At 64.3% G+C, this 55,198-nt stretch carries 56 protein-coding genes and 1 pseudogene (1 of these 57 cut by a window edge); 26 read left to right on the forward strand and 31 right to left on the reverse strand.

The features are described 5' to 3' along the window. Window positions 1-195 (reverse strand): transposase (locus M3I54_RS28565; RefSeq protein ID WP_254336678.1); only part of this gene is annotated, 195 nt, incomplete at its 3' end. A gap of 115 nt (window positions 196-310) precedes the next feature. Further along, on the reverse strand, window positions 311-628 hold the full coding sequence (locus M3I54_RS28570) for a VF_A0006 family four-cysteine protein (RefSeq protein WP_254342020.1): 318 nt from the start codon (window positions 626-628) through the stop codon (window positions 311-313). A 217-nt stretch (window positions 629-845) separates the two neighbouring features. Here M3I54_RS28570 and M3I54_RS28575 point away from each other — a divergent pair, with 217 nt between their 5' ends. Continuing rightward, entirely contained in the window at window positions 846-1,910 is a 1,065-nt protein-coding gene (locus M3I54_RS28575; RefSeq protein WP_254342021.1) for a LacI family DNA-binding transcriptional regulator, read from the forward strand. 10 nt (window positions 1,911-1,920) lie between these two features. Here M3I54_RS28575 and M3I54_RS28580 read toward each other — a convergent pair whose 3' ends face one another. Both M3I54_RS28580 and M3I54_RS28585 read right to left on the reverse strand, forming a co-directional pair. Then, on the reverse strand, window positions 1,921-2,787 hold the full coding sequence (locus tag M3I54_RS28580; RefSeq protein ID WP_254342022.1) for a sugar phosphate isomerase/epimerase: 867 nt from the start codon (window positions 2,785-2,787) through the stop codon (window positions 1,921-1,923). Between the two features lie 148 nt (window positions 2,788-2,935). Then, a complete protein-coding gene (locus M3I54_RS28585) occupies window positions 2,936-3,889 on the reverse strand; it encodes a LysR family transcriptional regulator (RefSeq protein ID WP_254342023.1) in 954 nt (317 codons plus the stop codon). 110 nt (window positions 3,890-3,999) lie between these two features. On the opposite strand from M3I54_RS28585, the gene M3I54_RS28590 reads away from it, so the two are divergent. Next, on the forward strand, window positions 4,000-5,016 hold the full coding sequence (locus M3I54_RS28590; RefSeq protein WP_254342024.1) for an NAD(P)-dependent alcohol dehydrogenase: 1,017 nt from the start codon (window positions 4,000-4,002) through the stop codon (window positions 5,014-5,016). 68 nt (window positions 5,017-5,084) lie between these two features. On the opposite strand, the gene M3I54_RS28595 is transcribed toward M3I54_RS28590, so the two are convergent. The 5 genes and pseudogenes from M3I54_RS28595 to M3I54_RS28615 all read right to left on the reverse strand — a co-directional run bounded on the left by M3I54_RS28595 (window position 5,085) and on the right by M3I54_RS28615 (window position 9,673). Next, window positions 5,085-6,437: a TRAP transporter large permease gene (locus tag M3I54_RS28595; protein ID WP_254342025.1), complete on the reverse strand. Its 1,353-nt coding sequence runs from the start codon at window positions 6,435-6,437 to the stop codon at window positions 5,085-5,087. A gap of 7 nt (window positions 6,438-6,444) precedes the next feature. Further along, window positions 6,445-6,924, reverse strand: coding sequence for a TRAP transporter small permease (locus M3I54_RS28600; RefSeq protein ID WP_254342026.1), 480 nt, complete (start codon window positions 6,922-6,924; stop codon window positions 6,445-6,447). A gap of 78 nt (window positions 6,925-7,002) precedes the next feature. Further along, a complete protein-coding gene (locus M3I54_RS28605; RefSeq protein ID WP_254342027.1) occupies window positions 7,003-8,013 on the reverse strand; it encodes a TRAP transporter substrate-binding protein in 1,011 nt (336 codons plus the stop codon). Window positions 8,014-8,083: 70 nt separating this feature from the next. Next, window positions 8,084-8,375: pseudogene (locus M3I54_RS28610) on the reverse strand (porin); the annotation flags it as partial. A gap of 305 nt (window positions 8,376-8,680) precedes the next feature. Further along, window positions 8,681-9,673 carry a LacI family DNA-binding transcriptional regulator gene (locus tag M3I54_RS28615; RefSeq protein ID WP_254342028.1) on the reverse strand — a complete coding sequence of 331 codons (993 nt, stop codon included), beginning with the start codon at window positions 9,671-9,673 and terminating at the stop codon, window positions 8,681-8,683. A 175-nt stretch (window positions 9,674-9,848) separates the two neighbouring features. Here M3I54_RS28615 and M3I54_RS28620 point away from each other — a divergent pair, with 175 nt between their 5' ends. The 3 genes from M3I54_RS28620 to M3I54_RS28630 all read left to right on the forward strand — a co-directional run bounded on the left by M3I54_RS28620 (window position 9,849) and on the right by M3I54_RS28630 (window position 12,709). After that, entirely contained in the window at window positions 9,849-10,682 is an 834-nt protein-coding gene (locus tag M3I54_RS28620) for an NAD-dependent epimerase/dehydratase family protein (RefSeq protein ID WP_375542224.1), read from the forward strand. Window positions 10,683-10,982: 300 nt separating this feature from the next. Continuing rightward, window positions 10,983-11,381, forward strand: a complete 399-nt coding sequence (locus M3I54_RS28625; protein ID WP_254342029.1) for a helix-turn-helix transcriptional regulator — start codon at window positions 10,983-10,985, stop codon at window positions 11,379-11,381. Beyond that, window positions 11,378-12,709 (forward strand): type II toxin-antitoxin system HipA family toxin, encoded by a 1,332-nt coding sequence (locus M3I54_RS28630; protein WP_375542225.1) that lies wholly within the window; start codon window positions 11,378-11,380, stop codon window positions 12,707-12,709. The genes M3I54_RS28625 and M3I54_RS28630 overlap by 4 nt, the downstream gene beginning before the upstream one ends. A 6-nt stretch (window positions 12,710-12,715) precedes the next feature. Here M3I54_RS28630 and M3I54_RS28635 read toward each other — a convergent pair whose 3' ends face one another. Then, window positions 12,716-13,624 (reverse strand): LysR family transcriptional regulator, encoded by a 909-nt coding sequence (locus M3I54_RS28635; RefSeq protein WP_254342030.1) that lies wholly within the window; start codon window positions 13,622-13,624, stop codon window positions 12,716-12,718. Between the two features lie 134 nt (window positions 13,625-13,758). Between M3I54_RS28635 and M3I54_RS28640 the strand changes: the two genes are divergently transcribed. Genes M3I54_RS28640 through M3I54_RS28650 form a run of 3 tightly spaced genes read left to right on the forward strand, consistent with a single transcriptional unit; the run spans window position 13,759 to window position 17,630 of the window. After that, complete coding sequence (locus tag M3I54_RS28640) at window positions 13,759-15,177, forward strand: M20 family metallopeptidase (protein ID WP_254342080.1); 1,419 nt, start codon at window positions 13,759-13,761, stop codon at window positions 15,175-15,177. A gap of 10 nt (window positions 15,178-15,187) precedes the next feature. Beyond that, the gene (locus M3I54_RS28645) at window positions 15,188-16,495 is read left to right on the forward strand and encodes an MFS transporter (protein WP_254342031.1); all 1,308 of its coding nucleotides are present in this window, start codon (window positions 15,188-15,190) and stop codon (window positions 16,493-16,495) included. Between the two features lie 40 nt (window positions 16,496-16,535). Next, a complete protein-coding gene (locus tag M3I54_RS28650; protein ID WP_254342032.1) occupies window positions 16,536-17,630 on the forward strand; it encodes a serine hydrolase in 1,095 nt (364 codons plus the stop codon). Here M3I54_RS28650 and M3I54_RS28655 read toward each other — a convergent pair. The 3 genes from M3I54_RS28655 to M3I54_RS28665 all read right to left on the reverse strand — a co-directional run bounded on the left by M3I54_RS28655 (window position 17,627) and on the right by M3I54_RS28665 (window position 23,293). After that, window positions 17,627-20,650: an FAD-binding and (Fe-S)-binding domain-containing protein gene (locus M3I54_RS28655; RefSeq protein WP_254342033.1), complete on the reverse strand. Its 3,024-nt coding sequence runs from the start codon at window positions 20,648-20,650 to the stop codon at window positions 17,627-17,629. The two genes, M3I54_RS28650 and M3I54_RS28655, sit on opposite strands and share 4 nt — an antisense overlap. 6 nt (window positions 20,651-20,656) lie before the next feature. Next, entirely contained in the window at window positions 20,657-21,943 is a 1,287-nt protein-coding gene (locus tag M3I54_RS28660) for an MFS transporter (RefSeq protein WP_254342034.1), read from the reverse strand. Window positions 21,944-22,075: 132 nt separating this feature from the next. Further along, entirely contained in the window at window positions 22,076-23,293 is a 1,218-nt protein-coding gene (locus tag M3I54_RS28665) for an alanine--glyoxylate aminotransferase family protein (protein ID WP_254342035.1), read from the reverse strand. A 162-nt stretch (window positions 23,294-23,455) separates the two neighbouring features. Here M3I54_RS28665 and M3I54_RS28670 point away from each other — a divergent pair, with 162 nt between their 5' ends. Beyond that, window positions 23,456-24,163, forward strand: a complete 708-nt coding sequence (locus M3I54_RS28670) for a GntR family transcriptional regulator (RefSeq protein ID WP_254342036.1) — start codon at window positions 23,456-23,458, stop codon at window positions 24,161-24,163. 54 nt (window positions 24,164-24,217) lie between these two features. Here the strand turns inward: M3I54_RS28670 and M3I54_RS28675 are convergent, their stop codons facing one another. Beyond that, on the reverse strand, window positions 24,218-25,171 hold the full coding sequence (locus M3I54_RS28675) for a LysR family transcriptional regulator (RefSeq protein ID WP_254342037.1): 954 nt from the start codon (window positions 25,169-25,171) through the stop codon (window positions 24,218-24,220). Between the two features lie 164 nt (window positions 25,172-25,335). Between M3I54_RS28675 and M3I54_RS28680 the strand changes: the two genes are divergently transcribed. Both M3I54_RS28680 and M3I54_RS28685 read left to right on the forward strand, forming a co-directional pair. Continuing rightward, complete coding sequence (locus M3I54_RS28680; protein WP_254342038.1) at window positions 25,336-26,526, forward strand: M20 aminoacylase family protein; 1,191 nt, start codon at window positions 25,336-25,338, stop codon at window positions 26,524-26,526. Continuing rightward, on the forward strand, window positions 26,523-27,827 hold the full coding sequence (locus M3I54_RS28685; protein ID WP_254342039.1) for an MFS transporter: 1,305 nt from the start codon (window positions 26,523-26,525) through the stop codon (window positions 27,825-27,827). The genes M3I54_RS28680 and M3I54_RS28685 overlap by 4 nt, the downstream gene beginning before the upstream one ends. Window positions 27,828-27,908: 81 nt before the next feature. Here the strand turns inward: M3I54_RS28685 and M3I54_RS28690 are convergent, their stop codons facing one another. After that, complete coding sequence (locus tag M3I54_RS28690; protein WP_254342040.1) at window positions 27,909-29,843, reverse strand: potassium transporter Kup; 1,935 nt, start codon at window positions 29,841-29,843, stop codon at window positions 27,909-27,911. Window positions 29,844-30,033: 190 nt separating this feature from the next. On the opposite strand from M3I54_RS28690, the gene M3I54_RS28695 reads away from it, so the two are divergent. Further along, on the forward strand, window positions 30,034-31,014 hold the full coding sequence (locus M3I54_RS28695) for a bifunctional helix-turn-helix transcriptional regulator/GNAT family N-acetyltransferase (RefSeq protein ID WP_254342041.1): 981 nt from the start codon (window positions 30,034-30,036) through the stop codon (window positions 31,012-31,014). A 6-nt stretch (window positions 31,015-31,020) separates the two neighbouring features. Here the strand turns inward: M3I54_RS28695 and M3I54_RS28700 are convergent, their stop codons facing one another. Next, window positions 31,021-31,788, reverse strand: coding sequence for an MFS transporter (locus tag M3I54_RS28700; RefSeq protein WP_254342042.1), 768 nt, complete (start codon window positions 31,786-31,788; stop codon window positions 31,021-31,023). A gap of 44 nt (window positions 31,789-31,832) precedes the next feature. After that, window positions 31,833-32,717: an oxaloacetate decarboxylase gene (locus M3I54_RS28705; protein ID WP_254342043.1), complete on the reverse strand. Its 885-nt coding sequence runs from the start codon at window positions 32,715-32,717 to the stop codon at window positions 31,833-31,835. 191 nt (window positions 32,718-32,908) lie between these two features. Between M3I54_RS28705 and M3I54_RS28710 the strand changes: the two genes are divergently transcribed. Together M3I54_RS28710 and M3I54_RS28715 are read left to right on the forward strand one after the other, a co-directional pair. Continuing rightward, window positions 32,909-33,520, forward strand: a complete 612-nt coding sequence (locus M3I54_RS28710) for a LysE family translocator (RefSeq protein ID WP_375542226.1) — start codon at window positions 32,909-32,911, stop codon at window positions 33,518-33,520. A 28-nt stretch (window positions 33,521-33,548) separates the two neighbouring features. Further along, on the forward strand, window positions 33,549-34,388 hold the full coding sequence (locus M3I54_RS28715) for a S9 family peptidase (protein ID WP_254342044.1): 840 nt from the start codon (window positions 33,549-33,551) through the stop codon (window positions 34,386-34,388). Window positions 34,389-34,406: 18 nt separating this feature from the next. Here M3I54_RS28715 and gcvA read toward each other — a convergent pair whose 3' ends face one another. Then, window positions 34,407-35,345: a transcriptional regulator GcvA gene (gene gcvA / locus M3I54_RS28720; RefSeq protein WP_254342045.1), complete on the reverse strand. Its 939-nt coding sequence runs from the start codon at window positions 35,343-35,345 to the stop codon at window positions 34,407-34,409. A gap of 146 nt (window positions 35,346-35,491) precedes the next feature. On the opposite strand from gcvA, the gene M3I54_RS28725 reads away from it, so the two are divergent. After that, complete coding sequence (locus M3I54_RS28725; RefSeq protein WP_254342046.1) at window positions 35,492-36,283, forward strand: SDR family NAD(P)-dependent oxidoreductase; 792 nt, start codon at window positions 35,492-35,494, stop codon at window positions 36,281-36,283. A 207-nt stretch (window positions 36,284-36,490) separates the two neighbouring features. Here the strand turns inward: M3I54_RS28725 and M3I54_RS28730 are convergent, their stop codons facing one another. Further along, window positions 36,491-36,781: a hypothetical protein gene (locus M3I54_RS28730; RefSeq protein WP_254342047.1), complete on the reverse strand. Its 291-nt coding sequence runs from the start codon at window positions 36,779-36,781 to the stop codon at window positions 36,491-36,493. 275 nt (window positions 36,782-37,056) lie between these two features. Here M3I54_RS28730 and acnB point away from each other — a divergent pair, with 275 nt between their 5' ends. Then, entirely contained in the window at window positions 37,057-39,642 is a 2,586-nt protein-coding gene (gene acnB, locus M3I54_RS28735) for a bifunctional aconitate hydratase 2/2-methylisocitrate dehydratase (RefSeq protein WP_254342048.1), read from the forward strand. A 120-nt stretch (window positions 39,643-39,762) separates the two neighbouring features. Here the strand turns inward: acnB and M3I54_RS28740 are convergent, their stop codons facing one another. After that, window positions 39,763-40,359 carry a TetR/AcrR family transcriptional regulator gene (locus M3I54_RS28740; protein ID WP_254342049.1) on the reverse strand — a complete coding sequence of 199 codons (597 nt, stop codon included), beginning with the start codon at window positions 40,357-40,359 and terminating at the stop codon, window positions 39,763-39,765. A gap of 115 nt (window positions 40,360-40,474) precedes the next feature. On the opposite strand from M3I54_RS28740, the gene M3I54_RS28745 reads away from it, so the two are divergent. After that, window positions 40,475-40,855, forward strand: coding sequence for a DUF4267 domain-containing protein (locus M3I54_RS28745; protein ID WP_254342050.1), 381 nt, complete (start codon window positions 40,475-40,477; stop codon window positions 40,853-40,855). A gap of 1 nt (window position 40,856) precedes the next feature. Next, entirely contained in the window at window positions 40,857-41,177 is a 321-nt protein-coding gene (locus tag M3I54_RS28750) for a DoxX family protein (RefSeq protein ID WP_254342051.1), read from the forward strand. A gap of 103 nt (window positions 41,178-41,280) precedes the next feature. Here the strand turns inward: M3I54_RS28750 and M3I54_RS28755 are convergent, their stop codons facing one another. Then, window positions 41,281-41,643, reverse strand: a complete 363-nt coding sequence (locus tag M3I54_RS28755; RefSeq protein WP_254342052.1) for a BON domain-containing protein — start codon at window positions 41,641-41,643, stop codon at window positions 41,281-41,283. A gap of 102 nt (window positions 41,644-41,745) precedes the next feature. Then, on the reverse strand, window positions 41,746-42,615 hold the full coding sequence (locus M3I54_RS28760; RefSeq protein ID WP_254342053.1) for a LysR family transcriptional regulator: 870 nt from the start codon (window positions 42,613-42,615) through the stop codon (window positions 41,746-41,748). 141 nt (window positions 42,616-42,756) lie between these two features. On the opposite strand from M3I54_RS28760, the gene M3I54_RS28765 reads away from it, so the two are divergent. Then, complete coding sequence (locus M3I54_RS28765) at window positions 42,757-43,407, forward strand: ureidoglycolate lyase (RefSeq protein WP_254342054.1); 651 nt, start codon at window positions 42,757-42,759, stop codon at window positions 43,405-43,407. 38 nt (window positions 43,408-43,445) lie between these two features. On the opposite strand, the gene tatA is transcribed toward M3I54_RS28765, so the two are convergent. Then, window positions 43,446-43,673, reverse strand: coding sequence for a Sec-independent protein translocase subunit TatA (tatA, locus tag M3I54_RS28770; protein ID WP_254342055.1), 228 nt, complete (start codon window positions 43,671-43,673; stop codon window positions 43,446-43,448). Window positions 43,674-44,000: 327 nt separating this feature from the next. On the opposite strand from tatA, the gene M3I54_RS28775 reads away from it, so the two are divergent. The 3 genes from M3I54_RS28775 (at window position 44,001) to M3I54_RS28785 (ending at window position 47,689) form a co-directional block, all read left to right on the forward strand. Further along, window positions 44,001-44,843, forward strand: coding sequence for an AraC family transcriptional regulator (locus M3I54_RS28775; RefSeq protein WP_254342056.1), 843 nt, complete (start codon window positions 44,001-44,003; stop codon window positions 44,841-44,843). Window positions 44,844-44,926: 83 nt separating this feature from the next. Further along, window positions 44,927-45,310 carry a cupin domain-containing protein gene (locus M3I54_RS28780; RefSeq protein ID WP_254342057.1) on the forward strand — a complete coding sequence of 128 codons (384 nt, stop codon included), beginning with the start codon at window positions 44,927-44,929 and terminating at the stop codon, window positions 45,308-45,310. Between the two features lie 186 nt (window positions 45,311-45,496). Beyond that, window positions 45,497-47,689 (forward strand): glycoside hydrolase family 28 protein, encoded by a 2,193-nt coding sequence (locus M3I54_RS28785; protein ID WP_254342058.1) that lies wholly within the window; start codon window positions 45,497-45,499, stop codon window positions 47,687-47,689. A gap of 311 nt (window positions 47,690-48,000) precedes the next feature. On the opposite strand, the gene M3I54_RS28790 is transcribed toward M3I54_RS28785, so the two are convergent. The 3 genes from M3I54_RS28790 to M3I54_RS28800 all read right to left on the reverse strand — a co-directional run bounded on the left by M3I54_RS28790 (window position 48,001) and on the right by M3I54_RS28800 (window position 50,065). Next, window positions 48,001-48,312, reverse strand: coding sequence for a high-potential iron-sulfur protein (locus tag M3I54_RS28790; protein WP_254342059.1), 312 nt, complete (start codon window positions 48,310-48,312; stop codon window positions 48,001-48,003). 221 nt (window positions 48,313-48,533) lie between these two features. Beyond that, entirely contained in the window at window positions 48,534-49,547 is a 1,014-nt protein-coding gene (locus M3I54_RS28795; protein ID WP_254342060.1) for an NAD(P)-dependent alcohol dehydrogenase, read from the reverse strand. Continuing rightward, the gene (locus M3I54_RS28800; protein ID WP_254342061.1) at window positions 49,544-50,065 is read right to left on the reverse strand and encodes an SRPBCC domain-containing protein; all 522 of its coding nucleotides are present in this window, start codon (window positions 50,063-50,065) and stop codon (window positions 49,544-49,546) included. The genes M3I54_RS28795 and M3I54_RS28800 overlap by 4 nt, the downstream gene beginning before the upstream one ends. Window positions 50,066-50,185: 120 nt before the next feature. Between M3I54_RS28800 and M3I54_RS28805 the strand changes: the two genes are divergently transcribed. Continuing rightward, window positions 50,186-51,088, forward strand: a complete 903-nt coding sequence (locus tag M3I54_RS28805) for a LysR family transcriptional regulator (protein WP_254342062.1) — start codon at window positions 50,186-50,188, stop codon at window positions 51,086-51,088. A 50-nt stretch (window positions 51,089-51,138) separates the two neighbouring features. Here the strand turns inward: M3I54_RS28805 and M3I54_RS28810 are convergent, their stop codons facing one another. The 5 genes from M3I54_RS28810 to M3I54_RS28830 all read right to left on the reverse strand — a co-directional run bounded on the left by M3I54_RS28810 (window position 51,139) and on the right by M3I54_RS28830 (window position 53,060). Then, window positions 51,139-51,546 (reverse strand): hypothetical protein, encoded by a 408-nt coding sequence (locus M3I54_RS28810; RefSeq protein WP_254342063.1) that lies wholly within the window; start codon window positions 51,544-51,546, stop codon window positions 51,139-51,141. A gap of 67 nt (window positions 51,547-51,613) precedes the next feature. Then, window positions 51,614-51,883: a hypothetical protein gene (locus tag M3I54_RS28815; RefSeq protein ID WP_254342064.1), complete on the reverse strand. Its 270-nt coding sequence runs from the start codon at window positions 51,881-51,883 to the stop codon at window positions 51,614-51,616. Further along, the gene (locus tag M3I54_RS45195) at window positions 51,841-52,101 is read right to left on the reverse strand and encodes a LysR substrate-binding domain-containing protein (protein WP_254342065.1); all 261 of its coding nucleotides are present in this window, start codon (window positions 52,099-52,101) and stop codon (window positions 51,841-51,843) included. Before M3I54_RS45195 ends, M3I54_RS28815 begins: the two co-directional genes overlap by 43 nt. 293 nt (window positions 52,102-52,394) lie before the next feature. Then, on the reverse strand, window positions 52,395-52,640 hold the full coding sequence (locus M3I54_RS28825) for a hypothetical protein (protein ID WP_254342066.1): 246 nt from the start codon (window positions 52,638-52,640) through the stop codon (window positions 52,395-52,397). A gap of 90 nt (window positions 52,641-52,730) precedes the next feature. Beyond that, entirely contained in the window at window positions 52,731-53,060 is a 330-nt protein-coding gene (locus tag M3I54_RS28830) for a hypothetical protein (protein WP_254342082.1), read from the reverse strand. A 531-nt stretch (window positions 53,061-53,591) separates the two neighbouring features. Between M3I54_RS28830 and M3I54_RS28835 the strand changes: the two genes are divergently transcribed. The 3 genes from M3I54_RS28835 to M3I54_RS28845 form a co-directional block, all read left to right on the forward strand. Further along, the gene (locus M3I54_RS28835) at window positions 53,592-53,909 is read left to right on the forward strand and encodes a hypothetical protein (protein WP_254342067.1); all 318 of its coding nucleotides are present in this window, start codon (window positions 53,592-53,594) and stop codon (window positions 53,907-53,909) included. Further along, entirely contained in the window at window positions 53,906-54,784 is an 879-nt protein-coding gene (locus tag M3I54_RS28840) for a LysR substrate-binding domain-containing protein (RefSeq protein ID WP_254342068.1), read from the forward strand. The genes M3I54_RS28835 and M3I54_RS28840 overlap by 4 nt, the downstream gene beginning before the upstream one ends. Before the next feature lie 158 nt (window positions 54,785-54,942). After that, window positions 54,943-55,198: the beginning of a methionine aminotransferase gene (locus tag M3I54_RS28845; protein WP_254342069.1), read on the forward strand. It continues 899 nt past the right edge of the window; the window shows 256 of its 1,155 coding nt (coding positions 1-256); it begins with the start codon at window positions 54,943-54,945; the stop codon falls past the right edge of the window.

Genomic DNA, 55,198 nt, shown 5'->3' on the forward strand with positions numbered 1-55,198 from the left:
CTTGAACCGGGCGTCGTAATGACTGTACTTCTTGCTGAACGCCGCTTTGCCATGCGCCTGCCAGGCGGCTACCCATTTGCGCACCGTGCCGTGGTCCACACCATGCCGGCGTGCCACTTCCCTACTGCTGCAGCCTTTGCCTGACAGCAAGTCTTTGACAACAGACCGCTTGAACTGCTCCGTGTACTTCGCCATGAAAAACACCCCAAAGGTTGGATCGGTGTCCAACTTTTGGGGTGCAGTTCATTCGTGTGGGCTTTTTTTATGGTTCATCGCGGGCGCCGAGGCAATGATGCCTGTGATTGCGGTTCTACATCTGCCCCCGCCGGGAGCAGATCTGAGCGATGCGCGAGATCGCGGACGGTTCTCTCGCGCCCGGCATATTCTGCAGGATACACTCGTGGTATGCCTTCTCGCGCGGCAGCAGCATTTCGCCGTTTCGATACAGCGCGTAGCATGAACGCTGTATATAGTTCGATGCAGCCTCATTGCGGGCGTCGCGCAATCCGGCCAGCATACAGTCATCATAGGACGACTGACCATCGGCCAGCGCCGCATGCACGGTCAGGAGGCCCAGCAGGCCGATCGCAGTCCGCAGGGTGGAACTCCATCTGCCATTCTTTACCATGACGTTCCTTATTATGCTTCTCGTCTGTCTGCGTGAGTTTGCGTGGCGTGGACACTGGCCTCGCAGTCGCAGCAGTGTATCAAAGGATGTCATTCATGCTTTGATGGAAGTGCCACCTGGGAGTCGCCATTGGTCTCATGACGACTTCAGTATTGCGAGGTTCGTACGAGGCTCATGCGATTGAGGGAATACTGCTGCTAACGGATGGAGACGCCCCATGACGGACACCGCTTCGCCGCGCCGCAAGCGCACGGCGCGTTTCGTGGAGATCGCCGAAGCCGCCGGCGTGAGCCCCGCCACGGTCGACCGCGTGCTCAACGAGCGCGCCAGCGTGTCCGCCGCGATGCGCGCGCGTGTTGTAGCGGCCGCCCGCCAGCTCGGCGTGCCGCGCGTGTTACCCGAAACGCATCACGGGCTCGTGCATATCGACGTGCTGCTGCCGCAAAATAGCGCGCCGTTTTTCCAGCGGCTGACGCTGGGCCTCGAGCGCTCCATGCAAATGCTCGACCGGCGCATCGTGCTGCGCCGGCAGTTCCTGCCCGAAGCCGACGACGACGTGATCACGCGCGCCATCCTGCGTCCAAACTACAAGCGCGCGGGATTGATCGTCACGACGCATGACACGGAGGCAGTGCGAGACGCGCTGCGCACAGTCATCGCCCAAGGCGAGGCCGTGGTGACGATGGTCACCGACATCGACGCGGTTGAGCGCGTGCATTACGCGGGCATCGACAACCGGCTTGCAGGCCGCACGGCGGGCTATTTCGTCGGGCGCCCGGCAAAAGCGCCGGGCCGCGTGCTGCTGATCTGCTCGCGCAAGGACTATCACGCGCATATCGAACGGATCAGCGGGTGCCGCGAACAGTTGGCCGAATCGTTTCCGCACCTGGTTTGCGACGAAGATGCCGTGGAAACGCTCGACGACGTGGACCAATGCCATCGCGCGGTGCTCAAGTCACTCAAGCGCGGCGGCGTGGTCGGCATCTACAACAGCGGCTATGCGTCGGCGGGAATCGAGGCCGCGTTGCGCAAGGTGGGCGCGACGGGAAAGATCGTGTGGGCAGGCCATGAAATGCTCGACCTGCACCGCCAGTACATCGAACAGGGGACGATGGATATCGCCATCGACCAGGACCCTGACGGGCAAGTCATCTCGGCATTGCAGCACGCGCTGAACGCATGCGGCGTGCTCGAAACGCCCGCGCCTCCGGGGCCAGTTGAGTTCCGGATTTTTTGCTCGGCGAATGTGAGGCGCAATCCGTATCTGGGCGTGGGTCATTGAGTGTCCGGTTTCAAGCCGCGGCGCTATCGCGCGCAGATTCCTTCTCGACTTCTTGCCACAACTCGCGAATCCAGTCGCGCATGAGCAACGATTCGCGCCAGCGGTCGGTCGTGTCGTTGCCATCCGGCCCGATGATCGCGTAAGGCTGCGGCCCCAGTTCGCAGGTGAACGCGAGCGTGTCGTCCGCGCTTGCACGCTTGCGCCACGAACGAAAGCCGTAGCGCCACCAGTCGAGAAAGAGATCCACCCATTTGCGGTGCGGCGCGAAAGAAAGCTCGATCTGCACCTGCTCGCGGCTCGCCACGCGGCCATGAAACGCCCACGAAGCGTCGAGTATGCGATGCATGAGCGCGTGATTCTCCTGCGAAACCGGCCACGCGAACTCGCGCCCTACGAGGTAGTGCGAAATGTCGCCGAGCAGCTTGAGGGCCGGCCGCGCGTCGAGCAGATCGAGCGTGAAATACAGGTCCGTCGTCATGCGGTCGCGATGCGTTTCGATGTAGACCGGTATATCCACCTGCTCGGCCAGCCGCTGCCAGCCGTCCAGCAAGGCGAGCGCCTCGCGCTGCGTGCGCGGGCGCACGTCGGGCTGAAGGTCGACGTGGTGCAGGCCGAATTCGGTTGCAAGTTCGAGCACCGGCTGCAGGTCGTCGACGGTCGTGGGGAAGCATTGGCCTTCCGCCGCCAGCCCGTATGTTTTGCGCAGTTCCGCGAGGCGCTTCACGTCCTCGCGCTGCGTGCAATGCGCGCTCACGCCGTCGAAGCCCGCTTCGGCGATCATCCGCACCTTTTCTTCGAGCGTGCGCTCGTAGCCATCGGTATGGCGGCGTTCCATCGACCAGAGCGACTGGAACACCAGGAGTCGTTGCGCCATCATGTCTCCGTTCTGCGTCTTAAAGGGCTTCCGTGTTCGACACCGATGTCTCCTTGATCCGGTCGGCCGTGCTTCGAGCGGCACCGTCTTCCTGGAATCCAACATAAGCGGCGCGCCTGCCGCGCTCAACGGAAACCTTGATGAAATTTCGTCAATTTTCGTCCAGGTCGATGTGGTCCATCGGGTTCGTGTGGTCCTGTTCCGTGCCGAGCATGCGCGAAATATCGGCGACGAGCGCATCCACCGCCACGCGCACCTTCGACGGCATGTGCCGCGCCTTCTGCCGCACGACGTGAACTTCGTCGCCCATTACGCTCCTGCTGTCCATGACGAGTTCGAGTCGTCCGTCGCTCAAATACGGGCCCATGAGCCAGCACGGCAGCCACGCGAGACCGGCGCCGGCTGCGGCCGCATCGGCAATCGCCAGCAAGTCGTCGAAGCACAGCCGCGACGCGAGCCGGCACTCCTCGACTTCGCCGCCGGGGCCGCGCACACGCCACGCCGGGCTCTGTCCAGCGCGCCCATACGCGATGCCGGTATGCGTGGCGAGCGCGGCGACGTCCGCGGGCTTGCCGTGTTGCGCGAGATACGCAGGCGACGCGCAGATGCCCATCCGCTGCACACCAAGCCGGCGCGCGACGAGCGTGCCGTGGTCGGGCAGCGTGCCGATGCGCACGGCCAGATCGAAGCCGTCCTCGATGAGATCGGCCACGCGGTCGCTAAACGAGAGTTCGACATTCAGACGCGGATGCTCCTCAACGAGCCGCCGCACCACGGGCGCCACGCACTGGCGCCCGAACAGCACCGGCGCACTGATCCGCAAGCGTCCCGAAGGCTCGCGCCGCCCGTGATCGAAGGCGGCTTCCACGGCACTCAGTTCGCCCAGCACGCGGCGGCACTGCTCGTAGTAGGCGTGCCCCTCGTCGGTGAGGCTCAAGCTGCGCGTGGTCCGCTGCAGCAGGCGCACACCCAGGCGCTGTTCGAGCCGCGCGACGATCTTCGCGACCGCCGAGCGCGTCACGCCAAGGCGCTCGCCAGCGGCAGAGAAGCTGCCCGCGTCCACCACGTCCACGAATTCGGCCACGCCGCTCAGGCGGTCGTTCATTTCCCAGCTCCTTTTGTATCCTTTTAGGCGACAAAGAAACTCCGGAATCTCGCCAATGTCGCCTGGCAAGCAACACTATCATAGGTGCTCCCACTCGTACTGGAGCAGTCATGAACGCATGGAAACTGAAGGCCGGCAGCGGCTATGGCGCACTCGCGCGCACCGACTTCACGCCGCGCGCGCCCGGCCCGCATGACGTGGTCGTGAAGATTCACGCGGCCTCGCTCAACTATCGCGACCTGATGTTCGCGCGCGGCGATTACCTCGGTCTGGGCGACACGCCGCTCGTGCCGGTCGCCGACGGCGCGGGCGAAGTGGTCGAAGTCGGCGCTGCGGTCACGCGCTTCCAGCCCGGCGACCGCGTGATCAACACCTACTTCCCCCATTGGGTGGACGGTGCGCCCGCGCCGTGGAAGGTGCGCGAGTCGGCGGGCGCGCAGTTCGACGGTGTGCTCGCCGAACGCTTCGTCGCTGCGGAAACCTCGCTCGTTTCGATCCCCGCGCACCTGAACTACGAGGAAGCCGCGACGATCTCGTGCGCTGGCATCACCGCCTGGAACGCGATCTTCGCCGATGGCGAGGCGCACCCTGGCGCGACCGTGGTGCTGCTCGGCACGGGCGGCGTGTCGATCTGGGCGTTGCAGCTCGCCCACGCGGCGGGATTGCGGACCATCATCACCTCTTCGAGCGACGAGAAGCTCGAACGCGCCCGCGCGCTAGGGGCGAGCGAGACGATCAACTATCGTTCGCACCCCGAATGGCAGGACGAAGTGCTGCGGCTCACGGGCGGCGAAGGCGCGGATATCGTCGTAGAGGTGGGCGGACGCGATACGTTGCCGCGCTCGGTCGCCGCCGCGAAGATGGGCGGGCTCGTTTCGATCATCGGCGGCGTGACGAGTTTCGCGGGCCCCGAACTGGGGCTGCTTTCGGTGATCGGCGGCATCAAGCGCCTGCACGGCATCATGGTCGGCAGCCGCACGATGCTCGACGACGTCACGCGTTTCGTCGCCGCGCAGCAGATTCGCCCCGTGGTGGATCGCGTGTTCGCTTTCGACGAAGCGCCCGAAGCTTACGCGTGGCTGGAAGCCGGCAAGCACTTCGGCAAGGTGGTGATACGCGTGGCCTGACAGCACGTGTGCAGAAAAACGAAGCGGGCACGCCAGGTGCCCGCTTCGCTTTACATGTGCCGGTCGCTTCAGAAAACCGGATGCCCGTTGATCAGGCTAGGCAGCCACGTCGAGAAGAACGGAAAGTAGGTGACCAGATTGACCGCGCTAAAAATCGCCAGATAGTACGGCCACGCGACCTTGGTCGTCTCCCCGATCGACACGTCGCCAATTGCACAGCCGATGAACTGCACCGAGCCGATTGGCGGATGCACGAGACCCAGCGCGCAGTTCAGCAGGATCATGATGCCGAACTGCACCGGGCCCACGCCGCTATGCATGGCGAGCGGCAGGAAGAGCGGCGTCGTGATGAGGATGTGCGCCGCCATGTCGATGAACGTGCCCAGAAACACCTGGATGATGTTGATGTAGAGAAGCATCAGCCAGGGAAGGGTCGTGGCATGTTCGAGCACGCGCTCGATGGACTCCGGAATCTCCAGATAAGCCATCTGATAGCGCAGCATGTTCGACACCGCGATCAGCAGCAGCACGACGCCCGTGGTCTTGGACGCGCGCGAGAGGGCGAAGAACAGCTTCTCCTTCGTCATCGAGCGATACACGACCACGGTGAGCGCAAGCGAATACACCACGGCAATCGCGGCCGCTTCTGTTGCGGTCGCAATGCCCCGCGCCACGCAGAAGAGAATGATCGCGATCACGAGCAGCCCGGGCAGGGCACCGAGAAACGCCCTCACCACGGCGAGCCAGCCGGGAAATACCTGCAGCTTGGTCGAGCCGTCCGCGCTGAGCGGATAGCCATAGCGGCGCGCCTGCCAGTACGCGGCAATCAGCACGAAGCCCATGACCCACAACACCGGCAGCAGACCCGAGAACAGCAGGTCGCCAATCGAAACGCCGCTCATCTGCTGGCCGTTCAGCGTGCCCGTAATGCCTTGCGCCGCGAACGCGTAGATGATCATGTTCGTCGAGGTCGGCATCAGCGCGCCCGCCAGCGACGAGTGCGTCGTCACGTTGACGGCGTAGGCCGCGCTATAGCCTTCGCGCTTCATGAGCGGAATGACCACGCCGCCCATGGCCGACGTATCGGCAGAAGGCGAACCGGAAACGCCGCCGAACAGCGTGCACGCGACGACATTGGCCATGCCGAGTCCGCCGCGAAAATGCCCCACGGCGGCCTGGGCGAAGCGCAGGATGCGGTCGGCAATGCCACCGTGCAGCATCAACTCACCGGAGAAGATGAAGAACGGCACCGCGAGAAACGAAAACGCGTTCATGCCCGAGATCATCGACTGCATTGCAGTAGCGGCCGGCAGTCCTTCGTAAAGGTACGTGCTGACGCAGGCGAGACCCAGGGAGAAAGATACCGGCACCCCAACGGCGAGGAGCACCAAAAAACTGAGCGAAAGAATTGCGAGTTCCATGTTTGCCCTACTTTGCCTTGCGTACGAACAGTGCCAACAGATGCTCGAGCGAAAACAGCACGATGCAGGTGCCGGCCACGACCGGAATGACATAGCGCACCGCTTCCGGCACGCCGAGAATCGCGATGCGGTCATCCATGGTCGTTTCCGCCATTTGCAGGCAGCCGAAGAAAATCGCCACGCCAAGCGCGATCAGGCAGACGTGCTGGAACGCCTCCGCGATCAGTTGTCCCCGCGGGGAAAGCTTCTTGACGAGCGAATCGAGACCGATATGCCCGCGCTCGCGTACCTTCAGCGCGGCGCCGAACATGGCGATCGTGACCACCAGCAGCAACGCGATCGGCTCGACGAAATCGGGTGCGTTCTCAAACACATAGCGCATGATCACGCCATAGAAGACGAGAACCGTCAGCGCGGCGAGCGCGACAGAGGCCAGGATCGTCAGCAGGCGAAACAGTAAATCGTTGGGGAGTTTCAGGAAAGTCATGATCTATCCTTGCACGGCACACCCTGCACAACTGCGTTTTTTCGACTCCGCGCCGCTTGCGACGCGGAGCCCCGGGCTTTAGTGAATCGCCTGGATTTCGTCCACGATCTTCTTCATATCGGGCGTCTTTTCATACTTCGTCCAGACCGGCTGCATGGCCTTCACGAAGGCCGCGCGATCGATCTGCGCAGCCGGAATGATGCTCGCGCCGCCCTTTTCCACCGTCTTGCCCGCCGTGTCTTCGCGCGCCGTCCAGAGCTTCACGTAGTACGGCACCGAGTCGGCTGCGGCCTTCTTGATGATCTCCTGCTCCTGCGGCGTGAGCGTGTCCCATACCTTCTTCGAGAACACGAGCACTTCAGGCGTCATGGCGTGGTCCGTCTCGGAGTACACCTGCGCCACTTCGTAGTGCCTGGTTTCCTCGTACGACGGCAGGTTGTTTTCCGCTGCGTCCACGAGGCCCGTCTTCAGGCCCGTATAGACTTCGGCGAACGGCATCGGCGTGGGCGTGCCGCCCATGGCCTTGATTTCGTCGACCATGAGGTCAGACGGCTGCACGCGCACCTTCAGGCCTTTCATGTCGGCCGGCGACTTGATCGGACGCTTCGCGTAGATCGAGCGCGCGCCGCTCTCGTAGAACGTCAGCGCGATCATGCCCTTGGCCTTGAACGCGTCGAGAATCTTCTGACCTTCGGGGCCGTACATCACCTTGCGGAAATGGTCGATGTCGCGAAAGAGGAACGGCAGCGAAGGAATCATCGATTCCGGCACGATCTCGTTGAACGCGGCGCCATTGGCGCGAACCATATCGAGTGCGCCAATGCGCACCTGATCGATCGTATCGTTCTCCGAACCGAGTGCGCTGTTGCCGAACACCTTGATGGAGTCCTTGCCGCCCGTGGCCTGCGAAATTTCCTCGCCCATGTGCTTGAGCGCCATGTTGGTCGGGAAGGTGTCGCTGTGAACGTCGGCTACACGAAACACGCGCGCGTGCGCGGCGCCCGCGGTGAGCGCGAGAGCCGCCGCCAGTACGGTCATTGCGGTCTTTGCGGTGCGTGCGCTACGTGAGTTGCGAAAGGTCTTTTTCATCGCTTGCCCCTAGAATGGAAGAGTTGTTTTCGAGCCGTGTTTGGGCTGATTAGCTGGCCAACCGGGTGTCTCAGAACCGGTGGATGATGCCTGCACCGACTGCGACCATGCTGCGGGACGAAGACGGCGTGGTCTGGAAGCCGTCACCGATCGTCGCGGTCGCGTTGATGATCTGCGTACCGTTGCCTGCCGGCGTGAGGGTCTTGCCGTTTGCACGCCGAAAGCCTGCAACGCGTAAAGTCCCGTGCGCCCGGAAAGCGTGTAGTACTCCGAGAGATTGAACTGCTGGTATTGCGCGCGGCTCGTGATGCCGTTGGTTCGCGTTGCGCGCGCGTGTTGTAGCCCGTCGCGAAGTCGTATCGACGATGCCGTAGAGCGCGACACTGCTTTGCGCAAAGGCGGGCGCGGCGCCCGCAATCGCCACCCCGACAACAGCGCAATTCAAGGCGCGTGTTCTCCGCCATTCTCCGATCTCCTTTTGTTCTTCGCGTGCCACTTCTGGAAAACGTTTTCTCGAATTTAATGCGTTCCTTTCGAAATGGCTAGTAGGTAGTTACGCGGAGCGGCGCAGCGTTGGCGCGTGCGAGTTGGCGAATCGGAACAGGCGTGACGAAGCCGCTGGCCGTTGATTGGCGGCCAGCGAGCAGGAAGTTCAGAGATCAGGGAGTCAGCGGCAGGCGACGGTCGAGTCGCGCACGACGAGGCGGGGTTCGAGCACGACTTGCTCGACATCCGCGCGGCCGGCCAGGACGTCGACGAGCTTTTGCATGGCCAGCTCGCCCATTCGCTCGCTCTGCCCGTCGATCGTGGTCAGGCGCGGCTCTACATATTCGCCATAGGGCACGTTGTCGATGCCGGCGACCGAGACGTCCTGCGGCACGCGAAAGCCGAGCGACCTGGCCTCCTTCATGAAGCCGAGCGCGATAAGGTCGTTGTAGCAGATCACCGCCTGCGGGCGCTTCGGTCCCAGCATCACCCGCGAACAGGCCTGCTCGCCCGCCTGGGCGGTCGGCGCGTGCGTCTCGTACACGTCGAGCGTGAGGCCGGCCTCGGCCAGCGCCTCGGTTGCGCCGGCAATACGCTCGTCGTTGATGGTCGCCGCGGCGAACCCCAGATAGGCGACATGCCGGTGCCCGAGATTGAGCAGATGACGCACCAGCATGGAAGTCGCGAGCCGGTTGTCGAAACCGACGGTGGGGATGTCGAGCCCGCGCACGGTCCTGAGCATGACGACCGGCTTACCCAGATTCATCGTCCACCTGGCGATTTCCTCGGAAGCGCGCGAGCTGACGATGAGCCCGTCCACGCGCGGCGCGAGCGCCTCGATGAGCGAGCGCTCGCGCGCGAGATTCTCTTCGGCGTCCACGAGAAGCAGCGTGTAGTCGTGCTGGAGCGCCACGCGATTCGCGCCCTTGACCACGTTCGTGAAGTGCGGGTTCGCGATGTCCAGGATAGCGATGCCGATGGTGCGCGTGCGCCCCGTGATCATCGAGCGCGCAAGCGGATTGGAGCGGTAGCCGAGCCGCTCGATGGCGTCTTTGACCTTCGCCTCGACCGCCGGCGAAAAGCGTTGCGTGCCGTTCACGTACTTCGATACCGTCGCGACCGAGACGCCGGCCATCGCAGCGACATCGCGAATCGTCGGGGAACCACTTTTCATAGGTTGGCAACGCCAGGGATGATCGACGGCGAGCATTGTCGCAGAAACAGACCTGGGGTGAACCCCTGTGTTTGCCGCAGGTATTCCTCCATTGACGCTGCGACTCCCGATGGCTATATTCGGAAAACGTTTTCCTCGCGTTAATCAATATCAAAATAATTCCCAGGGAGCCCTGATGTCGCAACACACACTTGCAGCCAAACCTTTCGGTCGCCTTCTTCTTACGGGCGCGGGCGGCAATCTGGGCCGTCAGTTGCGCGGCGCGCTCGCGAACTGGGCCGACATCGTTCGCGTCAGCGACATCACGGGGCTGGGCGACGCGGCGCCGCACGAGGAAACGCGCCATGTCGACCTCTCGGATCGCGAGGCGGTCATGCAACTCGTGGAAGGCGTGGATGCGATCGTGCACCTGGGTGGCATCTCCATCGACGCGCCGTTCGACGATCTGCTCGAAGCCAACATTCGCGGCACGTACAACCTCTATGAGGCCGCGCGCAAGCACGGCATCAAGCGCATCGTCTACGCAAGCTCCAATCACGTCACGGGCTTCCATCCCGTGACGAGCGTGCTCGATACCGATGCCGCGCACCGGCCGGACAGCCTGTACGGCGTGACGAAATGCTTCGGCGAATCGCTGTCGCGCTATTACTTCGATCGCTTCGGCATGGAAACGGTATGTCTGCGCATCGGTTCGTCGTTCGAAGAACCGAAGAACGCACGCATGCTCGTCACGTTCCTGAGCTATCGCGACTTCATCGAACTCGTGCGCTGCTCGTTGTTCACCAACCGCGTGGGTCATGCGATCGTCTATGGCGTGTCGGACAATCCGGCAAGCTGGTGGGACAACAGCAAGGCGGGATTCCTGGGCTACCGGCCGCGCGACAGCTCGGCGGCGTACGCCGAGCGCTTCCCTGCCGCCGCGCCAAACGCCGAGCTTGCGGACGCTGCGCAGCAGTATCAGGGCGGCCCGTTCGTGCTTGGCGAGCCGATGCAAGGCGCTGAACTCTAATCGGACTCCTGATAAAGCGGCCGACCGGCTCGATGGCCTGTAGGCCGACCGCTCTGGCCGCGAAGCGGCTGGGCGGTGTTACGCGGCGGTTGACAGTTAGTTGCACATTTACCAGCACCACGCGCCCACGGCCGCTTGCGCCCGCTTGCGCCCGGCGCCGGATACAACCTGCAGGCTGTATTTTAAAATTACAGCCTGTGATTTGTATTTTTGCTTTACAGCGTATAGACTGTATTCGACTGCCGCGCGTTTCCATTTGCATCGGCCGTTTGCATCGGCATTGAGCCGCCCGGAGTTGCCGTGGACTACACTCTCAAGACCCTGAGCCAACTGCGCCCGATTCTCGTCGGCTTCCGCAAGAAGGCCGGCCTCACCCAGAAAGACGTCGCCGCGCGGCTCGGCATCTCGCAGCAAAGCTATGCCGCGTTCGAGGCGAATCCAGAAGCGGCGAGCGTCGAGCGGCTCGTTCGGGTCTTGCGGCTCGTCGACGTCGAAATCAAGCTCGGCGCGCCCGAAGCCAAGGCCGCGCCGGTCGCAGCGAAAGCCGTGCCCCGCCCGGCGAGAACCCCTGTGGCCGCAGCCAAGATGTCGAGCGCGGCCAAGCCCCCGGCCGCCAGCAAGCGCGCCAGCGTCACGCCAGCAGCCGCAGCGCCGCAGCGCCAGTCCGCCGCCCCCCGCAAGCCGAGGGAGAACTGGTGAGCGCACGCCCACGCCTGCCCAACCGGCTCGACCTGTGGATGAACGGCCTCCCGGTGGGCTACTGGGAGAACGTGCGCGGCAACGAACGCCTTGTGTACCTCGACAGCTGGCTAGACGACGAACAAGGCCGCCCTCTTTCCCTCTCGCTGCCGTTCACGCCCGGCAACCAGCCGTATCGCGGCCAGATCGTCGCGGATTATTTCGACAATCTGCTGCCGGACAGCGACCGCATCCGCAGACGCATCGCCGCTCGCTACCAGGCTGGCGGCACCTCGCCGTTCGAGTTGCTCGCCGCGCTCGGCCGCGATTGCGTGGGCGCGCTGCAGATTCTTCCCGCCGGCGAAGCGCCCGCCAGCCTGAAGAGCATCAAGGGGCGCGCCCTGAGCGAAGGCGACATCGCGCAACTGCTGCGCGAAACCACCGCCACGCCGCATGCGGGCGAGCACGATGCCGTGGACAGCCTGCGGCTGTCGATCGCCGGGGCGCAGGAAAAGACCGCGCTGCTGCGGCATGGCGGGCAGTGGCTGCTTCCGCAGGGCAGCACGCCGACCACGCACATTCTGAAGCTGCCGCTCGGCCTCGTCGGCAACATGCGCGCCGACATGCGCACCTCGGTGGAAAACGAGTGGCTGTGCACGCAGATCATCGCGGCCTACGGTTTGCCCGTCGCGCCGTGCGAAATCGCGCAATTCGAGGACGCGAAGGCGCTGGTCGTGGAGCGCTTCGACCGGCGTCTTTCCAGCGACGCCAGATGGATCGTGCGCCTGCCCCAGGAGGATCTGTGCCAGGCCACGGGCACGTCCGGCCTCGCCAAATACGAAGCCGACGGCGGCCCTGGCATCGACGCGATCATGCAAGTGCTGGACGGCTCCGCGCAGGCCACGGCCGACCGCCGCAACTTCTTCGTCACGCAAATTGTCTTCTGGCTGCTCGCGGCAACGGACGGCCACGCGAAGAACTACAGCATCGCGCTGCTCCCCGGCAGCCAGTACGCCGCCACGCCGCTCTACGACGTGCTCAGCGCGCATCCTGTCGTCGGCCGGGGCCGCAATCATATTGCGCCGCAGCGCGTGAGCCTTGCGATGGCCGTGTGCGGACGCAACCGGCACTATCGCGTCGAGGAGATCTATCCGCGGCACTGGATCGCGCAAGGCCAGCGCGTGGGATTCGCCGCGGCGGACGTTGAAGCGATGCTCGCGCAGGTGGCGGCGCAAACGCCTCGCGTAATCGAAGCCGTCTCGGCGCAGATCCCCGCCGAATTCCCCGCAGACGTAGCCGACGCCGTTTTCGCCGGCATGCGCAGGCTCGCCGCGAGGCTTACCGCTTAGGCGAAATCAGCTGCACGCAAGCTGCTCGTCGTCGATCGCGCGCGTGAGCAGGTCGAGAAAGGCCTGCATGGTTTGCGGCAGCGTGCGGCCCGCCATTGTCTGGATTTGCAGCGTGCGCTGATGCAGCTCCGGGTTCGTGAGCGGCACGGCGGCAAGCCCCTCCACTTCGAGACGGCCGCGCACGGTGAGAAAACCGGTGAACGTCACGGCATCGGTCAGGCGTACGAATCTTTGCAACGCCACATGATAGTTGCTGACAAACACCGGCTCGAAGATCAACCCGTCGAGGCTGCACGCGATGTCGAGGAGCTGGCGGATCGTCACACCCTGGCTGTTCATGGCGACCGGCCACGGGATCAAATCGCGCAACGACAGCGACTCCCGCGCCGCCAGCGGATGATCGCGCCGCATGAGCGCGAATATCGGTGCGCGCTGCGAATAGTGCACGGCAATCTCTTTCTCCGGCGCGAGGCTGAAGCACAGCGCGATATCGGCCGTGCCCTCCCGCACACGCTGCGTCGCAACAGAAGGCGCCGAGACGTCCAGCTGAAAATGCGTTTGCGGATACGTCCTGAGAAAGTGCGCGAACACCTGCGGCAAAAAATCCGGCGCGAGGCCTTCGGAACTTGCAATGCGTAGCGTCGCGCGGCCCCCTTCGCTCAGCCCGCGAATCTCGCCGACCACGCGCTCCGTTTCGAGCAGGCTGCGCCGGGCGTGCTCGGCGAGCAGGCGCCCTGCCTCGCTCAGCACCATGCCGCGCGGGCGCCGTTCGAATAAAGGCGTGCCGAGTTCCTCTTCGAGCCGGGCGATCTGGCGGCTGAGCGCAGAAACGGCGACGTAAAGCCGCTCGGACGCCTTGCTCAGCGAGCCGCTGCGGGCCACTTCCAGAAAATAGCGCAGTGCGGTGTTGTCCATGTCGATGAGCGCGGTCCCGTCCGCTTTGCCGTTTCGGCAAAGATAAATCACAAATATTGTAATTGTGCAGAAATATCGGCGGTTGCAGGATCGTTCGACAGCTTCAGACGGCCTAATACAGACGGAGACGCATGTTGACCCGTGACACCGCCATTCAAACCGCAGCCGGTCAATACGATTCAGGCCGCTTCCTGAACGATCTGCGCCGCCGCGTGGCGTTTCGCACCGAGAGCCAGGAGCCGGAGAGCGGCGGCCGTTTGCGCGGCTATCTGGACGAGGAACTCACACCGCTCCTCACCCAACTGGGCTTCACCTGCCGGGTCGTCGAGAATCCCGCCAAAGGCGCGGGCCCGTTCCTGATTGCCCACCGCCACGAAGACGATGCGCTGCCCACCGTGCTCAGCTACGGTCACTGCGACGTGGTGCGCGGCTACGACGCGCAATGGCGCGCGGGCCTCACGCCGTGGGACGTGACCGTCGACGGAGAGCGCTGGTACGGCCGCGGCACCGCCGACAACAAAGGCCAGCACAGCATCAACCTCGCGGCACTCGAGGCCGTGCTCGACGCGCGCTGCGGCAAGCTCGGCTTCAACCTCAAGCTGCTCTTCGAAACGGGCGAGGAAGTCGGCTCGCCGGGCCTGCACGAACTGTGCACCCGCTTGCGCGACGAACTCGCGGCCGACGTGCTGATCGCCTCCGACGGACCGCGCCTCTCCGCGCACCGCCCGACGATCTTTCTCGGCTCGCGCGGCCTCGTCAATTTCAAGCTCGAACTCACGCTGCGCGAAGGCGGCCATCATTCGGGCAACTGGGGCGGCCTGCTGCGCAATCCGGGCGTCGTGCTCGCGAACGCGATCGCCTCGATGGTCGACGCGCGCGGCAAGATCCTCGTAGAAGGCCTGCGCCCGCCGCCGGTTCCGGAATCCGTGCGCCGCGCGCTTGCCGATATTCGCGTGGGCGGCAATCCGGGCGAGCCCGAGGTCGATCGCGACTACGGCGAGCCGGGCCTCACGCCAACCGAGCGCGTGTTCGGCTGGAACAATCTGGAAGTGCTTGCGTTCCGCACGGGCAACCCCGAGAAACCCGTGAACGCGATTCCGCCGCACTCCATCGCTTACATGCAGATCCGCTTCGTCGTGGGCACAAACTGGCAGAACCTCGAACACATCGTGCGCGCGCACCTCGACGAGCACGGCTTCGACATGATCGAACTCGAGGTGGAGCGCGGCGCGCCGGCCACGCGTGTCGATCCCGACAACGCCTGGGTGCAGTGGGCGCTGCGCTCGCTGCGCGAGACCACGGGAGCCGACCCGGTGCTGCTGCCGAACCTGGGCGGCACGCTGCCCAACGACGTATTCTCCGAGGTGCTCGGCATGCCCACGCTCTGGGTGCCGCATTCGTATCCAGGCTGCTCGCAGCACGCGCCGAACGAGCACCTGCTCGGCCCGGTCGTGCGCGACGGTCTGCGCATCATGGCTGGCCTCTTCTGGGACCTCGGCGCAAGAGAGGCCGGCGCGTCCAATCCCGCACCGCATCCAACAACGCTTGCATGAGGACGTCCCCATGAGCATCGATTCCCTCCCCGCGCACGGCAGCGAACCCTGGTCAGAGCCCGCTCAGAGCACTTCAGGCAAGAACGTCTCGCGGCTCATCCTCGCGACTTCGATAGGTAACGCGCTCGAATTCTATGACCTGCTAGCGTACGGCTACTTCGCCTCGACGCTCTCGAAACTCTTCTTCCCCGTTCACAACGCGACGATGTCGCTGCTGCTCACGCTCGGCACATTCGCGCTCTCGTACCTCGCGCGGCCGTTCGGCGCGCTCGTGCTCGGCTCATACAGCGACCGCAAGGGCCGCAAGGCGTCGCTCACGCTCTCCATTGCGATGATGACGATCGGCACCGGTATGGTCGCGCTGATGCCCACCTACGCGACGATTGGCATACTCGCGCCCATCGGCCTTTTTGCCTCGCGTCTTCTGCAAGGCTTTTCGGCGGGCGGCGAGTTCGGCAGTTCCACCGCCTTCCTGATCGAGCACGCGCCGCAGCGCAGCGGTTTCATGTCGAGCTGGCAGTTCTCGAGCCAGGGCGCGAGTACGCTGCTCGTCTCCTTGTTCGGCGCGGTGCTGACGGGCACGCTCACGCAGCCGCAGCTCGAAGGCTGGGGCTGGCGCATTCCCTTCTTGTTCGGTGTGCTGATTGGGCCCGTCGGACTATATATCCGCAGACGCATGGACGAAACGCCCGAATTCGAGCGCATCGAAAAAGCCGAGTCGCCCGTGCGTGAGTTGTTCGCCACGCAGAAGGCGGGCGTGATTGCATCGATTGGCGTGCTGATCCTGACCACGTCGGCCCAATACGTGCTCCTCTACATGCCGACCTATGCTGCGCGACAGCTCGGCCTCGCGCCTTCGTCGGGCTTTATCGCCACGCTCGTGGCCGGCCTGATCGCCATCGTGCTCACGCCGATCGTGGGCCACTGGTCGGACAAAGTGGGCCGCACGCGCATCATGTTCGTGGCGGGCGTGCTGTTCCTGCTGACCGTCTATCCCGCGTTCATGTTCGTGAACGCCCATCCTTCGCTGACCACGCTGCTGGCCGCCGTGGTCTGGATCGCGGTGCTGAAAGTCACCTATTTCGCCTCGATTCCGGCGCTCATGGCCAGCTTCTTCCCCACGCGCACGCGCACCACGGGCATGGCGCTCGCCTACAACGTCGGCACGACCGTGTTCGGCGGCTTCACGCCGCTGGTCGTGGCCGCGCTCATTGCGGCGACGGGCAACAATCTCGCGCCGGGGCTCTGGCTGATGTTCGCGGCAGTGTTGAGCCTCGTTACGCTGAGCTGGGCGCGCGTACGCCTCGATGCCCGTTGAACCGGCGCCGTACATGAACGCAAAAAGGAAACACGCACGTATGCAACACGAGTTGCCGCAGGAAATTCAGGACGCCATTCAGTTTTCCGTCGATCACGAATCGGCATGGGACCGTAACGCCGATGGCAACTTCGGCGTGCACGTAAATGACCCGCCGCCATGGAACCGCTTGCTCGGCCCCATTCACGATCGCGGCCCGGTGTCCGGCGCCATCGCTGTGAATGGGCGCCCGCTCGCGCAATGGGGCGAGCCCGATCGGCCCGATCTGACCTTCAGCATTGCGAAGACGTATCTGGCGCTGCTCGCGGGCGTGGCGCACGACCGCGGCCTCCTGCCCGATCCCGACGAGCCCGTACACGTGCGAGTCCCAGGCATCGGCTTCGACGATGACCACAATGCGCGGGTCACGTGGACGCATCTGCTGCAACAAACGAGCGAATGGCAAGGCAAGTGCTTCGGCCTTTCCGATCAAGCCGATCACTATCGCGCCGTCACGTTCGGCGAGCCGCCCAACGGGAAGAAGGGCGATTTGCGCCCTTTGCGCGCGCCCGGCTCGTATTGGGAATACAACGACGTGCGCATCAACCAGCTTTCGCTCGCGCTCCTGCATCTGTTCTGTCGTTCGTTACCCGAAGTATTTCGCGAGACGATCATGAGACCCGTTGGCGCGAGCGAGAACTGGCAATGGGTCGGTTACGACGACACGTGGATCGACCAGGGTGGCAAACGCGTGCAGTCGGTGCCAGGCGGCTCGCATTGGGGCGGCGGCATGTCGGTGAGCGCAAACGACCAGTTGAAGGTCGCGCAAATGCTGCTCGACGATGGCGTAGCCTCGGGCCGCCGCGTGCTGTCGAGCGAATGGATCGCGCGCATGCGCACGCCCTGCCCGCTCGCGCCGTTCTACGGCTCGCTGGTCTGGCTCAACACGGGGCGGCGCATGTTTCCGGACCTGCCCGAGTCGAGCTGGTTTGGCGTTGGCGCGGGCAGTTCGTTCATGTGGATCGAGCCCGAGCGCAAGATCGCGTTGATCGTGCGCTGGCTCGATTCGCAATTCGCCGATGCGTTCTTCGGCAAGATGCTGCACGCCGTGGATGCCGTGTGCGCACGCCAGGGCACGAGCACGCTGGGGACCTAGCGCATCGCCATTTCCAGCACCCGCGCCACGTGCAGCGCCGTGGCGTTTGCGCCGTCGTGGATCTGGTGGCGACAACTCGTGCCATCCGCCACGATGAGATCGGCGCGATCCGCCTGGCGCACGGCGGGCAACAGCGAAAGCTCGGCCATCGCCATCGAGGCTTCGTAGTGCTCCGCTTCGTAGCCGAAGCTGCCCGCCATTCCGCAGCATGACGATTCAATCGGCTTCACATCCAGGCCCGGAATCCAGCCCAGCACCGTGAGCACGGGCCGGAAGGCGTCGAACGCTTTCTGGTGGCAGTGGCCGTGCACCCACGCGCGCGGCGCGTCGAGTTCGTGCAATGCCAGATCGAACCGGCCAGCGCCTTTCTCGCGCACGAGGAATTCTTCAAACAGGAACGCCGCGGCCGACAGCTTGCGCGCTTCGTCGCCGTAGCCGTATTGCAGGAATTCGTCACGCATGGAGAGCAGGCACGAAGGTTCGAGCCCGACGATCGAAACGCCGCGCGCCACGAACGGCATGAGCGTATCGAGCAGGCGCCGCGCCTCGCGCTTCGCCTCGTCCACCAGTCCCGCTGCGAGGAACGTGCGGCCGCAGCATAGCGGGCGTTCATCGCCGCGCACATTGAAGTGCACGAAATAGCCGGCCGCTTCGAGCACCCGTTGCGCGGCGCGGGCGTTTTCAGGCTCAAAGTTGTCGTTGAAGGTGTCGACGAACAGCACCACTTCTTTCGTTGCCGCTGCTGCGTCCTGCTTTGCGGCCGCAACCTCCGCAAGGAACGAAGGCCGGAACTGCGGCAGCGAGCGTTGCGGCGCGAAGCCGAGCACGCGCTTCGCCCAGGCGGATACGACAGGGATGCGCTCGCCAGCCGCCGCAAAGCCGCCTGCTTGCGCCGCGCGACGCGCATAGCGCGGCAAAAACGCAATCATCTTCTCGCGCAGCCTCAGGCCGTGCTTCATGTTCCATGCCGCACGCGCCTCGATCTTCAGCTTCGCCATGTCCACACCGGTCGGACAGTCGCGCTTGCAGCCCTTGCACGACACGCACAGATCGAGCGTGTCCTTGACGTCGTCGCTCGCGAGTCCGTCCTCGCCCAACTGCCCCGAAATCGCAAGCCGCAACGTGTTCGCGCGGCCACGCGTCACGTGTTTCTCGTCTTTCGTCACGCGATAGCTCGGGCACATCGTGCCCGCGTCGAACTTGCGGCAGTGGCCATTGTTGTTGCACATCTCCACCGCTTTCGCGAGGCCGCCAGTCAGGTCGTCGCCGCTGCCGGGCGGCGTTTCTACACCCGTTAGCGGGTCACGGCCCACGTCCCACGCCGACCAGTCGAGCATCGGTCGCATCTGGCGCTCGCGATATCCCGGCGCGAAGCGGAACAGCTTCGTGTCGTCCATCTTCGGCGGCCGCACGATCTTGTCGGGATTGAAACGGTTCTCGGGATCGAACAACTGCTTGATTTCCATGAACGCCTGGTTGATCTTCGGTCCGTATTGCCAGGCAATCCATTCGCCGCGGCACAGACCATCGCCATGCTCGCCCGAAAACGCGCCCTTGTACTCGCGCACCAGTTCCGCAGCCTGCTCCCCTATCGCGCGCATTTTCGCCGCGCCGTCGCGGCGCATGTCGAGTATCGGCCGCACGTGCAGCGTGCCGACGCTCGCGTGCGCGTACCACGTGCCTTCGGTGCCATGTTGATGGAAAATTTCGGTCAGACGGCTCGTGTACTCCGCGAGATGTTCGAGCGGCACGGCGCAGTCCTCGATGAACGAGACGGGCTTGCCGTCGCCCTTCATACTCATCATGATGTTCAAGCCCGCCTTGCGCACCTCCCAAAGCGCCTTTTGCTCGTTCGCATCGCTCATCTGCACGACCGAATCCGGCAGGCCGAGGTCGCCCAGCAGTTCGACCAGCTCATCGAGCCGTCGCACCTGTGCGTCGCGCTCGTCGCCTGCGAATTCGACCAGCAGGATCGCATCGGGTCTGCCTGCCAGCGCCTTTTCGATCACCGGCCTGAAGCCCGGATTGCCAAGCGCAAGCTCGATCATCGTGCGATCGACTAGCTCGACCGCGGTCGGCTTGAGCTTGACGATGTGCTGCGCCGAGTTCATTGCCTGCCAGAACGTGGGAAAGCTCACCACGCCCAGCGTTTTGTGCGCGGGCAGCGGCGCGAGCTTCAGCGTGATCTGCCGGCTGAATGCGAGCGTGCCCTCGGAGCCCACGAGCAGATGCGCGAGATTCGCCACGCCGTCGTCGGTATAGGCGAGCGGGTTCTTGCAGTCGAACAGATCGATGTTGTAGCCGGCCACGCGGCGCAGCACCTTCGGCGTGCGTTCGGCGATCTCGCCGCGCTCGCGCGTGGCGATGCGCTGCACGCCTTCGAGCAGCGCCGCCAGCCGCGCGCCCTCGCGCGGCATCTTCAACGACTGGAAGCGCGCTTCGCTGCCGTCCGCGAGAATCGCGTCGATGCCGAGCACGTTGTGCACCATGTTGCCGTATTCAATCGAGCGCGAGCCACACGAGTTGTTGCCCGCCATGCCGCCGATCGTGCACTGCGCGGCCGTCGAAACATCTACGGGAAACCACAACCCGTGCGGCTTGAGCCACGCGTTCAGATGATCGAGCACGACGCCCGGCTCGACCGTCACCGTGCGCGCATCGGCGTCGAAATCGACGATGTTGTTGAGCCACTTCGACGTGTCGATCACGAGCGCTTCGCCCACCGTCTGCCCGCACTGGCTCGTACCCGCGCCGCGCGCCAGCACGGGAGCGTGCTCGAGGCGCGCCACTTCCAGCGCGGCGCGCAGGTCGTCCTGATCGCGCGGCACGGCCACGCCGATGGGCATGATCTGATAGATCGAGGCGTCCGTTGCGTAACGGCCGCGGCTCGCGGCGTCGAAAAACACGTCGCCGCGCAGGGCTTCGCGCAGGCGCCGCGCGAGCGGCGAGCCGTGGCCCGCACTCGAGGGAACCAGATGAACCGGCTTGACCAGCATGCCCGAGGTGCGTGCGCCTTCCATTGCCGTTCACACTCCTTGACGAGAACCCGTGGGTTCTTCTGCCTTCTTGCCCAGCTCGAAGCGGCTGTCCGGCTGCATGCGGAACGCGAGAATCACGCCGCACCCCATCAGCGCCATGCTGCCCACGAACGGCAGATCCCAGTTGCCGAAGCGGTCGATCAGAAAGCCGCCCACCACGGGCGAGATGATCGCAGCCAGCGCCGAGCCCGTGTTCATCATGCCGCTCGCCGTGCCAGAGAACTCCGGTGCGATATCCATGGGAATTGCCCACATCGGCCCGATCGTCATCTCCGCGAAGAAGAAGCCTGCCGCGAGGCACGCCATGGAAATGACGGGGTCGTGCACGAACATCAGCGGCACGAGCACGATCAGCGTGATGAGCATGCACACCGAGACCATCCAGCTGCGCGCGCGCTTGAGGTTGCCCGTGCGCTGAAGGAGCCAGTCGGTCACGAGGCCGCCGAGCGTGTCGCCCACCACGCCCGCGAGGAACACCACCGAGGCGAAGATCGCCGACTTGCCCAACTGCAGGTGATAGTTGTGCAGGAAGTATTGCGGAATCCAGCTAAGGAAAAGCCACAGCGTCCAGCCGTAGCAGAAGTAGACGATCGTCACCGGCATCATGCGCTTGAAGAGCGCCATCCACGGCAGGCCTGTCGCGCGTGGCTTGGGCGGCGGCAGGATCGCGAGTTCGGCCTCGGTGATGCGCGGGTGATCCTTCGGGTGTTCGGTGAACGTGAACGCCCACACCACCACCCACAGCAAGCTGAGCGCGCCGCAAACATAGAACGACTCGCGCCAGCCGTAGCGCGCCATCACCAACACCACGACCGCGGGCGCCACCGCATTGCCGATGCGCGACGCGGAGTGCGTGATGCCCTGCGCGAAGCCGCGCCGCTCTTTCGCGACCCAGCGCGACATGGCCGAGGTCGAGGCGGGAAACGTTGCGCCCTCACCGAAGCCGAGCAAGAGGCGCGCAGCGAGCAGCGCGGCGAGGCCGCCCGCCATGCCCGTGAGAATAGTGGCCACACCCCACAATGCGCCGCAGAAAAGCAGCGTGCGGCGCGCGCCGAAGCGGTCGCTCACCCAGCCGCCGATGATCTGAAACAGCAAATACGGATACGCAAACGCCGAAAAAACCAGCCCGACCTCGGTATGCGATAGCTGGAACTCCTTGCCGAAGCCCGCCGCCGCCGTGCTCACGTTCACACGATCGAGGTAGGTGATGAAGTACATGACGCAGAGCATGATCAGCACGATGCTGCTCGCGCTCGTCAATCGATACCGTTTCATCGTCTGTCTCCGTTGCTCTATCGGCCGCATCGCCCTTCTCGAAGTGGCGTCCGGCATGGGAACGACCTGCCATCACCTGGAATCGGCCCGTCAAGCCGCGCCCCGTGCGCGGCATGTGCAAACGCGCTGGTTTCAGGCTGCTTTCAGCGACACCACATTGGGTTGCGCCGCGAGATATTCCATCGCGGCGGGCAAGCCGCTGTCCTTCAAGGGCACGCCCGCAACGCGCAGGCCCATCTCGCAGCCGGCCAATGCCGCCAGCAGCGTGAGGTCGTTGCAGTCGCCCAGATGCCCGATACGGAACATGCGCCCCTTGACCTTGCCGAGGCCCGTGCCGAGCGAAAGATCGAAGCGCTCGTAGATGATCTTGCGCACGGCATCCGCATCCACGCCTTCGGGCATCATCACGCCCGTAAGCGCGGGACTGTAGACGGCGGGATCGGCGCACTGGATCTCGAGGCCCCATGCGCGCACCGCGCGCCGGCACGCCTCGCCCAGCCGCTGATGCCGCGCGAACACGTTGTCGAGCCCTTCGTCCTGCAGCATGTCGAGCGCTTCGGAAAGGCCGTAGAGCAGGTTCGTGTTGGGCGTGTACGGCCAGTACCCGCTCTTGTTCATCTCGATGATCTCAGCCCAGCCCCAGAAGCTGCGCGGCAGCTTTGCATGCTCGCTCGCGGCCAGCGCCTTCGCCGAAACGGCGTTGAAGCTGATGCCCGGCGGCAGCATGAGACCTTTCTGCGAGCCGGAGACGGTCACGTCCACGCCCCATTCGTCGTGGCGATAGTCAGCGCTCGCGAGACCCGAAATCGTGTCCACGAGCAGCAGCGCCGGGTGCGCCGCGGCGTCGATCGCGCGGCGCACCGCGGCGATGTCCGACGTCACACCGGTCGAGGTCTCGTTGTGCACCACGCAGACGGCCTTGATGGCGTGCTGCGCGTCCTCGCGCAGCCGCTTTTCGATCATGTCGGCCTGCACGCCGCGCCGCCAGCCTTCAATGCCAGGCAGGCCGAGAAATTCCGGCTTCAGGCCAAGGCGCTCGGCCATCTGCTTCCATAACGTCGCGAAATGGCCCGTTTCGTACATCAGCACCGTGTCGCCGGGGCTCAGCGTGTTGGCGAGCGCGGCTTCCCACGCGCCCGTGCCGGAGGCCGGGTAGATCACCACCGGCTGCTGCGTCTTGAAGATCTTCTTGATGCCTTCCAGCACCTTGAGCCCGAGCACGCCAAACTCGGGGCCGCGATGGTCGATGGTCGGATAGCTCATCGCACGCAGGATGCGATCGGGCACCGGGCTCGGCCCGGGAATCTGCAGGAAGTGGCGACCAGCGGGATGGAAATCGAGCTTCAACATGCAATCGCTCCTGTTTTGAATTTTGCATTCAAAAAACTATAATCCAGTCAGCTCATGCGCAGACAGACAATTCTGATGTGGTTTACCCCAATCACAGCTTGCTTCTTTGGGGTCCTGTCCTTGGGCTAGAATTCGCTGGAAATCGATGAGAATGCCTTTTGCATGCAAAACCCGAACCTGAACCCCTCTGTCGTCAGCCCGGATCTGCCGCCCATTGCGCGCCAGCAACTCCATGACACCGTCGTCGACCATCTGCGACGGTTCATCGTGGAAGGCGTGCTCGAGGCTGGGCGCAAGCTCAACGAGCGCGAGCTGTGCGAAACCCTGGGCATCTCGCGCACGCCGCTGCGCGAGGCGCTGAAGGTGCTCGCGTCCGAAGGGCTAATCGAGATTTCGCCGAATCGCGGCGCCTCGGTCTCGAAGATGTCGGAGGCGGAGCTGCGCGAGACCTTCGAACTCATGAGCGGGCTCGAAGCGTTTTCAGGCGAGTTGGCTTGCGAGCGGATCACCGCGGCCGAGATCGCCGAGATCAAAGCGTTGCACTACGCCATGCTCGCCTGTCGCGCGCAGAACGATCTGGCCGGCTACTACAGTCGCAATCAGGCGATTCACGACAAGATCAACGAAGCGGCCCGCAATTCGGCGCTGCGGCAAACGTATATCGCGGTGAATCGCCGTTTGCAGGCGCTGCGGTTTCGTTCGAACTTCGAAACCCCCAAGTGGGACCGCGCGATCCACGAGCACGGCGAAATGCTCGAAGCGCTCGATGCGCGCGACGGCAAGCGACTCGCGGCGATACTGCGGCAGCATTTGCTCGCCAAACGCGATGCGGTGTTGAGGATTGGGGACACGCCCTCCACGCAGGAATAGCCTGGCGGCTGAGCGACTGGCATCTCGATGCGTCGCGCGCGCAACGTCTCTCGCCTACTTCGCCGCCGACTCCAGAAAACTCTGCGCAAGCTGCTTCCTCAGGTGATCGGCGGCCGGCGAGAGCCGGCGGCCCACGCGCGTGACCATCTGGCTCGAAAAGCCCGCCGCGATCGGATGATCGATCGGCACGGCCACCAACTCGCCCAGATCGATGCCACGGCGCGCCGTAATCGACGACATGAACGCCACGCCCAGCCCGGCGGCCGCGAGCGTCTGTGCCGTGTTGAACAGATCCACGCGATAAGCGGGTATCACGTTCAGACGCGCGTCGTCGAACAGCGACTGCACGAAGTGCTGCACACCGAACGACTCGGTCATGAAGATCAGGCGCTCGCTGGCGAGTTCGGCGGGCGCCACCTTCTGCATTTTCGCAAAGCGATGCGAGGGCGCGACGAGCGCGCAGAGCGGCCGCGACGCGAAGGGATGAATGCGCATGGCAGGGTCGTCCGAGGTGCGCGTGCACAGGCCGATATCGACGACGTCGTCGCGCACGAGCGACAGCACGACCGGCGTCGGCCCCGAGCGGATCTCCACGAGAATGTCCGGGTACGTCATCGAAAAACGCTGAAGCGCCCGCGCGATCAGATTGCCGATGAAGCCCTCGCCCACGCCCAGTGCCACGCGACCGCGCCTCAGGTGCCGGTACTCCTCCAGGCGCGCGGCCAGATCGCGCTGGCGGCGCTGCCCATCGCGATAATGGTCCACGAACACCTGGCCGATCTCGGTCACGGCCAAGTTGCGCCCGCGCCGCTCGATCAGCGGAAAGCGCAGCCGCCGCTCCAGCGCCGCCACCTGCCGGCTGATCACCGAGGCGTTGATGCCCAGCGCCTCGGCAGCCATGCGCACGCCGCCAGCCGCCGCGATTTCGGCCAGATAGCGCAGCGGCCGCTCGCCGATGTCGTCGACCGCGCCTCGCGCCGCATCTTCCCGATCTGCCTTTCCCCGCACTGCATCGCTCCTTTCACGCGCGCTGTCTTGCTGCGCCGCGACAATCGACCGTTGACTTCAAGGCAACATTTTCGGTGCTTTTCCGTCATGGGTCGACTTTTTCGTCGATGCAATACTCGGCCTTTGGCTTTTGCCCAAACCTATTCCAATAAAAGGAGTCCCCCGTGAGCGAGCACCACTACTGCGAAGTCGCCGACCTGGCCGAAGCCCGATCGGAACTCGACGAAATCCGTCATCACCTCCACAAGCACCCCGAGCTGTCGTACGAGGAAGCCGACACGTCGCGCTTCGTCGCTGAGAAGCTCGAGTCCTGGGGCTACGAAGTCACGCGCCACGTGGGCGGGCATGGCGTCGTGGCGGCGCTCAAGGCGGGCACGAGCGCACGCACCGTAGGCGTGCGCGCCGACATGGACGCCCTGCCGATCCAGGAGCTGACCGGCCTCGACTACGCAAGCGTCCACCAGGGCAAGATGCACGCGTGCGGCCACGACGGCCACACCACCGTGCTGCTCGGCGCAGCACGCCAGCTCGCCAGAACGCGCAATTTCGACGGCACCGTCCACCTGATCTTCCAGCCCGCCGAGGAAGCCGGTTCGGACAGCGGCGCCGAGCGCATGATCGCCGACGGCCTCTTCGAGCGCTTCCCCTGCGAAGCCATCTTCGGGCTGCACAACCATCCGGGCGTGCCCACCGGCACCTTCGGCTTTCGCGCCGGCCCGCTGATGGCCGCGTGCGACACCGTCAAGCTGCGCGTTCACGGCAAGGGCGGCCATGCGGCGCGCCCGCATCTGGCCGTCGACCCGGTGCTCGTGGGCAGCAGCATCGTGATGGCCCTGCAGTCGGTGGTGTCGCGCAACGTGGATCCTAATGAAGCCGCGGTCGTGACGGTTGGCGCATTCCGTTCGGGCCACGCGCCGAACGTGATTCCCGAAGACGCCGTGCTCGAAATGAGCGTGCGCTCGTTCTCGCCCGAGGTGCGCGCGACGCTCGAGGCGCGCATCCGCGCGCTGGTTCAGGCGCAGGCGCAAAGCTACGGCGCGACGGTGGACATCGAGTTCATCCGCGGCTACCCGGTGCTGATCAACAGCGAAGCCGAAACCGAATTCGCACGTCAGGTCGCCGAGGAACTGGTCGGGCCGGAGCATGTCATCGCGCCGTTCCCGCCGATCGCCGGCAGCGAGGACTTCGCGTACTACCTGCAGCAGCGCCCCGGTTGTTTCGTACGCCTGGGCAATGGAGCAGGCCGGCCGATGCTGCACAACGCGCGCTACGACTTCAACGACGAGAACCTGACCATTGGCGCTGCGTTCTGGACGCGCCTCGTCGAACGCTTCCTCAGCAAGGACCGTGCATGAACGCCACCACCGAACCGCTTTTGAAAGCGGCCGAAGAAGCGACGCTCTTGCCTGGCTACCAGCGCAAGATCGTTCTCGCGGCGGTGATCGGCAACCTGCTCGAATTCTTCGATTTCACTGTCTATAGCTATTTCGCGCTCACAATCGGCCACCAGTTCTTTCCGGCCGACGGCCAGGTCACGTCGCTGCTGCTCGCGTTCGCGGTGTTCGCCGTGGGCTTCGTGATGCGCCCGCTCGGCGGCATCGTGCTCGGCCGCTACGCGGACCGCGCGGGCCGCAAGCCGGCGCTCACGCTCACCATCCTGCTGATGGCGGTGGGTTCCGCGTCCATCGGTCTTGCGCCCACCTATGCGCAGATCGGCCTTGCCGCGCCTGTGCTGATCGTCGTCGCCCGCCTCGTGCAGGGTTTCGCGCAAGGCGGCGAGTTTGGCGCGGCAACCGCCACCCTCCTCGAAATGGGCGGACAGGCGAGCCGCGGCTTTCGCGCGAGCTGGCAGCTCGCGAGCCAGGGCGCGGCGGCGCTGCTCGGCTCGGGCCTCGCGGCGAGCCTCGGCTTTCTGCTCTCCGCGGAAACGATGCATAGCTGGGGCTGGCGCATTCCGTTTTTGCTCGGCACGCTCATCGCGCCGGTTGGCATCTATCTGCGCCGGCACATTCGCGAAGAGCCGCCAGCGCAGCGCGTGGTCGCGGACCGCAACGACCCGAAGCGCGGCCTGTACGTGCGCAACTGGTTTCTCACGATCTTCGCGATCATGGGCATGTCGGTTTCGACGTACGTGATGATGTACTACATGCCGACTTACTGCATCCAGTACCTGGGACTGCCACCCAAAATGTCGATTCTCGCGGGCGTGGCGTCCAGCACGATCTCGCTTGTGATGTGCCCGATCTACGGCGCGTGGTCGGACCGCATGGGCCGCCGCAAGCCGCTTACGATAATCGGACGCGTCGCGCTGATCCTGCTGCTCTATCCGGCGTTCTGGCTCATGACGCACTTTCCGTCGCTGCCGGTCGTGCTCGCCGCGCTTATCGTGCTCATGCTCTGCTATACGATGGGCTCCGCCCCCGCTTACGCGTTGATGCCGGAAAATTTTCCGAAACATCTGCGCGCAGGCTATATGTCGAGCGCGTACGCGATTGCGGTGTCGGTCTTCGGCGGTACGGCCCAGCTCGTGGCCGGCTGGCTCATCCATGCGACGGGTAACAAGATGGCGCCCGCGTGGTACATGATCGGCTGCGTGCTCATCTCGCTCATCGCCGTTTCGATGTTCGAGGAAACCGGCAACAAGGCGATCGACTGACCGGTCGATTGAAAAGCATGCGGCCTTGAAAAAAGGCGGGCGAACGGGGGCACGGCATGACGGCGCTGGCCGGCGTCATGCTCATAGCGCCACCTGCACGCCCAGCTCGACCACGTGCTCGGGCGCGAGGCCGTAGTACTCGGCGCTCGACGTGCAGTGATATGACATGAACGCGAAGAGCCGCGCGCGCCAGCGGCTCACGTCCTGCTGGGCGTGCTGACGCAGCACCTCGTCGCGCGGCAAATAGAACGTGGTCTGTTGCGGGTCGAAACGCCAGTCGCCCAACCTGCCTTGCAGCGAGTCCAGAAGGCGCGGCAGATTGGGCCGCTCGACAAAGCCATGATGCGCGACGATCTCCCAGCAGCCCGCACCGAGGTCGCGCACTTCAATGCGCGTTTCATCGTCCGCCTGTGGCGCGGACTCCGAAACATTGGCGAATACGATCACCGTACGATGCAGGACGTGATTGTGACGTACGTTGCTCGCGAGCGCGTCCGGCGTCATGCCCGGTGCGTTGCCCGGGTACACGGCCGTGCCCGGCACGCGGGGCAGCTTCGGATCGGCAGCGCAGATGCCACGTAAAAACGCGTCTACCGACTCGCCGCGTGCCGCGTGGCGCGCCTCCAGTTCGCGGCCCCGGTTCCAGGTACTCATCGCGATGAATAGCAACGCGCCCACGGAAACCGGGAACCAGCCGCCCGAAGGGATTTTCGGCAGGCTCGCAGCGAGCAGCATGCCGTCCACGACCAGCAGCGGCACGCACGCGAGCCACGTGGCGACGCGCGGCCAGCCCCAAACTTCGCGGCACACGGATAGCATCTGCATCGACGTGGTCACCATCGTCATCGCCACCGCGAGGCCATATGCGGACGTGAGCCGCTCGGAGCTGCGAAAGAACAGCACGAGAAACACCACGGCCACGAGCAACCCCGCGTTGACCGCCGGAACATAAACCTGGCCGCGCCGCGTGCTCGAGGTTTCGATCGTGCGCATGCGCGGCAGGAAGCCTAGCTCGATGGCCTGGCTCGTCATCGAAAACGCGCCCGAGATCACCGCTTGCGAAGCGATGATGGTGGCGAGCATGGCAATGCCGACCGCCGGAATGAGCGCCCAATGCGGCACCGAGCGAAAGAACGGCTGGCTGGCCCCGCTCGGCTCGAACAGCACGCTCGCGGCCTGGCCGAAATAGCCTGCGACGATCGCGGGCAGCACGACGCAAAAGAACGCAATGCGAATGGAGCGCGTGCCGAAGTGGCCAATGTCGGCGTAGAGCGCCTCGGCGCCCGTCAACGCAAGGATCACGGCGGCGAGCACGCCAAACGCGAGCCCCGGATGCGCGAGCGCGAGCCGAACGGCCCAGACCGGCGACACCGCGGCGAGAATCGCCGGATAGCGCACGATGTGATAAACGCCCACCGCGCCGAGGCTCAAAAACCAGAGCGCCATGACGGGCCCGAACGTGCGCCCGACCACGGCGCTGCCGCGCGACTGGAACAAGAAGAGCGCCACGAGAATCGCCAAGGAAACCGGCAGCACGGCGCTGTCGAATGCGGGATTGATTTCCTTGAGGCCTTCCACCGCGGAGAGCACGGAAATGGCGGGCGTGATCATCGAGTCGCCGTAGAACATCGCCGCGCCGACGAGCCCCGCGAGCACGAGCAGACGCGGCGCGGGGCGCCCCGCCTTCGTGAATCCGGCGCGCACGAGCGCCGTGAGCGCGACGATGCCGCCCTCGCCTTCGTTGTCGGCGCGCATGACGAAACAGGCGTACTTGAGCACCACGACGATCAGCACCGTCCACAGGATCATGGAGAGTACGCCCATCACCTCGGGCTGCGCCGTGGAATGCGCCGTCTGGACGGCTTCGCGCAGCGCGTAGATCGGGCTCGTGCCGATGTCGCCGAACACCACGCCGAGCGCGCCGAGCACCAGCGCGCGCTGGCCGGAGTCGTCGGCCTGCTTGCGCGCCTGCTCTTTCGGCGCGTTTCCGAGCGGGTTGAGGCGTTCCTGAAGCATGGCTGCGCGGCGTTCGTGGAGGCTTTGCCCTCTCGCAATTAGCGTTCCTCTTGAGCCTGAACGAGAGAAGGGTCGATGCAATTTCCCGGCCGCGTTGCGAACTTGCGTTAACCGTCGGGCGCGCCTATATTTTGATTGCGAATGGTTGCGATGCGCAACCATCGGCGTGAAGACCGGAACGGAGACCCTCATGGATTATGTCGACGTGCCCGCGCAGCCTCGCGAGACGACCATCCTCGAGCTGCGCGAGTTCTCGCGGCGGCTCGTGCGCGAACTGGGCTTCATGCGCACGACGCTCGCCGATAGCGATCTCGCCCCGTCCGCCGTGCACGCCATCATCGAAATCGGCGCGCAGCCGGGCATCAATGCGAGAGCGCTGGGCGACATCCTGCGGCTCGACAAGTCGAACACGAGCCGGCAGGTCGCACGGCTCGAAGCGGCCGGTCTCGTCAAACGCAAGATCGCCGCCGACGACGCCCGTTCCTCCGAGCTGACCCTGAGCGCGGCGGGCCAGAAGCTGCGCGCGAAGATCGACCGCTTCGCCACGGATCAGGTTTCCAACGCGCTGCGCAGGCTCGTTCCTGCCGACCAGCAAGCGCTCGTTCGTGCGCTCGCGCTCTACGCCGACGCGCTCGCGCACGACAACCCCAACGAGACCCGCGCAACCGCGCCGGCGGCGGGGTTGCAGATCGTGGAAGGCTACCGGCCCGGCTGCATTGGCGACATCGCGAGCCTGCACGCGCGGTTCTACGCGGCGAACTGGGGCTTCGGCGCTTACTTCGAGAAGAAGGTGGCGACGGAACTCGCCGAATTCGCCGGCGCCTTGCCAGCCGTTGGCAAGGCGCTCTGGCTCGCACTGGAGCGCGATCGCGTGCTGGCTTCGCTGGCCATCGACGGGCACGAGAGCGGCAACGCAGGCGTCGCCCATCTGCGCTGGTTTATCGTGGACGACTCACTACGCGGCACCGGTGTCGGCAGGCAGTTGATGACGAACGCGATGGAGTTCGTCGATGCGCAGTACGCCGAGACTTACCTGTGGACGTTCAAGGGCCTCGAAGCCGCACGGCATCTATATGAGTCGTTCGGCTTCCGGCCGGCGGAGGAGTTCGAAGGCGGCCAGTGGGGCAAGAAGGTCACGGAGCAACGCTTTGTGAGGCGGCGCGCCCGTTGACTCGCATCACACGGAACTTGCCGGGCGCCCGCGCGTTTCAGGCATGCGCAGATACACGATCAGCGAAATCGCAGCGCAGGCCGTCACGTACCAGTAGAAGTACTGCTCGTGCCCGCTCGCCTTGAAGCGCAGCGCGACGAACTCCGTTGTGCCGCCGAGAATCGCCGTGGTGAGCGCGTACGGCAGGCCCACCGCGAGCGCGCGAATGCGCGTGGGGAACAGCTCCGTTTTCGCGAGCATGTGCACCGAGGTGAAGCCGCTTAGCATCACGAGACCAGCGAACGACAGCAGGAACGCCACCAGCGGATCGCGCGTATGGCTAAGCGCCGTGAAGAGCGGTACGGAAAACAGCGTGGTCGAAAGGCCAAAGCAGATCAGCACGGGGCGGCGGCCAAACACGTCGGACGCGAGCCCGAAGAGCGGCTGGAGCGGCAAATACAGCAGCAGCGCGCCGGTGGAGACGAGCGTAGACATCTCCTTCGAAAGGCCCACGGTGTTTACGAGGTACTTTTGCATATAAATCGTGAACGCAACGTAACCCACGGCCGCGATGGCCGCCGTGTTCATGAGCTGCACGGTCGGCTTGTCGCTCGGGAAAAACGACTTCGCGAAGTAAATCGAAAAAATGCTGTACGCCAGAAAGTCGTACCACTCGATCAGGTTGCCGGCCAGGCCCCCGACGATCGAACGGATGCGTGGCCGCACGATCGGCGCAGCGTGCGTGTCCACCGCCTGATTATCTATTCGGACTCCGAAATCCGTGTCGTTCGACATGCGTGTCTCCTCCTCTTGTTTTTCGAAATTACAGGGTGTGGCGTTCAGTCCTTCGGTGCGTACTCGCTATCGAGCCGGTCGAAGAGCGGCTTGTTCACGAGGCGCTGACGCTCGGCGAACGGCGCGACGATAGCTGCGTCTTCGTCGAGGCGGCCATTCGTGCGCAATTGCCCGAGAGCACGCTGCATGCCGACCACCGCGCCTTGCAGCGCTGCGTTCGCGTACAGCACCAGCGCGTAGCCAAGGCCAGCCAGCGCTTCACGCGACTGCACCGGCGTCTTGCCGCCAATCACGATGTTGATGAGCTGCGGCGCGTCGATGAGCCTGGGCAGGCGCTCGATGTCTTCGAGCTTTTCCGTGGCTTCGATAAAGAGGATGTCCGCGCCCGCCTCGATGAACGCGTGGCCGCGCGCAATCGCGTCTTCGATGCCGTGCACGGCGGCTGCGTCGGTGCGCGCCATGATGAGCAGGTTGCCGTCTTCGCGCGCGTCAACGGCCGCGCGGATCTTGCCCACCATCTCGCTCGCGCCGATCACTTCCTTGTTGGCGAAGTGGCCGCACTTCTTCGGCATCACCTGGTCTTCGAACTGGATCGCGTCGGCGCAGCTGCGCTCTAGCGTCCGCACGGTCTGGCGCACATTGAGCGCGTTGCCGAATCCCGTGTCCGCGTCGACGATGAGCGGCAGGTTGACCGCGTCGCGCACGCGCGCCGTGTGCTCGGCAATGTCGCTCAAACCGATGAATCCGAGATCGGGCAGGCCGAACGACATGTTGGTGACGCCCGCGCCCGTGAGGTAGAGCGCTTCGAAGCCGGCGTCCTCGATCACGCGGGCGCTCATGGCATTGAAGGCGCCCGGCACGAGCAGGCCGCGGCGTTCGTTGACCTTGGCGCGGAAAGCGGCGCGGCGTGCGGCAGTGGAGGTGGTCATCGCAGGAACTCCGTTCTGTTGGTTTGGAGATAGACGAGATTTTGGCACGAAGCAGGACGCCCGGCCGAAGCCGGGCGCGAAGTAAACGCTCGGGCGAGCGTGGAACGTAGCGCCGCCGCGCTCGGGTAATATGACAGGCTAAATATCGCGTCGAACGACAACGCCTCCACCCTCCCGCGGATCCTGCCATCGTGAACTATTTCAATGTCCTGCTCGCGCTTTCGGGCGTCCTGCTGCTGAGCGTCGCCAGCCCCGGGCCGAACTTCGTCATCGTCACCTCCACGGCGGTGGCCTCGCGGCGCGCGGGCCTCGCGACCGGCCTCGGCCTCGCCGCCGCCTCCGGCACGTGGGCATGGATCGCCATCGCAGGCTTGAGCCTGATCGTCACCCACGTGGCCTGGATCGGCACTGGGCTGCGCATCGCGGGCGCAGCCTATCTGATCTGGCTCGGCGCGAAAATGCTCCTCACCGCGCGACAGCCTTTGCAGGTTGCGGCACAGGCGGGCGCATCGGGTTGGGCCCCAGCGAAAAAGGGCTACGTCGTCAGCATGACGAATCCCAAGGCCATCGCGTTCTACGGCAGCATCTTCGCGTTGATGGTGCCCGCTTCCGCGCCACGCTGGCTCGAAGCGGCGGTCGTCGTGATCGCCGTCCTCATATCGTGCGCCTGGTATTGCACGATGGCCCTGCTCGCCTCGCATCCCACCGTGCGCCAGTTCCTCGTCCGGCGCAAAGCCGCGCTCGACTCGGTGGTGGGCGTCGTGCTGATCGGACTCGGCGGGCGCATGCTCGCTGGACGCTGAGCCTGCCCACGCGGCCGTGAGCGGGCGCATGGCTTCGCGATGGCTGCGCGCCGCACCGATGGCGTTCGCGCTGGCGTTCGTGCTCGCGGCGTCGTCCTTGCTGGCCCATGCGCAAAGCGCGCCCAAGGTCGTCGACATTCCTAACCGGCCCGGCGTCACCCAGCGCTTCCTTTTCATTGCGCCCGCGGCGCCGAAGGCGGTCGCGATTCTTTACGCGGGCGGGCACGGCGGCCTGCAACTGGACCCGCAGGGAAACTTCGGCTGGGGCGCCAACAACTTTCTCGTGCGCACCCGCATGCTGTTCGTGAACGACGGCGTTGCCGTGGCGGTCATCGACGCACCGAGCGACCGCCAATCGCCGCCCTACCTGGACGGCGGCTTTCGCCTCACGCCCGAACACGCCGCGGATGCCCGCGCCGTGATCGCGTGGTTGCGCGAACAACTACACGTGCCGGTCTGGCTCGTCGGCACGAGCCGCGGCACGCAGTCGGTCGCGGCCATCGCCATTGCGCTCGCGAACGACCCAAACCCGAACGCAATCCCCAGCGCGGGCCCGGACGGCATCGTGCTCACCTCGACCATCCTGCGCGAAAATCGGGGCGGCGACCCGGTCACGGGCATGAACCTCTCCGCGCTCAAGATTCCCGTGCTCGTGGTACACAACAAGGACGACGCCTGCAAGCTGTGTCCGGTATCCGAAACGGACGCACTCATGCAAAAGCTCACGCAATCGCCGAGAACGAAGCTGATGCTCGTCTCCGGCGGCGCTTCGCGGGGCGACCCATGTGGGGCGTTCGCGTATCACGGCTTCAACGGCATCGAGGGCGAAGTCGTGCACGGCATCACGGCGTGGATGCTTGCGCCTTGAGTATGCTTCGAACGCGCGTTAGCGCCGCTTGCGCGCCACCCGTCCCGCTTCGCTCCCCGCCTCGTCCTTCAGCCAGTCACGAAACGCCGTGAGGCGCGGCAGACTCGCGCACTCGTGCCGATAGACCACGTAGTACGCCAGCGCCGACGTGAAGGCGACCTCCGGAAAGAGGCGGACGAGCCGGCCAGCCGCGAGATCGTCGCGCGCCATGACGCTGCGCGCGAGCGCGACACCGTGCCCGTCTATCGCTGCCTGCAGCACCGCAGCCGAATTGTTGATCTTCATGCCACGGCTCGCTGATGCGAGCGTCACGCCCACGCTCTCGAACCACGCAGGCCATGAAGCAAAGCCCGCATGGCTGTCCACGGAGAGATCGTGAATGAGCGGCGCGCGGGTGAGATCGCGTGGCGCGCGCCATTTGCCGGCTCGGCGCACGGCTGGTGAGCAGACGGGATAGATCTCCTCGTCCATGAGCTTTTCGGCGGCGAGCCCCGGCCATGCGCCGGCGCCATAACGCACGCCGATATCGACGCCCTGCGCAACGAAGTCGAGCAGTTTCAGGCTCGTGTCCAGACGCACGTCGGTGTCCGGCCATGCGGCCTGAAAGCGGTCGATGCGCGGCAAGAGCCATTTGGCGGCGAATGCCGGGCTCACCGTGACGGTCAGCACGCCGTTCGCCGATCCTTCCTTCAGGCGTTCCAGCCCCAGGCTCAAGCGATCGAAACCCGCGCGGATGTCGGGCAGCGCGCGCTCGGCCACTTCCGTCACCACCAGCCGCGCCCTACCGCCGCTGCCGCGTACGAACAAGGGCGTACCGAGCCAGTCTTCGAGACTGCGCACGAGCTGGCCGACGGCGGCGGGCGTCACATTCAGCTCGGCCGCCGCGGCGGAAAAACTCTGATGCCGAGCGCTCGCTTCGAATGCGCGCATGGCGTTGAGGTAGACCGGCGTCTTCATGATCTAAAGATTTTCTATCAATGGGAGACAGAATATCTGATTTGTGAGCGCGTGCGGACGCGAACAGAATGAGTGCCGTCGACGTGGTGCCGGGCGCATTCCCTGCCGCCGGCGTCGCCCCATTCCGTGGCTTCGAGGAGTCCATCATGAACCATAGTTTTTCTTTTGATTTTACGTCCAGGGTCGCGATTCTCACCGGCGGCGGTTCTGGCATCGGCAAGGAAGTCGCCGCGCGTCTCGTGAAGGGCGGCGCGCGCGTCGTCATCGGCGGGCGCGACGAGGCGAAACTGCGCGAAGCGGCTGCGCAAATCGACGCTTCAGGCGCCGACGTGCGCTTTCATCCCGGCGATATCGCGCTGCCCGCCACCGCGGCTGCGCTCGTCGACCTCGCGACCGAAGCGTTCGGCGGTGTCGACATTCTCATCAACAACGCCGGCATTTTCCGGCCCAAAGCGTTTCTCGACGTGACCGAGGCCGAATACGACGGCTTTCTCGACACGATCCTCAAAGGCAAGTTCTTCATGGCGCAGGCCGCGGCAAAGGCGATGCTCAAGCGCGGCGGCGGCGCAATCGTGCAGACGGGTTCGCTCTGGGCCCTACAGGCCATCGGCGCCACGCCTTCCGCGGCGTACTCGGCAGCAAATGCGGGCGTGCATGCGCTCACGCGCAATCTGGCCATTGAACTGGCGTCCTCGAACATCCGCATCAATACCGTCGCGCCGGGCGTCGTGGAAACGCCGGTGTATCGCACCTTCATGACGGAGGACGAAGTCAGCAAGACGCTGCCGGGGTTCAACGCGTTTCATCCGCTCGGGCGCAACGGCCAACCCGCGGATGTTGCCGAGGCCATGCTCTTTCTCGCCTCGCCTCACGCCTCCTGGATTACGGGCACCGTGCTGCCCGTGGACGGCGGCGTGATGGCCGGGCGCCACGCCTGAAGCGCGAGCGGCATATCGATTTTTCGAGACGACACACAGGAGCACACCGCGGTCTATCTGCAAATCATCCTCAAGATCGCCGCTAACAACCGCGCGGCAATGGCAATTCCGCCCGCCACGCTTGTAATTTTTCTACCCCGTTCCCCGCCTGGCTGATCTTTCACGTTTGCACTGCCGCACTCCGTCTTGCGCCAGCCCTGCGTCCAGCTATTCCCGGTAAGCCGCCATCACGATCCACATGTCGCGCTCGCCGTTGCTCACTTCAGCAGCCAGCGCATAGCGATCGTGCGGGCTGCATGCGTTTTGCAGCGCCTTGCGCGCCTGCTCCGTGTTGTCGTACTCGCGCCTTTCCAGCGGACGCACCTCACTGCGTCCCTCAAACATCTTCTGGTCCTTGCGGTAGATAAGCGTTTCGTTTTTCCATTCGCGAAAGCATTCCCGGACATGCTGGAAATCGCCTGCGCAAACATTCACCTCGTAGCGTGGAGTTGACTTCATGATCGATGCCTCCCTTGCCGGTTCTACGCGCACGAGCCGTTTTCCTCACGCCACGCGCGTGCCCACCTGCGTGGACGCATGAAGCGTGCCGGGCTTCGCCTCGCGTGCGGCTTTTTCACGGTGCCATCGGCGTCGCGACCAACTCTTATATAAGACATAAGACATTTGACGTTATATTATATTGCGCTTAAAATCGCGATCAAAGCAGTGCCTGGAAAAGCCTCGGAGTGCCTGAAAAGCCTTCGCCTTCAAACGCAATACCAGTAGGTCCCCCAATGCTTGAAAATTTTCGCGCTCACGTAGCGGAACGCGCCGCACTCGGTATTCCTCCCCTGCCGCTCACGGCTCAGCAGACCGCCGAACTGGTGGAACTGCTGACGAATCCGCCCGCTGGCGAAGAGCAGACCCTGCTCGACCTGATCACCAACCGCGTGCCCGCAGGCGTTGACGAAGCCGCCCGCGTGAAGGCCGGGTTCCTGGCCGCCGTGGCCAAGGGCGAAACCGCCTGCGCGCTGATCTCGCGCGCTCGCGCCACCGAACTGCTCGGCACGATGCTGGGCGGCTACAACATCCAGCCGCTGATCGAACTGCTGTCCGACGCCGAAGTGGGCACCGTGGCCGCCGACGCGCTGAAGAAAACCCTGCTGATGTTCGACCAGTTCCACGACGTCAAGGAACTGGCCGACAAGGGCAACGCCAACGCAAAGACCGTGCTGCAAAGCTGGGCCGACGCCGAATGGTTCACGAGCCGCCCGGAAGTGCCGCAAAGCCTGACCATCACCGTGTTCAAGGTGACAGGCGAGACCAACACGGACGATCTCTCGCCGGCTCCGGACGCCACCACGCGCCCGGACATCCCGATGCACGCGCTGGCGATGCTGAAGAACGCCCGTCCCGGCATCACGCCGGAAGAAGACGGCAAGCGCGGCCCGGTCAAGTTCATCGAATCGCTGAAGGAAAAGGGCCACCTGGTCGCCTACGTGGGCGACGTGGTCGGCACCGGCTCCTCGCGCAAGTCGGCCACCAACTCGGTGCTGTGGTTCACGGGTGAAGACATCCCCTTCATCCCGAACAAGCGCTTTGGCGGCGTGTGCCTGGGCGGCAAGATCGCCCCGATCTTCTACAACACGATGGAAGACGCCGGCGCCCTGCCGATCGAACTCGACGTGTCGAAGATGGAAATGGGCGACGTGGTCGAACTGCGCCCGTACGAAGGCCGTGCGCTCAAGAACGGCGAAGTCATCTCCGAATTCCAGGTCAAGTCCGACGTGCTGTTCGACGAAGTGCGCGCGGGCGGCCGCATTCCGCTGATCATCGGCCGCGGCCTGACCGCCAAGGCGCGTGAAGCGCTGGGGCTGGCCCCGTCGACGCTGTTCCGCTTGCCGCAGCAGCCGGCCAACAGCGGCAAGGGTTTCTCGCTGGCGCAGAAGATGGTTGGCCGCGCGTGCGGTCTGCCGGAAGGCCAGGGCGTGCGCCCGGGCGCGTACTGCGAGCCGAAGATGACCTCGGTGGGCTCGCAGGACACTACGGGCCCGATGACCCGCGACGAACTGAAGGACCTGGCGTGCCTGGGCTTCTCGGCCGACCTCGTCATGCAGTCGTTCTGCCACACCGCCGCGTATCCGAAGCCGGTGGACGTGAAGACGCACCAAACGCTGCCGAACTTCATCAGCAACCGCGGCGGCATCGCGCTGCGTCCGGGCGACGGCGTGATCCACTCGTGGCTGAACCGCATGCTGCTGCCCGACACCGTCGGCACCGGCGGCGACTCGCACACGCGCTTCCCGATCGGCATCAGCTTCCCGGCGGGTTCGGGTCTGGTCGCCTTCGCGGCTGCCACCGGCACGATGCCGCTGGACATGCCGGAATCGGTGCTCGTGCGCTTCAAGGGCAAGATGCAGCCGGGCGTCACGCTGCGTGACCTCGTCAACGCCATCCCGCTCTACGCCATCAAGCAAGGCACGCTGACGGTCGCCAAGCAAGGCAAGAAGAACATCTTCTCGGGCCGCATTCTCGAAATCGAAGGCCTGCCCGATCTGAAGGTCGAGCAAGCGTTCGAACTGTCGGATGCTTCCGCCGAGCGTTCGGCCGCCGGTTGCGCGGTCCACCTGAACAAGGAACCGATCATCGAATACCTCAACAGCAACATCACGCTGCTGAAGTGGATGATCGCGCAAGGCTACCAGGACCCGCGCAGCCTCCAGCGCCGTATCAAGGCGATGGAAGCGTGGCTGGCCGATCCGCAACTGCTGCAACCGGATGCCGACGCCGAGTACGCCGCCGTCATCGAAATCGACCTGGCCGACGTGCATGAGCCGATCGTGGCCTGCCCGAACGATCCCGACGACGTGAAGACGCTGTCGGATGTTGCCGGCGCGAAGATCGACGAAGTGTTCATCGGCTCGTGCATGACCAACATCGGCCACTTCCGTGCCGCATCGAAGCTGCTCGAAGGCAAGCGCGACATTCCGGTCAAGCTGTGGGTCGCTCCGCCGACCAAGATGGACCAGAAGCAGCTGACCGAAGAAGGCCACTACGGCGTGTTCGGCACGGCTGGCGCGCGTACCGAAATGCCGGGCTGCTCGCTGTGCATGGGTAACCAGGCACAAGTGCGCGAAGGCGCAACGGTCATGTCGACCTCGACGCGTAACTTCCCGAACCGTCTGGGCAAGAACACGAACGTGTACCTCGGTTCGGCGGAACTGGCTGCGATCTGCTCGCGTCTGGGCAAGATCCCGACCAAGGAAGAGTACATGGCCGATATGGGCGTGCTCAACGCCAACGGCGACAAGATCTATCAGTACATGAACTTCGACCAGATCGCCGACTTCAAGGAAGTGGCCGATACGGTGACGATGTAAGTGTCACGCTGGATTACGGCGCGGGGGTTTTGTTGTAGATCCGCGCTGTAGCACCAGACAATGGCGCCGCAGGCTGAATGCCTACGGCGCCATTTTTTTTTGGTTCGCCGAGATCCTGCGTTATGCGCTGGGGTCGAGAGAGCTGCTTCCGGAAGCGATGATTGCCCGAACGACCAGCATGATGCGTTCGACTCGCGCGCTGGGCCGGATTCGGCCTGAACGCTCGAGTTCGGCGAGCCCATGCAGGGCGGCCCAAAAGGTCTCGGTCACGTTCTCGACATCGACGGAAAACGGCGCAACGGCCGACGCAAGCGCTTCGAAACCAGCCCGCAGTTCCGGTCGGGTTTCGGCGTCAGCGAACCGCAGATCCGTCGGAAGGGTGAACATCGCCTCGTAGAGCGCGGGGCACCGCACTGCAAAGCCGAGATAGGCCTTGGCGACATTCTCGAGGGCGTCTTGTTGCCCCGTCGCCCCATGGACCGCTTCCCGAAGCGCCACTGCGAGCTCCTGAAAACCCTCGACTGCAACCGCTGCCACGATCGCGTCCCTATTCTCGAAATGCGAGTAGAGGACCGGCTGGCTATATTCGATCTCTTCGGCGAGGCGGCGAACCGTGACGGCATCCCATCCTTCGCGCTCCGCGATCAGGCGCGCAGCCGCGACGATGCGGGACTCGCGCTCAGCCCGTTGCCTGCCTTTGCGCTCGGCGATACTCAACTTTTCATCTCCCTGACCCGGATGGTCCACATGCCACGTGATGATACGGAAGCTTGATAATCTAGCAATGCTAGATTATATTCCATCACTACATCACGAAGCATAGGACATTGCGATGCATTGGCTTTCGATCGGACCGGCACTCTTCCTGGCCCTCGCGATTATCGCGATCGGCACCCAATATCTTGTGAGGCCAATGACCGCGACACGCAGTTTCGGCTTGCCGCTTCCAGAAAACGGCGCCAACGTCGCCTGGTGGCTTCGCCTCAAGGGCGTGCGCGACATTGCGTCGGGACTGGCGGTCCTGGCGTTCATGGTGTGGGGCACGCCTCTCGGGGCCGGCATCATCCTGCTTGTGGAAGCCGTCATCCCTGTTGGCGACATGCTGCTCATTCTTGCCGCGAAAGGCTCCACCAAAAGCGCCTTCGGCATGCATGGCGCAACGGCCGTGCTGATGGTTTTCACCGCGATTTCGATGACGTTGGGAGGGCGCTGAGATGATTCATACGCTTTCAATCTGGCTCCTCGCCGCCGGCTTCTTTGGCGCCGGTCTCTTCAACGCAATCAGCACGCCCGCGACGCAAAGCGATTACGTCCGGTGGGGTTACCCGCGCTGGTGGGGTCGTTTAACCGGCGCACTGGAGATGATGTGCGCCGTTCTGATTGCACTTCCGGCAAGTCGCATGGTTGGTCTGGCGCTTGGGGCGCTAATCATCGCGGCTGCGGTTTTGACCGTTCTGCGTCACCGCGACTTCACGCACCTTGTGCCGCTGGGTGTTTTTGTCGCCGTGATCGCGCTCGCAGGGATCTCATTTTGAGAGGGCGCAGCGCAAAGACGTCGATGCGCGCCGCGCGCTGATTGCACCCGGTGCAATCAGCGCGCGACTCGGATGTCCCGCCTGTTATGCCAACACGGTGTATTCAGCCGTTCCCGCCGTGAAAGAGCGTCAGCTTGTTCGATACCGAATTCACGCCCTGCACCGAACGCGTAACCTCTTCCGCCTGCCGGATCTGGTCGCCAGTGCGAACCGTGCCGCTCAGCGTCACGGCGCCGCTTCGCGCGCGAACGAAAACGCCGGAAACGTTGAATCCCTGCGCCCTCGACAGCGCGCGCCGCACAGCACGGGCGAGTGCCCGGTCCGACTTCGCCGCGCTGGGCGCCGCCTGGGTCGCGCCCATTGGCATCGAAGCGTCCATTGGCTCGCTTGCCGACTGGGCATGAGCCATGCCAGCGGCGGTCAACAGAAGAAACGCAAACAAGGCGCATTGCAGATTCGATTTCATGACCCACTCCCGTCATTGCCGCGCAGGGCTGCGCCGGCCGCAGTCCATATTGCACCACCATGCGAACACCCGCTCCGACGGCGCTCGAATCGCGCCGTCGCTCTACACGGCCGCGGATGTCGCCGCAACGGCTAGAAAGGTCTGCACGATGCCTCGCTTGCGTTGGCTGTGAAGGCAGGCCACCGAATCGATATTGCAGCCGCGTAGTTCCTCCACCGGGATGGCAACGGTACGCGCGCCCTCGGGAATCTCGCGCTCGAGCACGAATCCGATGCCGAGGCCTTGCCGGACGGCTTCCAGAACGGCCTCGCGACTACCCAGTTTCAGCGCCGTCGGGAGCGACATCCCCGCACGTCGCAAGGCTTCGTCGACAAGCCGTTGGGTGTTGGATCCCGCCTCCCGGCGAATCACGGCATACGCCCCGAGATCGCCGAGGGACACGCTTTTGGCCGCTGCGAGCGGATGATGCGCTGGCACGAGAACCCGCATGTCCTGCCGCGCGACGGGAATCGACGTCACACGGGCATCGCTCCTGGCATTGCCGATGACCACCGCGTCCACCCGATACGCGAGCAGATCGTCCCAGACCTCGCGCTGACTTCCGAACGAGACCGAAATTTCGATGTCCGGATACTGCGCGCGAAAGGCGGCCACCACTTGAAGCACCACCTGTGGGCCATCGGCGGCGAGTTTGAGGCTGCCGTGCTGAAACATCGTCGCCCGGCTCACCATGTCCTCGATCTGCTCCTCGGCCGCAAACATCTGCCGGGTCAGTTCAAAGAGCGGCTTCGCGGCATCGGTTGGAAGAACGCCCTCATTCGTGCGGATAAATAGCGCCTGCTTGCAATCCTCTTCGAGATTGCGAATCTGCGCCGTGATGGCCGGTTGCGTCAGGCCGAGAAGATTCGCGGCCTTCGAAAAACTGCCCTCGCGCGCGACCGCGTCGAACGCCCTGAGCTGGAAATAGCGCATCGCCACCTCGAACCTCACCCTATAAATATCGATGCGAAAATATAGCATCCATATTAATTTGACTGCCACGGGTCCGCACTCTAAGCTCGGTGCCGTTGCGGTTCTGGCTCCCCGCCCTTTTGACTCCTGGTGAGATTCGTAATGAGCAAACAGATCGACTACCTCAATCCCGCCCTCCCTCGGGGCCTCCGGCGAGTGGCGATGCCTGTGGTCGACGCAACTCCGGCAACGCTGACTGACTATGGCAAGCTGGTGGACGACCCGCACGCATGCCAGGTGGAAATCGTCCAGTGGCCCGCAGTAGGGTCAAGACCGATCGACCCGGGAACCGGCGACGAAGCGGGCACGACCGAAGGCACATTCGTCAGCGAATGGCGCGGTGACATCCTCTACGGTCGAAACGAAGCGGTAGGCGGCAACTATGTTCTCGCGTACGCAACGGAGCCAGACGACGCACGCGAAGACAGCGCCGCCGCACCGGAACGCATGTTGATATGGCATGCGAACTATCATCCCGACGGCGGCCAACTGTTCTTTCCGCTCGATCGTCGCCCGTTCTACGTTCCGCTGGCATTGCCAGGCGACGATATTACGCCGGAGAAGTTCGTGTGCTTCCGCTTCGACGGACGGCAGGGTCTCTATATCCACCCCAACATCTGGCATGAAGGCGTGTTCACGGTCGACGGCACTCAGCGATTCTTCGACAAACAAGGCGCTGTCCATGCACGCGTCTCGGTCGAATTTGCGTCGGAGTTTGGCTGTCTGCTCGAGGCGGCCATTGCGCGTGACTAGCGCGCGCCGCTCCCGCAGACGCACTGCGATGGATGACGCTAGCGGACGTCGCTCGAGCGCGTCATATCCTTTGCTTCCGTGTCGACGGCATCGCTGTGCAGCAATGCATGCTGCCGTTCAGGCGTTTCGCTTTGCGCCATGCCTTCCTTGAATCCCTTCACCGCGACGCCCAGATCGCCTCCGATGTTGCGTAGCTTCTTCGTACCGAAAACCAGTGCCACGATCAGGAGAACGATCATCCAATGCCAAATGCTCAACGAACCCATAACTGAAAACCCTCTCTTTGCCGTCGCGCGCGTCGCTCGCGACGAATGACATGAACCTTGCGGCCCGACCCCGCGTATAGCCCGATGTTCCGCAGGCGTATTGGAGCGCGCGGATGTGTCTCGCTCGTTTCCTGGAACAGCGGTTTTGTATGCGCATGTACGAACGCACCGTGTAGATACACGCATATACAAAAGGGAGCCGTGTCCGCCAATCTGCGCGCGCATGGCGCGAATCGCGGCCTCAGCGCGGTCGGTGCACGACCGCCTTTCAAACGGTTCCAGACAAGCGTTTAATATCGGCTGCAACGTCTCTTTGGGAGCCCTCCCATGCTTAGGGTACTTGAACCGGGCGACTACTTCGGCACCACTTCCCAGCGATACGGGGATGACGGCATCTCGGTCGTGGAGACCGATTTCGCAACGGATCTGATCATCCCGCAGCACGAGCATGTCAACCCGTTTTTCTGTTTCGTGCTGAATGGTTGCGGAACCCGATCCTGGCCGGCCCGCCGCGGCGAAGACGGGCCGATGTCGCTGACGTTTTTCCCCGCGGGCGTGCCACATGCCAACACCTGGTACGGGGCCGGCGGCAAGGCACTCCATCTCGAGTTCTCGACCTCGTGGGCACAGCGGCTTGGCGGCCGGACCCGGGTCCTCGATCGTCCCGATGACTTTGCAGGCGGCGCACCGCTGTCGTTCATGCGCCGCCTGGTCCGCGAATGCCGCGAGCAAGATTCGGCTACGTCGTTGGCAGTCGAAGGGCTGGTACTCGAACTGCTTGCCGCGTGCGAGCGCTCGGTCTCGCGTGCGGCGACGGCTGGCGGTTCGCGCCGCTGGCTCGCTCGCGTGGAAGCAATGCTGCACGATCGCTTTCGCGAGACGTTGACGCTGGATGAAATTGCTTCGGACAACCATGTTTGTGCCGACCACCTTGCGCGTGAATTCCGCAAGCACTTTGGCTGTCCGGTCGGGGAGTACGTGCGCCAGCTTCGGCTCGATTTCGCATGCTCTGAATTGACCCGTGGACGCCTCTCGCTCGCAGCGATTGCCGAGGCCGCCGGCTTCGCCGATCAAAGCCACTTTACGCGCGTCTTTCGGCGCCGGATGGGTCTGACACCAGGCGGGTACCGCGCGCAGCTGCTTGAAAATCGCTCCTGTACCAAAGATTGACGCTCCGGTACAAGACCCACAGAGCGGCCACGGCCTAGAGTGGCTCGCATGTTCGACACGAACTGACGTTCCTGGAGATCGATGTGAGCCCCGATGCCTTTCCCTATCTGACCCGCCTTGACGTCCTCTACGCCTTCGGCGAAATCATCGACGTGCCCGCCCTCGTGGCCGCAAACCGCCACCCCTGGTACAACCAGACGCTATGCGAGGTGAACCAGTCGGTCGTCCGGCTGGGTGTCGTGCAGGGCGAATATCACTGGCACAAACACGACGCAGAAGACGAGTTCTTTTATGTCGTAAGCGGACACTTCCTGATCGATCTCGAAGACCGGGTCATCGATTTGAGCCCGGGACAAGCGTTTGTCGTGCGTACCGCTCGTCTGACAAATTTACAATACCGTAAGCTACGCGCAGCCACGGGCCATATCCCAGAAACCCAGGTACACCACCTAGATAAATCTGATTGACGATTTCGATGTCGTCTGACAACAATATCCATGTAATCGAGTCAGCCGCTCCTGTTCGATCTCGTCGCTGTAACCGTGCCTCTCCCGTTCGCATTAGCGTCGCCACGCGGCCCAATGGCCGCCGAAGTCCGGCCGTCACCCCTGCAGCAAAACAATTCAGCGAGACAACATAGGAGAACGAATCAAATGGCAACACATGACCAGGACGATCCCCTGCTCTCCGAAGCCCCCACCAATGCGCCCGCCTCGCCCAAACGGCGCGCGTTCATGGCCTTTGCCGGTGCGTCCGCAGGCGCGAGCCTCTTCGCCGCCAGCCGCGCAGCGGCAGCAGCCGATTCCATGTTTCCCACGCCTGCCACATTCGGAGGAAAGATTCCGCAGCCGCCCGGCCACGCCGCCGGTGACCCGATCTGGGGCCCAGAGGGCCAGGCCACGGCGATCATCAGGAGGCTTGCCCACGTCGATCGCTCGCTGTTCTCCCGCGCCGATTTTCACCTAACTAGCTACGGTGCGCGCATACTCCCCGCCTCCGCACTGATTACGTCGACCGCCTGGCCGGGCGGCAAGATTCCATGGGTGACGGGCGGCACCGAACAGACCGCGCATCCGACCAGCGACCTGCAAAGCCCGGGCTCGGGCGTGATGGTGCCGTGTGACTACACGGGCACGCAATACGACTCATGCACCGCGATCAATACGGCGATTATCGACGCGAGCCGTGCCGGTGGCGGCCGCGTGGTGGTGCCGGCCGGCAACTGGTACTGCGGCGGTCCGATCGTGCTGCTGAGCCATGTGAACCTCCACCTGGAATCAGGCTGCACGATCTATTTCAGCCCGAATCCCGCCGACTATGCGAAAAACGGCCCGTATAAGACAGCGAACGGCAATCTGTACCATACGCGCTGGCAGGCGAACGACTGCCTGAATTTCGGCTCGCCGATTTATGCATTCCGCCAGACCAACATTGCGGTGACCGCCGACGACAACACCTGCGTGCTGAACGGTCAGGCGATGACGCCGATGCAACTGAGCACCCAGGCGCCCACCTCGTGCTGGTGGACCTACAAGGGAAGCAGCAACACCTATGGCTGCGCCGGTTCTTCAACGCCGTCACAAGCCTATGTGAATCCGAACAACGTCGCGCTAACCAGCCTCCCCGCTGCCCAGATCCAGAACCCGCAGGCGAACGTCTCCTTTACGAATCAGTACGGCGTGACGACTTCGCTGATGACCCTGCTCACGGGCACGGGCTGGAACCAGGACCAGAACTATCTGCCCGCGCTCTCCGAGCTGCGCGTGCCGTTCGAGAACCGCATTTTCGGCAACGGACACTATCTGCGTCCGTGCATGATCGAGTTCATCGGCTGCACCAACGTGTATCTGCAGAACTACCACACGCAGACCACGCCGTTCTGGCAGCACCATCCCACCGATTGCACGAACGTGGTGATCGACGGCGTGTTCGCTGACAGCGTCGGACCGAACAACGACGGCTTCGATCCGGACGCTTGCAATCACGTGCTGGTGCAAAACGTTCAGTTCAACACCGGCGACGACTGCATCGCGATCAAGTCCGGCAAGTATCTCGACACCGAGTACGGTCCGATGCAGAACATCGTCGTGCAGAACTGCACGATGCAAAGCGGGCACGGCGGTCTGACGATCGGCAGCGAAATGAGCGCGGGCGTGCGCAACGTCTACGCTCGCAACCTGACGATGCAAAACGAGAACTGGGCGAGCAATCCGCTGAATATCGCGCTGCGGTTCAAGAGCAACATGAATCGCGGCGGGTTCATCAACAACGTCTGGATCAACGGCGTGACGCTCGCCAACGGCGTGAACCTCGCGGGGAAATACGGTGGCGGCTCGCTGGGCGCTGCGATCAGCAAGATCACGGGTACGGGAACGACCGGTCTCGCAACGAACCCGTCGACGGGCCAGGGCGGCTTGATCACGTTCGACTGCGATTACAGCCCGTCCGGCGACGCGGTGCGCTGGAGTCCGTCGCTGATCAGCAACATCAACATCACGAACGTGAACGCGAGCAACGTGTCGGGCGCGGTGTCTTACTCCATGCCTTCGGGCTTCGTCGCCGGGTCGAACTCGTGCTTCCAGGCGATCGTCATGCAGGGCCCCGAGGCGGTCGATTACAACGGTCCGCTGCCGGTGCCGACCGTGAGTCCGATCAGCGGCGTCACGATCTCGAACTGCAACCTCGGCAGCCCGGTGTGCACGGGCGCGGTTCCGACCACGCCTTCGACATCGGCGACGGCCGCGCCGGGGCCGGTCTTCGCGAGCAACGTGAGCGGCATTACGCTGACCAATGTGGTGATCGCGGGCACCACGTACAACACGTCGCTGACCGCACCGGCGACCTGATGCCGACGCACACGGACGCGGGCTAGCGCGTTCCGTGTGCGCGGCGATCGGTTCGTCAGCGTGGCTCCTTGTCTGCCGGAGGTTGCCGGGGTTTCGGCGCCGGTTCATTTCCGGACTGCACCGGCTCGCGCGTACAGGCGTCCGGCGGCATGACAAAGGGAATGTCGTCGCGGCAACATGCATACACCGGAAACCCGTACGCATTCGTACCGACGATGGTCGTTGGCCCGTGCAGCGGGCACACCGCCTTCATGGCGTCTCCTGAAACTCGTCGCTGAAATACTTGTAGCGTACCCCTCGCGGGGCATCGCTCAGGCTTTCTTCACGTAGGCACTGCACCAGCCTTTGGCGTCGACGATCTTGCCGCCGTAGGTCGCGCACGGGCCGTTCGGCGCGCCGGGCTTGCCCTGAAACAGCTGGCAATTCGCGCAGGTCTGCCCCGCCTGGAAGTGCGGGAACCTGGTCTTGTCGACTTTGCTCGCGTCGGCTTTGTAGCCGAGCGCCATGGCGGTCGGGTCGCTCTCGGAGAGCACCGGCGCGTCGGCGCGCGATTCGTTGGAAAGCGCCGCCGTGGAAGCCACGGAGGCGGCAAGGATCATGAAGCGACGACGGGAAAGCGGCATGGTGGGGCTCCTGAGCATGGAACGTACCCGGCTCTCGTTGTTGCTGATCAGGTGGCCGATTCGTTCGCGGATTTTACGTGTGCTATTTATTTATATCACTTGATGATGCGTTGTAAAGAACGGAAACATTGCACTTCGCATGGCGCTTTTAATTATTTCGCTATGCCAGGCAATTTTTACGACGACCGCAAACGCGGCGCCACAACGGCGCCGCACTGGCTTCACCACGCCGCGCAGACCTTGCCGAAATGCGCTCCGGCCTGCTGATGGCGAAACGCATCGGCAAGCTCGTCCAGCCCGAACGTACGGTCGATCACGGGGCGAATGCCAGCCTGATCGAGCGCCGCGACGTAGTCTTGTTGCTGGCGCCGGCTGCCCACGATCAAGCCCTGCAGGCGCGCCTGCTTCGCCATGAGTACGGAGGTCGGCACGGTGCCTTCGCGTCCGGTCAACACGCCGATCAGCGCGATGTGGCCGCCTACGCGCACCGCGTCGATCGACTGGGCGAGCGTGCCCGGGCCGCCGACTTCGATCACGTGATCCACGCCCTTGCCGCCCGTCATGTCGCGCACGAGCGCGCCCCACTTTTCGTGTTGCCGGTAGTTGACCACCTGGTCGGCACCCAGCGCTTTCGCACGCGCCAGCTTCTCGTCCGACGATGACGTGACGATGACCGAAGCGCCCATCATCCGCGCGATCTGCAACGCCGCGATCGACACGCCGCCGGTGCCGAGCGTCAGCACGGTGTCGCCGGCCTTGAGGCCGCCGTCGGCCACGAGCGCGCGCCATGCCGTGAGCCCCGCCGTCGTGATCGTGGCCGCCTCGGCGTGGGTCCAGCCCCGCGGCGCGAGCGTGAAGGCGCTCGCGGGCCGCAAGGCGTGCAAGGTCGCGAAGCCGTCCACGCCGTCGCCGGGCGTCTGCGCGAAGTTGCCCACGGCCTGCCACGGCAAACCGTCCGCCCATTGCGGGAAGAAACACGACACGACGTGGTCGCCGCGCTTGAACTCCGTCACGCCCGCGCCCACCGCCGACACCAAGCCCGCGCCGTCCGCCATCAGCACACGTCCATCTGCCGTGGGAATGGCGCCATTGGCCACCAGCAGATCGTGAAAATTGAGCGACGTGGCGTGTAGCTCCACGCGGATCTCGCCGGCGCCGGGCGCGCCGGGCTCGGCGATATCGCGCAGTTCGATCCGGTCGAGCCCGCCCGGCGCACGCACCACGGCGGCCTTCATTGCCGTGCTCCCTTCGCCTTGCGCGCGGCGTCGATCAGGCCGTCTAGCCAGTCCTGGTGCCCGTTGATCATCGGATTCGGGCGCGTCTTCGCCAGCTCCACAGCCGGTTTGCCCTTCTGCGACTCCTGCGTGAGCACGCGCACGCGGCCGCCGGAAAGGTCTTCGATCAGCCATGCGTGAATCACGTCCAGGCGCGATTGTTCGTCGCCCTCGGCCCAGCCGTGCCACGCCACGCGCGCGGGCTGGCCCGCCGCCGGCGGCACGTACTCGGTCACTTTGGCCTGTACCGGAAAGCCGAAGGTTTTGAAGTAAAAGCGCGCGCCCGCGCTCAGTTCGGGGCCCGGGCCGTCGTGGAAGCCGACATCCGCGGAATTGCTGTAGTAGCTCGGCCACACGGTCGCGTTGTACAGCAGCGGCCAGACGTCGTCGGTGGAAAGGCCCGCCACGATCACTTCGTTGGAACAGAAGTTATCGGTCGTGCCGGGCAAGTAATCGTCGGGCCAGAGAATCTCGTTCATGTTCGTTACCTTTCGATGCTGTCGGTTTCGGTGCGGTGGACACGAGAAATCATGCGGGCTATGCTGAAATAAATCCAATCGCGGATCATTATCTCCGTCATAAACCGTGTTGATATCAGAATGCTCGATCTGAACCTCTTGCGGGCGCTCGACGCCCTGCTCGACGAACGCAACGTCACGCGCGCCGCGCAGCGTCTGTCGCTCACGCAGCCGGCCGTGAGCGCGATGTTGACGCGTCTGCGTGAGAGTTTCGGCGATCCGCTGTTCGTGCGCTCGCAACGTGGCATCGTGCCGACCGAGCGCGCGCTGCAACTGGCCGCGCCGCTCAAGCAGGTGCTGAGCGAGATCGAGCAGATGCTGCAGCCGCAGGCCTTCGCGCCGGACGAGGCCGAGATGACGCTCACCCTCGCCTCGACCGACTACGCGCTGCGCGCCGTCGTCGTACCGTATCTCGCGCGGCTGAGGGAAACGGCGCCCGGCGTGCGCGCCGTGATCGTGCCGGTCCAGCACGAGCGCCTGCAGGCGCAACTGGAAAGCGGCGACGTGGATCTGGCCCTGATCACGCCGGAAACCACGCCCGCCGACCTGCATGCGCGCCGCCTCTTCGACGAGCGCTACGTGTGCGTGATGCGCGCGGATCACCCGGCCGCCGCGCGGCCGCTCACGCTGGAGCGGTTTTGCGCGCTCGATCACGCGCTGGTGTCGTATGCGGGCGGGAGCCTGAGCGGCGTAACGGACGAGGCGCTGGCGCGCGTGGGGCGCGCACGGCGCGTGACGGTGTCGGTGAACAGCTTTCTCGTGCTGCCCGATATTTTGCTGACGAGCGATCTGATTGCGGTCGTGCCGTCACGGCTCGTGAAGGACGCGCAGGGGCTCGCAGTGGTCGAGCCGCCGCTCGCGATACCGGGGTTCACCAAGACGCTCGCGTGGCACGAGCGCACGCATCGCTCACCTGGGCATCAGTGGGCGCGCGCGTTGTTGTTCGAAACGTGTGAGGGGTTGGCGGGCGAGGCGCCGGGGTGACGCGTCACGTTTCGGCGCTTCGCGGTGCGCGGCAACGCGCGAAAAGGCCATCAGCAGGACGGACTGCCATTGGCCGTGCAGAACGCGGCGGGCGCACCCGCGATGAGAGGAAGCGGCGTGACGGGACGCGGCGGCGGCGGAATCGTCACGGCGCCGCACCACGAGGTGTGGCTGTGCCCCGCGCTGGGCACGCAGGGCGCAACCGCCGCGCGCATCTCCTGGGCCGCTTCCTCGCTAAGTTCGTTGCGCTCTCGCGCTTCGAGCGCGGGCCGCAACTGATCGTCCAGCCAGGACGCAAACGCGACGACACAGGCCGCCGCGACGGCCAGCAGCATCAGCCGCGCCTTGTGCTCGCGTAGCTTGATGAGCACGCGCACCGCCGCCGGGTGGCCTGCAATGGGCGCCTCGCGCCCGGTGGCGGCCCGCACCGCCGCTCCTTCGATGATTCTCGTTGCCACTGTTTATTCGTTTTGCTCTTGTGATTACGCCTGGCGCCCGTATCGAGGCATACGGGTTAACGGCAGGTCAGAGCGATCCGAAAGGGGCCGAGCGAAAATATTTGAGCGCCTCAGTGGTCCTTGCGCGAGCGCTCCACAAACGCAAACACGGTTTCGCGGAACCGCTCCACCGCGGATTGCGCACGGCGGGCTTCGTCACGAGATGAAGCGGCGCGCGAAACGCCTCGTCCCCAGCCACACGGCAGTCGCGCACGCACTCCTGCGGGTAGCGCCGCATGGAAGCCGGCACGAGCGTCACACCGCCGCCCGCGGCCACGAGGTTGATCGCGGTGACCATGCGCGGCACCTCGTCGACCACGCGCAATTGCACGCCCCGGCATCGACGTGCCCGTTCATCATCATCTCGATGATCTCGGCCGCGTTGATCTCGCTGAGTTCGATGGCGATGTCGGGATGCGCGTCACGATACGCGCGGATCACGGCTGGCGCGAGCGGATGAAACGCGGCCGAACTCGTGAGCGCCACATGCAGCTTGCCCACCTGTCCGAGCGCCACCCGCCGCGCGTGCGTGACGCCCTGCGCCAGCGTGCGCAGAAGGTTGCGCGCGCAAGCAGCGAAGGCGTGAGTACGGCACGCCGCACAGGTTGCTGTGTGTGACGACGACGGTGAGGGGGTTATAAACCCAGCTGCGAGCTTTCGAAAGCGCATTCATCTCCGCTCTCCATCATTTGATGGAGGCAAATCGCAACCCGAGACAATATAGTTGACATGCGGCGGCAGTGACTGTTGCCTCTCCTTTGTGGTAGTCGGAAACCTTCTCGCCGATGCCCATAAATAGAACGATTTTGCTAAAACAACAATGACGCTTTGTTCACGCGGTGGCTCGTCACACCAGGCGGGCAAACGCTCCACGCACCATCGTCGTGCCGAAAGAAGAACAGTGCTCGGGCCCCGTCTGCGGTCGAGACGTACACATAGCGACTACCGCCCCATCGTGTACGACCGAACTCAATCACGTGAACCGGTAGTGCCGGTACCGGAGCTAGCCATTTTTCGACCTGCCAGCGTAGAGACTTTTCACCCGTGCTTTTCATGTTCCCCTCCGGCAATTCCGAGGGCCGACGACGCTGGGGAGAGCGTATCCACTCCCCCAGTTCGTGCCTTGTCTAACGTCGGCGAAAACGTTACTGGCCGATTTGTCGGCTTACGTGATTCTCCTGCTGGTTTAGAACGTAGTCCTCTCGCCGGGTGATATGGCTGCTGTTCTGGGTTGCCATGTCGCGCTCCTCCTGCCGAATCCGACGGTCATCGCTATGGAGTCTCGCCGCCTCGGCGTGCGACATTTCCCCTTCGCGCACCTCCTGGTGAATGCGTCGGTCCTGATTCGCCAGGCGGTGGTTCACCTCTGCGCGACGTGGGTGCGTTGCATCCCAGTGGGTCTGCGCCGACGCGGTGCCTGCGAATGACAAAGCAAGTACAGCCACCGCCGCGATTTTGTAGGCAACGTTGTGCATGTTCATCTCCGATTCCGTTGAGGGGACGGCATCTAGCCGTTCACCTCCTCAACGTTACGGATGACCACGATGTTGACTGAAGAGTTGTGAGTTCTGAAACCGATTATTTCGCGTGAGACGGGATGTCCGGGTTGGTGCGTGGACCGGTCAGGTGTTTCAAATTACACGTCTCGTTACAAACAAACACATCGGTAATTTGCGCTCCAAATATATTGCCTTCACTAACGACAAGTGAGGAACGTATGAAACGAATTTTTGCGCTGGTGCTGATGGCTGTTTGTCTCGGAACCGCGTTGAGCGGCTGCATCGTCGTACCTGCAGGTGGTTACTACCACCGCTATTAACTTGCCCATCTTTCTGCAAGGTGCGTGAAGCAGGAGGAGGTCGCTCCTCGCCCCGCTCACCCTGGGGAAAAAGTAACGAGACGGGATGCGTGGCGAGAGAGGAGCCCGTTCGGTCTCCTCCTCCGCGCGCTAGACGTGGTACTGCCTTTGCCACGCCAGCTTCGCTTCTTTTGTCAGTGCTTCAATCTTGAGCGCCGCGCCCGAGCCACGCGCGCAACGCGGCGTGACCCTGCGCTTCGTGATCGCGAATCCCTCTTCCTGGGTGTATTTCGATTCGTTGCGCGCGCAACCTGACGGCGGTTTCGCCCCTGCGGATCACAGCGCATGTCCCGACGTCGACGACTGGAAGTACGGCATGCGCAAGCTCCCGCGCTATCCGGCAACGCGGCAAACACGGCGCAGAGCGCAGGCGGCGCGGACGATTGAAACGGGCGGCCGTCGTATCATAGCGGCTCGATTCCCGCCGGAGGCGCACATTCGCCCGGCCGCCCAACGACCGCCATGAGACGCCTTCCCCCGCTCAACGCCCTGCAGATTTTCGAAACGGTCGCCCGCTACGGCAGCTTTACGCGCGCGGCCGAGCACCTTTGCCTCACCCAAGGCGCAGTCAGCCGGCAAATCCTCGCGCTCGAGCAATACTACGGCCTGCCGCTCTTTCGCCGCTCGTCCAAAGGCCTCACGCTCACCGCCGAAGGCGAGCAACTGCTGCCCGCCGTGCGCGACGGGTTCGGGCGCATCGAGGAAGCCTCGCAACGTCTGACGCGCCAGCGCACCGAGCTTGCGCTCAAGGTCCCGACCTGCGTGATGCGCTGGATGCTGCCGCGCATCATGCGCTTCCAGAACGAGCACCCCGACCTGCAGATCCAGATCACGACCACGTGGGGGCACGAAGTCGACTTCCAGGCGGAGCCCTTCGACGCGGCGATCATCTACGGCTCGTCGCCCGGCGCCGACGTGCATGCGGTGCCGCTCTTCGACGAATACCTCACGCCCGTCTGCACGCCCGAGTTGCTCTCGCGCCGTCCGCTCGTCAAGCCCGACGACCTCGCGCATCAGACCCTGCTGCACCCCACGCGCGACCACGCCGACTGGCGCCTGTGGCTCGCGCGCGCGGGCGCGAAAAAGGTCGATGCCAATCTCGGCCCCACATTCGAATCGCTCGATCTCGCGGCCACGGCAGCCATGCAGGGCTTTGGCGTCGCCATTACCGACCGCACGCTCGTACGCGAGGACGTCGAGACACGGCGCCTCGTCATGCCCTTCGACCTCGCCGTGCCCACGGGCTCGCGCTACTATTTCGTGTACCCCGAGTGCGTGGCCCAGCAGAAGAAGGTGCAGTTGTTCAGCGAGTGGATCGGCGAGGACCGCTCAACGCCGTAGCGCGCCATGAGGGCAGCGCATGGCGGGCATGAGAAATAATCGATTGCACGCGGGCCGCTCTTTCGGCGTAATGGGCCGCTTCCTGCAAGGCCCGATCTTCCGGCAGCCTCGCATTTGTTACACCATGCGGCCGCGGGCCGCCCGAAGGGAGACCGAACATGCAGAGCGCCGCGCAGGCCCGCTCGAAGCTGCCCGATGTAGGCACGACGATTTTCACGGTGATCGGCCAGCTTGCCGCCGAGCATGAGGCGCTGAACCTCTCGCAAGGCGCGCCGAATTTCGACCCGAGCGCGAAACTCGTGGATGACGTGGCCGCCGCCATGCGCGCGGGCCACAACCAGTACGCGCCCATGGCGGGTCTCTTCGACTTGCGCGAAGCACTCGCCGCGAAGGTCGAGACGCTCCATGGCGCGC

It is taken from the genome of Paraburkholderia sp. CNPSo 3274, from assembly GCF_024206475.1.
Taxonomy (GTDB): domain Bacteria; phylum Pseudomonadota; class Gammaproteobacteria; order Burkholderiales; family Burkholderiaceae; genus Paraburkholderia.

What these genes read in the sequence shown, in the direction of transcription:
- M3I54_RS28570 (WP_254342020.1), bottom strand. Translation starts at nt 628, where the DNA reads ATGGTAAAGAATGGCAGATGGAGTTCCACCCTGCGGACTGCGATCGGC.
- M3I54_RS28575 (WP_254342021.1), top strand. Translation starts at nt 846, where the DNA reads ATGACGGACACCGCTTCGCCGCGCCGCAAGCGCACGGCGCGTTTCGTG.
- M3I54_RS28580 (WP_254342022.1), bottom strand. Translation starts at nt 2,787, where the DNA reads ATGATGGCGCAACGACTCCTGGTGTTCCAGTCGCTCTGGTCGATGGAA.
- M3I54_RS28585 (WP_254342023.1), bottom strand. Translation starts at nt 3,889, where the DNA reads ATGAACGACCGCCTGAGCGGCGTGGCCGAATTCGTGGACGTGGTGGAC.
- M3I54_RS28590 (WP_254342024.1), top strand. Translation starts at nt 4,000, where the DNA reads ATGAACGCATGGAAACTGAAGGCCGGCAGCGGCTATGGCGCACTCGCG.
- M3I54_RS28595 (WP_254342025.1), bottom strand. Translation starts at nt 6,437, where the DNA reads ATGGAACTCGCAATTCTTTCGCTCAGTTTTTTGGTGCTCCTCGCCGTT.
- M3I54_RS28600 (WP_254342026.1), bottom strand. Translation starts at nt 6,924, where the DNA reads ATGACTTTCCTGAAACTCCCCAACGATTTACTGTTTCGCCTGCTGACG.
- M3I54_RS28605 (WP_254342027.1), bottom strand. Translation starts at nt 8,013, where the DNA reads ATGAAAAAGACCTTTCGCAACTCACGTAGCGCACGCACCGCAAAGACC.
- M3I54_RS28615 (WP_254342028.1), bottom strand. Translation starts at nt 9,673, where the DNA reads ATGAAAAGTGGTTCCCCGACGATTCGCGATGTCGCTGCGATGGCCGGC.
- M3I54_RS28620 (WP_375542224.1), top strand. Translation starts at nt 9,849, where the DNA reads ATGTCGCAACACACACTTGCAGCCAAACCTTTCGGTCGCCTTCTTCTT.
- M3I54_RS28635 (WP_254342030.1), bottom strand. Translation starts at nt 13,624, where the DNA reads ATGGACAACACCGCACTGCGCTATTTTCTGGAAGTGGCCCGCAGCGGC.
- M3I54_RS28645 (WP_254342031.1), top strand. Translation starts at nt 15,188, where the DNA reads ATGAGCATCGATTCCCTCCCCGCGCACGGCAGCGAACCCTGGTCAGAG.
- M3I54_RS28650 (WP_254342032.1), top strand. Translation starts at nt 16,536, where the DNA reads ATGCAACACGAGTTGCCGCAGGAAATTCAGGACGCCATTCAGTTTTCC.
- M3I54_RS28655 (WP_254342033.1), bottom strand. Translation starts at nt 20,650, where the DNA reads ATGGAAGGCGCACGCACCTCGGGCATGCTGGTCAAGCCGGTTCATCTG.
- M3I54_RS28660 (WP_254342034.1), bottom strand. Translation starts at nt 21,943, where the DNA reads ATGAAACGGTATCGATTGACGAGCGCGAGCAGCATCGTGCTGATCATG.
- M3I54_RS28665 (WP_254342035.1), bottom strand. Translation starts at nt 23,293, where the DNA reads ATGTTGAAGCTCGATTTCCATCCCGCTGGTCGCCACTTCCTGCAGATT.
- M3I54_RS28670 (WP_254342036.1), top strand. Translation starts at nt 23,456, where the DNA reads ATGCAAAACCCGAACCTGAACCCCTCTGTCGTCAGCCCGGATCTGCCG.
- M3I54_RS28685 (WP_254342039.1), top strand. Translation starts at nt 26,523, where the DNA reads ATGAACGCCACCACCGAACCGCTTTTGAAAGCGGCCGAAGAAGCGACG.
- M3I54_RS28690 (WP_254342040.1), bottom strand. Translation starts at nt 29,843, where the DNA reads ATGCTTCAGGAACGCCTCAACCCGCTCGGAAACGCGCCGAAAGAGCAG.
- M3I54_RS28695 (WP_254342041.1), top strand. Translation starts at nt 30,034, where the DNA reads ATGGATTATGTCGACGTGCCCGCGCAGCCTCGCGAGACGACCATCCTC.
- M3I54_RS28700 (WP_254342042.1), bottom strand. Translation starts at nt 31,788, where the DNA reads ATGTCGAACGACACGGATTTCGGAGTCCGAATAGATAATCAGGCGGTG.
- M3I54_RS28705 (WP_254342043.1), bottom strand. Translation starts at nt 32,717, where the DNA reads ATGACCACCTCCACTGCCGCACGCCGCGCCGCTTTCCGCGCCAAGGTC.
- M3I54_RS28715 (WP_254342044.1), top strand. Translation starts at nt 33,549, where the DNA reads ATGGCTTCGCGATGGCTGCGCGCCGCACCGATGGCGTTCGCGCTGGCG.
- gcvA (WP_254342045.1), bottom strand. Translation starts at nt 35,345, where the DNA reads ATGAAGACGCCGGTCTACCTCAACGCCATGCGCGCATTCGAAGCGAGC.
- M3I54_RS28725 (WP_254342046.1), top strand. Translation starts at nt 35,492, where the DNA reads ATGAACCATAGTTTTTCTTTTGATTTTACGTCCAGGGTCGCGATTCTC.
- M3I54_RS28730 (WP_254342047.1), bottom strand. Translation starts at nt 36,781, where the DNA reads ATGAAGTCAACTCCACGCTACGAGGTGAATGTTTGCGCAGGCGATTTC.
- acnB (WP_254342048.1), top strand. Translation starts at nt 37,057, where the DNA reads ATGCTTGAAAATTTTCGCGCTCACGTAGCGGAACGCGCCGCACTCGGT.
- M3I54_RS28745 (WP_254342050.1), top strand. Translation starts at nt 40,475, where the DNA reads ATGCATTGGCTTTCGATCGGACCGGCACTCTTCCTGGCCCTCGCGATT.
- M3I54_RS28750 (WP_254342051.1), top strand. Translation starts at nt 40,857, where the DNA reads ATGATTCATACGCTTTCAATCTGGCTCCTCGCCGCCGGCTTCTTTGGC.
- M3I54_RS28755 (WP_254342052.1), bottom strand. Translation starts at nt 41,643, where the DNA reads ATGAAATCGAATCTGCAATGCGCCTTGTTTGCGTTTCTTCTGTTGACC.
- M3I54_RS28760 (WP_254342053.1), bottom strand. Translation starts at nt 42,615, where the DNA reads ATGCGCTATTTCCAGCTCAGGGCGTTCGACGCGGTCGCGCGCGAGGGC.
- M3I54_RS28765 (WP_254342054.1), top strand. Translation starts at nt 42,757, where the DNA reads ATGAGCAAACAGATCGACTACCTCAATCCCGCCCTCCCTCGGGGCCTC.
- tatA (WP_254342055.1), bottom strand. Translation starts at nt 43,673, where the DNA reads ATGGGTTCGTTGAGCATTTGGCATTGGATGATCGTTCTCCTGATCGTG.
- M3I54_RS28775 (WP_254342056.1), top strand. Translation starts at nt 44,001, where the DNA reads ATGCTTAGGGTACTTGAACCGGGCGACTACTTCGGCACCACTTCCCAG.
- M3I54_RS28785 (WP_254342058.1), top strand. Translation starts at nt 45,497, where the DNA reads ATGGCAACACATGACCAGGACGATCCCCTGCTCTCCGAAGCCCCCACC.
- M3I54_RS28790 (WP_254342059.1), bottom strand. Translation starts at nt 48,312, where the DNA reads ATGCCGCTTTCCCGTCGTCGCTTCATGATCCTTGCCGCCTCCGTGGCT.
- M3I54_RS28795 (WP_254342060.1), bottom strand. Translation starts at nt 49,547, where the DNA reads ATGAAGGCCGCCGTGGTGCGTGCGCCGGGCGGGCTCGACCGGATCGAA.
- M3I54_RS28800 (WP_254342061.1), bottom strand. Translation starts at nt 50,065, where the DNA reads ATGAACGAGATTCTCTGGCCCGACGATTACTTGCCCGGCACGACCGAT.
- M3I54_RS28805 (WP_254342062.1), top strand. Translation starts at nt 50,186, where the DNA reads ATGCTCGATCTGAACCTCTTGCGGGCGCTCGACGCCCTGCTCGACGAA.
- M3I54_RS28815 (WP_254342064.1), bottom strand. Translation starts at nt 51,883, where the DNA reads ATGGTCACCGCGATCAACCTCGTGGCCGCGGGCGGCGGTGTGACGCTC.
- M3I54_RS28825 (WP_254342066.1), bottom strand. Translation starts at nt 52,640, where the DNA reads ATGAAAAGCACGGGTGAAAAGTCTCTACGCTGGCAGGTCGAAAAATGG.
- M3I54_RS28830 (WP_254342082.1), bottom strand. Translation starts at nt 53,060, where the DNA reads ATGCACAACGTTGCCTACAAAATCGCGGCGGTGGCTGTACTTGCTTTG.
- M3I54_RS28840 (WP_254342068.1), top strand. Translation starts at nt 53,906, where the DNA reads ATGAGACGCCTTCCCCCGCTCAACGCCCTGCAGATTTTCGAAACGGTC.